65 protein-coding genes and 1 riboswitch (1 of these 66 running past the window's edge) are annotated in these 57,671 nt (G+C 34.1%); of the genes, 61 read left to right on the top strand and 4 right to left on the bottom strand.

Annotated elements, in window-relative coordinates:
- Positions 1-643, bottom strand: the start of a protein-coding gene (gene pflB / locus BUA73_RS09415; protein ID WP_072903879.1) for a formate C-acetyltransferase. It extends 1,604 nt beyond the left edge of the window; the window shows 643 of its 2,247 coding nt (coding positions 1-643); its start codon is at positions 641-643; its stop codon lies beyond the left edge, outside the window.
- Positions 644-813: 170 nt separating this feature from the next.
- Here pflB and BUA73_RS09410 point away from each other — a divergent pair, with 170 nt between their 5' ends.
- The 10 genes from BUA73_RS09410 (at position 814) to BUA73_RS09365 (ending at position 11,183) form a co-directional block, all read left to right on the top strand.
- Entirely contained in the window at positions 814-1,623 is an 810-nt protein-coding gene (locus BUA73_RS09410) for a hypothetical protein (protein ID WP_072903878.1), read from the top strand.
- A 144-nt stretch (positions 1,624-1,767) separates the two neighbouring features.
- Positions 1,768-3,051, top strand: coding sequence for a trigger factor (gene tig, locus BUA73_RS09405; RefSeq protein WP_072903877.1), 1,284 nt, complete (start codon positions 1,768-1,770; stop codon positions 3,049-3,051).
- Between the two features lie 168 nt (positions 3,052-3,219).
- Positions 3,220-3,810: an ATP-dependent Clp endopeptidase proteolytic subunit ClpP gene (clpP, locus tag BUA73_RS09400; protein ID WP_072903876.1), complete on the top strand. Its 591-nt coding sequence runs from the start codon at positions 3,220-3,222 to the stop codon at positions 3,808-3,810.
- A 23-nt stretch (positions 3,811-3,833) separates the two neighbouring features.
- Positions 3,834-5,132, top strand: coding sequence for an ATP-dependent Clp protease ATP-binding subunit ClpX (clpX, locus tag BUA73_RS09395; protein WP_072903875.1), 1,299 nt, complete (start codon positions 3,834-3,836; stop codon positions 5,130-5,132).
- Positions 5,133-5,501: 369 nt separating this feature from the next.
- Complete coding sequence (gene lon, locus BUA73_RS09390; protein ID WP_072903900.1) at positions 5,502-7,829, top strand: endopeptidase La; 2,328 nt, start codon at positions 5,502-5,504, stop codon at positions 7,827-7,829.
- On the top strand, positions 7,826-8,413 hold the full coding sequence (gene yihA / locus BUA73_RS09385; protein ID WP_072903874.1) for a ribosome biogenesis GTP-binding protein YihA/YsxC: 588 nt from the start codon (positions 7,826-7,828) through the stop codon (positions 8,411-8,413). The genes lon and yihA overlap by 4 nt, the downstream gene beginning before the upstream one ends.
- A gap of 156 nt (positions 8,414-8,569) precedes the next feature.
- On the top strand, positions 8,570-9,160 hold the full coding sequence (locus BUA73_RS14120) for a hypothetical protein (RefSeq protein WP_178139245.1): 591 nt from the start codon (positions 8,570-8,572) through the stop codon (positions 9,158-9,160).
- 160 nt (positions 9,161-9,320) lie between these two features.
- Positions 9,321-9,641, top strand: a complete 321-nt coding sequence (locus BUA73_RS09375) for a hypothetical protein (RefSeq protein WP_072903873.1) — start codon at positions 9,321-9,323, stop codon at positions 9,639-9,641.
- A gap of 30 nt (positions 9,642-9,671) precedes the next feature.
- Positions 9,672-10,001 carry a hypothetical protein gene (locus BUA73_RS09370; protein WP_072903872.1) on the top strand — a complete coding sequence of 110 codons (330 nt, stop codon included), beginning with the start codon at positions 9,672-9,674 and terminating at the stop codon, positions 9,999-10,001.
- Between the two features lie 54 nt (positions 10,002-10,055).
- Complete coding sequence (locus BUA73_RS09365; RefSeq protein WP_072903871.1) at positions 10,056-11,183, top strand: hypothetical protein; 1,128 nt, start codon at positions 10,056-10,058, stop codon at positions 11,181-11,183.
- A 68-nt stretch (positions 11,184-11,251) separates the two neighbouring features.
- Here the strand turns inward: BUA73_RS09365 and perR are convergent, their stop codons facing one another.
- A complete protein-coding gene (gene perR / locus BUA73_RS09360; RefSeq protein ID WP_072903870.1) occupies positions 11,252-11,665 on the bottom strand; it encodes a transcriptional regulator PerR in 414 nt (137 codons plus the stop codon).
- Between the two features lie 165 nt (positions 11,666-11,830).
- On the opposite strand from perR, the gene BUA73_RS09355 reads away from it, so the two are divergent.
- The 27 genes from BUA73_RS09355 to BUA73_RS09225 all read left to right on the top strand — a co-directional run bounded on the left by BUA73_RS09355 (position 11,831) and on the right by BUA73_RS09225 (position 35,761).
- Positions 11,831-12,847 (top strand): phosphodiester glycosidase family protein, encoded by a 1,017-nt coding sequence (locus tag BUA73_RS09355; protein WP_072903869.1) that lies wholly within the window; start codon positions 11,831-11,833, stop codon positions 12,845-12,847.
- Positions 12,848-12,857: 10 nt separating this feature from the next.
- Complete coding sequence (locus BUA73_RS09350; RefSeq protein ID WP_143146994.1) at positions 12,858-14,066, top strand: hypothetical protein; 1,209 nt, start codon at positions 12,858-12,860, stop codon at positions 14,064-14,066.
- A 16-nt stretch (positions 14,067-14,082) separates the two neighbouring features.
- Positions 14,083-14,742 carry a site-2 protease family protein gene (locus BUA73_RS09345; RefSeq protein WP_072903867.1) on the top strand — a complete coding sequence of 220 codons (660 nt, stop codon included), beginning with the start codon at positions 14,083-14,085 and terminating at the stop codon, positions 14,740-14,742.
- Positions 14,743-14,804: 62 nt separating this feature from the next.
- Entirely contained in the window at positions 14,805-15,443 is a 639-nt protein-coding gene (gene trmB / locus BUA73_RS09340; RefSeq protein WP_072903866.1) for a tRNA (guanosine(46)-N7)-methyltransferase TrmB, read from the top strand.
- Between the two features lie 54 nt (positions 15,444-15,497).
- Complete coding sequence (locus tag BUA73_RS09335; protein ID WP_072903865.1) at positions 15,498-16,379, top strand: polysaccharide deacetylase family protein; 882 nt, start codon at positions 15,498-15,500, stop codon at positions 16,377-16,379.
- Between the two features lie 155 nt (positions 16,380-16,534).
- A complete protein-coding gene (locus BUA73_RS09330; RefSeq protein ID WP_072903864.1) occupies positions 16,535-17,782 on the top strand; it encodes a serine hydroxymethyltransferase in 1,248 nt (415 codons plus the stop codon).
- Between the two features lie 87 nt (positions 17,783-17,869).
- Positions 17,870-18,439 (top strand): 5-formyltetrahydrofolate cyclo-ligase, encoded by a 570-nt coding sequence (locus BUA73_RS09325; protein WP_072903863.1) that lies wholly within the window; start codon positions 17,870-17,872, stop codon positions 18,437-18,439.
- Positions 18,440-18,535: 96 nt separating this feature from the next.
- Entirely contained in the window at positions 18,536-19,603 is a 1,068-nt protein-coding gene (cobT, locus tag BUA73_RS09320; protein ID WP_072903862.1) for a nicotinate-nucleotide--dimethylbenzimidazole phosphoribosyltransferase, read from the top strand.
- Between the two features lie 6 nt (positions 19,604-19,609).
- Positions 19,610-20,209 carry an alpha-ribazole phosphatase gene (gene cobC, locus BUA73_RS09315; protein ID WP_072903861.1) on the top strand — a complete coding sequence of 200 codons (600 nt, stop codon included), beginning with the start codon at positions 19,610-19,612 and terminating at the stop codon, positions 20,207-20,209.
- A gap of 2 nt (positions 20,210-20,211) precedes the next feature.
- Positions 20,212-20,760, top strand: coding sequence for a bifunctional adenosylcobinamide kinase/adenosylcobinamide-phosphate guanylyltransferase (cobU, locus tag BUA73_RS09310; RefSeq protein WP_072903860.1), 549 nt, complete (start codon positions 20,212-20,214; stop codon positions 20,758-20,760).
- A 14-nt stretch (positions 20,761-20,774) separates the two neighbouring features.
- Positions 20,775-21,545, top strand: coding sequence for an adenosylcobinamide-GDP ribazoletransferase (gene cobS, locus BUA73_RS09305; protein ID WP_072903859.1), 771 nt, complete (start codon positions 20,775-20,777; stop codon positions 21,543-21,545).
- An 85-nt stretch (positions 21,546-21,630) separates the two neighbouring features.
- A riboswitch (cobalamin riboswitch) is annotated at positions 21,631-21,809 on the top strand.
- A gap of 108 nt (positions 21,810-21,917) precedes the next feature.
- Positions 21,918-22,742 carry a sirohydrochlorin cobaltochelatase gene (locus BUA73_RS09300; RefSeq protein WP_072903858.1) on the top strand — a complete coding sequence of 275 codons (825 nt, stop codon included), beginning with the start codon at positions 21,918-21,920 and terminating at the stop codon, positions 22,740-22,742.
- A gap of 18 nt (positions 22,743-22,760) precedes the next feature.
- On the top strand, positions 22,761-24,275 hold the full coding sequence (locus BUA73_RS09295; protein ID WP_072903857.1) for a cobyric acid synthase: 1,515 nt from the start codon (positions 22,761-22,763) through the stop codon (positions 24,273-24,275).
- Positions 24,275-25,243, top strand: a complete 969-nt coding sequence (gene cbiB, locus BUA73_RS09290) for an adenosylcobinamide-phosphate synthase CbiB (RefSeq protein WP_072903856.1) — start codon at positions 24,275-24,277, stop codon at positions 25,241-25,243. The genes BUA73_RS09295 and cbiB overlap by 1 nt, the downstream gene beginning before the upstream one ends.
- Positions 25,243-26,349, top strand: a complete 1,107-nt coding sequence (locus BUA73_RS09285) for a pyridoxal phosphate-dependent aminotransferase (protein WP_072903855.1) — start codon at positions 25,243-25,245, stop codon at positions 26,347-26,349. Before cbiB ends, BUA73_RS09285 begins: the two co-directional genes overlap by 1 nt.
- Positions 26,321-27,652: a cobyrinic acid a,c-diamide synthase CobB gene (locus tag BUA73_RS09280; protein ID WP_072903854.1), complete on the top strand. Its 1,332-nt coding sequence runs from the start codon at positions 26,321-26,323 to the stop codon at positions 27,650-27,652. Before BUA73_RS09285 ends, BUA73_RS09280 begins: the two co-directional genes overlap by 29 nt.
- A 21-nt stretch (positions 27,653-27,673) precedes the next feature.
- Positions 27,674-28,300, top strand: a complete 627-nt coding sequence (locus tag BUA73_RS09275) for a precorrin-8X methylmutase (RefSeq protein ID WP_072903853.1) — start codon at positions 27,674-27,676, stop codon at positions 28,298-28,300.
- A gap of 21 nt (positions 28,301-28,321) precedes the next feature.
- Positions 28,322-29,401, top strand: a complete 1,080-nt coding sequence (gene cbiD, locus BUA73_RS09270; protein WP_072903852.1) for a cobalt-precorrin-5B (C(1))-methyltransferase CbiD — start codon at positions 28,322-28,324, stop codon at positions 29,399-29,401.
- A 20-nt stretch (positions 29,402-29,421) separates the two neighbouring features.
- On the top strand, positions 29,422-30,036 hold the full coding sequence (gene cbiE, locus BUA73_RS09265; protein ID WP_072903851.1) for a precorrin-6y C5,15-methyltransferase (decarboxylating) subunit CbiE: 615 nt from the start codon (positions 29,422-29,424) through the stop codon (positions 30,034-30,036).
- A 3-nt stretch (positions 30,037-30,039) separates the two neighbouring features.
- The gene (gene cbiT / locus BUA73_RS09260; protein ID WP_072903850.1) at positions 30,040-30,603 is read left to right on the top strand and encodes a precorrin-6Y C5,15-methyltransferase (decarboxylating) subunit CbiT; all 564 of its coding nucleotides are present in this window, start codon (positions 30,040-30,042) and stop codon (positions 30,601-30,603) included.
- Positions 30,604-30,619: 16 nt separating this feature from the next.
- The gene (locus tag BUA73_RS09255) at positions 30,620-31,285 is read left to right on the top strand and encodes a cobalt-factor II C(20)-methyltransferase (RefSeq protein ID WP_072903849.1); all 666 of its coding nucleotides are present in this window, start codon (positions 30,620-30,622) and stop codon (positions 31,283-31,285) included.
- Between the two features lie 16 nt (positions 31,286-31,301).
- On the top strand, positions 31,302-32,057 hold the full coding sequence (gene cobM / locus BUA73_RS09250) for a precorrin-4 C(11)-methyltransferase (protein ID WP_072903848.1): 756 nt from the start codon (positions 31,302-31,304) through the stop codon (positions 32,055-32,057).
- Position 32,058: 1 nt separating this feature from the next.
- The gene (gene cbiG / locus BUA73_RS09245) at positions 32,059-33,060 is read left to right on the top strand and encodes a cobalt-precorrin 5A hydrolase (protein ID WP_072903899.1); all 1,002 of its coding nucleotides are present in this window, start codon (positions 32,059-32,061) and stop codon (positions 33,058-33,060) included.
- A 32-nt stretch (positions 33,061-33,092) separates the two neighbouring features.
- Positions 33,093-33,815 (top strand): precorrin-3B C(17)-methyltransferase, encoded by a 723-nt coding sequence (gene cobJ / locus BUA73_RS09240; protein ID WP_072903847.1) that lies wholly within the window; start codon positions 33,093-33,095, stop codon positions 33,813-33,815.
- Entirely contained in the window at positions 33,815-34,576 is a 762-nt protein-coding gene (locus tag BUA73_RS09235; RefSeq protein WP_072903846.1) for a cobalt-precorrin-6A reductase, read from the top strand. The genes cobJ and BUA73_RS09235 overlap by 1 nt, the downstream gene beginning before the upstream one ends.
- A 33-nt stretch (positions 34,577-34,609) precedes the next feature.
- The gene (locus BUA73_RS09230; RefSeq protein ID WP_072903845.1) at positions 34,610-34,831 is read left to right on the top strand and encodes a DUF1450 domain-containing protein; all 222 of its coding nucleotides are present in this window, start codon (positions 34,610-34,612) and stop codon (positions 34,829-34,831) included.
- 36 nt (positions 34,832-34,867) lie between these two features.
- On the top strand, positions 34,868-35,761 hold the full coding sequence (locus BUA73_RS09225; protein WP_072903844.1) for a YitT family protein: 894 nt from the start codon (positions 34,868-34,870) through the stop codon (positions 35,759-35,761).
- A 62-nt stretch (positions 35,762-35,823) separates the two neighbouring features.
- Here BUA73_RS09225 and BUA73_RS09220 read toward each other — a convergent pair whose 3' ends face one another.
- Positions 35,824-35,994 (bottom strand): DUF362 domain-containing protein, encoded by a 171-nt coding sequence (locus BUA73_RS09220; RefSeq protein ID WP_072903843.1) that lies wholly within the window; start codon positions 35,992-35,994, stop codon positions 35,824-35,826.
- Between the two features lie 130 nt (positions 35,995-36,124).
- Between BUA73_RS09220 and ymfI the strand changes: the two genes are divergently transcribed.
- From ymfI to galE, 19 genes are all read left to right on the top strand, one after another.
- Positions 36,125-36,868: an elongation factor P 5-aminopentanone reductase gene (gene ymfI, locus BUA73_RS09215; RefSeq protein WP_072903842.1), complete on the top strand. Its 744-nt coding sequence runs from the start codon at positions 36,125-36,127 to the stop codon at positions 36,866-36,868.
- A gap of 35 nt (positions 36,869-36,903) precedes the next feature.
- The gene (locus BUA73_RS09210) at positions 36,904-37,233 is read left to right on the top strand and encodes a hypothetical protein (protein ID WP_072903841.1); all 330 of its coding nucleotides are present in this window, start codon (positions 36,904-36,906) and stop codon (positions 37,231-37,233) included.
- Positions 37,234-37,524: 291 nt separating this feature from the next.
- On the top strand, positions 37,525-37,935 hold the full coding sequence (locus BUA73_RS09205) for a DUF6762 family protein (RefSeq protein WP_072903840.1): 411 nt from the start codon (positions 37,525-37,527) through the stop codon (positions 37,933-37,935).
- A gap of 76 nt (positions 37,936-38,011) precedes the next feature.
- Complete coding sequence (locus BUA73_RS09200) at positions 38,012-38,656, top strand: undecaprenyl diphosphate synthase family protein (protein WP_072903839.1); 645 nt, start codon at positions 38,012-38,014, stop codon at positions 38,654-38,656.
- Between the two features lie 7 nt (positions 38,657-38,663).
- On the top strand, positions 38,664-38,972 hold the full coding sequence (locus BUA73_RS09195) for a DUF1292 domain-containing protein (protein ID WP_242942362.1): 309 nt from the start codon (positions 38,664-38,666) through the stop codon (positions 38,970-38,972).
- Positions 38,973-39,243: 271 nt separating this feature from the next.
- A complete protein-coding gene (locus BUA73_RS09190; protein WP_242942361.1) occupies positions 39,244-39,915 on the top strand; it encodes a YveK family protein in 672 nt (223 codons plus the stop codon).
- 21 nt (positions 39,916-39,936) lie between these two features.
- Positions 39,937-40,599: a CpsD/CapB family tyrosine-protein kinase gene (locus BUA73_RS09185; RefSeq protein ID WP_072903838.1), complete on the top strand. Its 663-nt coding sequence runs from the start codon at positions 39,937-39,939 to the stop codon at positions 40,597-40,599.
- Positions 40,600-40,619: 20 nt separating this feature from the next.
- Positions 40,620-41,390, top strand: coding sequence for a tyrosine-protein phosphatase (locus tag BUA73_RS09180; RefSeq protein WP_072903837.1), 771 nt, complete (start codon positions 40,620-40,622; stop codon positions 41,388-41,390).
- Positions 41,391-41,446: 56 nt separating this feature from the next.
- Positions 41,447-42,082, top strand: coding sequence for a sugar transferase (locus tag BUA73_RS09175; protein WP_072903836.1), 636 nt, complete (start codon positions 41,447-41,449; stop codon positions 42,080-42,082).
- A 495-nt stretch (positions 42,083-42,577) separates the two neighbouring features.
- Positions 42,578-43,363, top strand: a complete 786-nt coding sequence (locus BUA73_RS09170) for an NAD-dependent epimerase/dehydratase family protein (protein ID WP_072903835.1) — start codon at positions 42,578-42,580, stop codon at positions 43,361-43,363.
- A gap of 65 nt (positions 43,364-43,428) precedes the next feature.
- Positions 43,429-44,223, top strand: a complete 795-nt coding sequence (locus BUA73_RS09165; RefSeq protein WP_072903834.1) for a glycosyltransferase family 2 protein — start codon at positions 43,429-43,431, stop codon at positions 44,221-44,223.
- A 158-nt stretch (positions 44,224-44,381) separates the two neighbouring features.
- On the top strand, positions 44,382-45,170 hold the full coding sequence (locus tag BUA73_RS09160) for a glycosyltransferase (protein WP_072903833.1): 789 nt from the start codon (positions 44,382-44,384) through the stop codon (positions 45,168-45,170).
- A gap of 40 nt (positions 45,171-45,210) precedes the next feature.
- The gene (locus BUA73_RS09155) at positions 45,211-46,224 is read left to right on the top strand and encodes a glycosyltransferase family 4 protein (protein ID WP_072903832.1); all 1,014 of its coding nucleotides are present in this window, start codon (positions 45,211-45,213) and stop codon (positions 46,222-46,224) included.
- Between the two features lie 49 nt (positions 46,225-46,273).
- Entirely contained in the window at positions 46,274-47,467 is a 1,194-nt protein-coding gene (locus tag BUA73_RS09150) for an O-antigen ligase family protein (RefSeq protein WP_072903831.1), read from the top strand.
- Complete coding sequence (locus BUA73_RS09145) at positions 47,454-48,203, top strand: GT-D fold domain-containing glycosyltransferase (RefSeq protein ID WP_072903830.1); 750 nt, start codon at positions 47,454-47,456, stop codon at positions 48,201-48,203. The genes BUA73_RS09150 and BUA73_RS09145 overlap by 14 nt, the downstream gene beginning before the upstream one ends.
- 90 nt (positions 48,204-48,293) lie before the next feature.
- Positions 48,294-50,585, top strand: a complete 2,292-nt coding sequence (locus tag BUA73_RS09140) for a polysaccharide pyruvyl transferase family protein (RefSeq protein WP_072903829.1) — start codon at positions 48,294-48,296, stop codon at positions 50,583-50,585.
- A gap of 85 nt (positions 50,586-50,670) precedes the next feature.
- Positions 50,671-51,558, top strand: a complete 888-nt coding sequence (locus BUA73_RS09135) for a glycosyltransferase family 2 protein (protein ID WP_072903828.1) — start codon at positions 50,671-50,673, stop codon at positions 51,556-51,558.
- Between the two features lie 90 nt (positions 51,559-51,648).
- On the top strand, positions 51,649-53,052 hold the full coding sequence (locus BUA73_RS09130) for a lipopolysaccharide biosynthesis protein (protein ID WP_072903827.1): 1,404 nt from the start codon (positions 51,649-51,651) through the stop codon (positions 53,050-53,052).
- Positions 53,053-53,082: 30 nt separating this feature from the next.
- On the top strand, positions 53,083-54,078 hold the full coding sequence (galE, locus tag BUA73_RS09125) for a UDP-glucose 4-epimerase GalE (protein WP_072903896.1): 996 nt from the start codon (positions 53,083-53,085) through the stop codon (positions 54,076-54,078).
- Positions 54,079-54,132: 54 nt separating this feature from the next.
- On the opposite strand, the gene BUA73_RS14605 is transcribed toward galE, so the two are convergent.
- Positions 54,133-54,471: a DUF5658 family protein gene (locus BUA73_RS14605; protein WP_423230384.1), complete on the bottom strand. Its 339-nt coding sequence runs from the start codon at positions 54,469-54,471 to the stop codon at positions 54,133-54,135.
- Positions 54,472-54,810: 339 nt separating this feature from the next.
- Between BUA73_RS14605 and BUA73_RS09115 the strand changes: the two genes are divergently transcribed.
- The 5 genes from BUA73_RS09115 to BUA73_RS09095 form a co-directional block, all read left to right on the top strand.
- Complete coding sequence (locus BUA73_RS09115) at positions 54,811-55,590, top strand: ImmA/IrrE family metallo-endopeptidase (RefSeq protein WP_072903825.1); 780 nt, start codon at positions 54,811-54,813, stop codon at positions 55,588-55,590.
- Positions 55,591-55,605: 15 nt separating this feature from the next.
- Positions 55,606-55,992, top strand: coding sequence for a helix-turn-helix domain-containing protein (locus BUA73_RS09110; protein ID WP_072903824.1), 387 nt, complete (start codon positions 55,606-55,608; stop codon positions 55,990-55,992).
- A 16-nt stretch (positions 55,993-56,008) separates the two neighbouring features.
- Complete coding sequence (locus BUA73_RS09105) at positions 56,009-56,380, top strand: hypothetical protein (RefSeq protein WP_072903823.1); 372 nt, start codon at positions 56,009-56,011, stop codon at positions 56,378-56,380.
- Positions 56,381-56,396: 16 nt separating this feature from the next.
- Positions 56,397-57,113 (top strand): ImmA/IrrE family metallo-endopeptidase, encoded by a 717-nt coding sequence (locus BUA73_RS09100; RefSeq protein WP_072903822.1) that lies wholly within the window; start codon positions 56,397-56,399, stop codon positions 57,111-57,113.
- 345 nt (positions 57,114-57,458) lie between these two features.
- Positions 57,459-57,671: UPF0236 family transposase-like protein (locus tag BUA73_RS09095; RefSeq protein ID WP_178139246.1), on the top strand; the 213-nt coding region annotated here is incomplete at its 3' end.

Below are 57,671 nucleotides of genomic sequence, written 5' to 3'. Positions count from 1 at the left end.
TTTGCTCAGAGATTTCTTCACGGGTGCGGATAAGTTCATCTGTAGCAGGTCCCTTTAGCTTCTTAAAATCTTTTTTCTTTTCATCCATAAGAAAATCTATACCGTATAGAGCAATACGTCTGTAATCTCCAACGATTCTTCCTCTTCCATAGGCATCAGGCAATCCAGTAAGCAACCCAACGTGTCTTGCCAATTTTGCTTCATCTGTATAAGCATCGAAAACTCCTTGATTGTGAGTTTTTCTATAAGATTCAAAATGCTTTTTGATGTCTTCATTTAGAGTAAATCCATAAGCTTTTAATGAAGCATCTACCATTCTAAAACCGCCATATGGGTTTACGATTCTCTTTAGTGGAGCATCAGTTTGAAGTCCTACAATAACTTCATTGTCTTTATCTATATAGCCTGGTTTGAAATTGTTTATGCCGGAAACAACTTCAGTTTCTACATCTATAACGCCCTTTTTTATTTCCTCAATAATTAAAGCATGAGCCTTTTCCCATACCTTTTTTGTTTTTTCACTGCAATCACTCAAAAATTCGTCATTGCCTGTATAGCAGGTGTAGTTTTTTTGAATAAAATCTCTTACATTTATTTCCTTCTTCCAAAGCTGACCTTTAAAATCATTCCATTGTTTAAACATAAGTTTCCTCCTATATGAGTAGTTGAATGTTAAATTTTCTACATTCAATTTAATTATACACAAAAAAATATATTTTGTGTACTATTATCTATTTTTTTTTTATTAATATTATGTATAATATAGTAGGAAGCAGTAAAATAATAATGGTAGCATAAAAAGGGGGGAAAAAAGTGAAAAAGGTAAGTATATTTAGCAAAGACTACGAGAAGATTATGAAGAGAAGAAAGAGAATAAGGGCCATAGCCATTGTTATAATCAGCATAGCTCTACTAATAGGGGGTATATTGTATCTAAATTTAGACAGCCTAAAGAAGCTCATTGCAAAGAAAAACAATGTGGATCCAAAGGGTAACATAACTGAAATAGTAAAAGATATTTCTTCAAAAGAGAATACAAAGGTAGAAGATATCAGTGCTGACAAGGATGAAATTAAGGAAAAAGTAAAAGAAGATAAAGTTGAAGAGAGAACGGCAGTATTAGAAAATGGATTTAAAATAGATTACACTGTAGACACCAAAACACAGTCCATTGACAAGCTTAAGGAGGATGGAAACTATACATACCAACTAAGCCAAGATAAAAAAATGGCCATAGTATTTTTTAACAAAACATCTCAATTATTTTCTTTAAATGAAGGCGGTATTGTTAAAAATTTATCATATGATTTATTCGTAACCACTAAGGGGAAAAGGGTGAGTAGAAATGACTTTTTAAAGCAAAACCCTTCGTTTATATGGATGGAATCTCCAAGGTTATACAAAGACAAAGTCTATTATGCCACAAAGCTCCCAAACCTTAACAACAACAACAGGTACTTCTTGTGGATCTGCGATGTGAGTACAGGAAAGCATAGAGGAATATTTAACAATAATTACAGAGCAAACAAAATCCAGATGGGCCAAATCACCAGCAAAGGCTTAGAGATAATTCTAGACGGCAAGGCTAGGTATTTCAATGAAAATGGAACAGAGGTGAAATAGTATTTCCCCTCCTAAGCGCAATAAAAGGTTGCAAAATAGCTTCATATAGTGTATACTTCACAAATGTAGTTGTGTGAATATTATAGCTATGTTATAATGATATAGTTACAGTGTAGTTTTATATAATTGTAGGAGGAATATATAATGAACGTTAAAGTAGAGAAGAAGGAACATAATATTATAGAATTAGAAATTACTGTGGAAGCAGAAAAATTTAATGAGGGAATTAAAAGCGCTTACAAGAAAAATGTTAAAAAATTTAATATACCAGGTTTTAGACAGGGTAAGGCTCCAATGCATATAATCAAAAAGTTTTATGGAGAAGGTGTTTTCTTTGAAGATGCTATAAACTTCTGCTGTGATGAAACATATCCAGTGGCGTTAAAGGAAAATAATATTAAGCCAGTTGACTATCCTCAAATCGATGTAGTTGAAATTGGAGAGGGAAAAGACCTTGTGTATAAAGCAATTGTTGCAGTATATCCAGAGGTAGAACTTGGACAGTACAAAGGCGTTGAAGTAGAAAAAGTTACATATGAAGTATCAGAAGCAGATTTAGAAAACGCAGTAAAAGCTGAGCAAACTAAAAATGCAAGAACAGAAGATAAAAAAGATGGAGCTATTGAAAACGGAGATATAGCTGTAATCGATTTCAAAGGATTTATAGATGACGTTGCTTTTGACGGTGGAGAAGGAACAGATTATGAATTAGAAATAGGTTCAAAAACTTTCATCGACAACTTTGAAGAACAATTAGTTGGACTAAAAGTTGGTGAAAAGAAAGATGTTAACGTAAAATTCCCAGAAGAATACGGCAGGGACGAATTAAATGGAAAGGCTGCAAAATTCGAAGTAGAAATAAAAGCTATAAAAGTTAAGCAGTTACCAGAATTAAATGATGAATTTGCAAAAGAGGTTTCTGAGTTCGATACTTTTGAAGCGTATAAAAACAGCTTAAAAGAAAACATGGAAAAAGCAAATGAAGAAAGAGCAAAAAGAGAATTTGAAGAAAAAGTTCTAGATAAAGTTGCAGATAATACTACAATAGATATTCCAAACGCAATGGTAGAAAAAGAAATAGACTATATGGTAAAAGATTTAGAAATGAGATTAAAATATCAGGGATTAGATCTTGATTTATATTGCCAGTATACAAACAGCACTATGGAATCTATGAGAAATAGCATGAGAGAAATGGCTGAGAAGAGAGTAAAGAATGACCTTGTTATATCAAAAATAGCTGAAGTTGAAAACATAACTGCAACTCCAGAAGAGATAAAAGCAAAGGCAACAGAGCTTGCAAAACAGTATGGTCAGGAAGATATCGACAAGGCTGCTGATATGATAGTTGCTTCACAGGGAGCATACATCCAGACATCTATAGTAAATGAAAAAGTAATAGATATGTTGGTAAAAGAGGCAAAATAATAAGGGCTGTGAGTACAATAATACTATAATCTTAGGGTTATAGTATTATTTCCATATTATGAAGTAATAATATTTTACTTTATTGCAAAGAAAATTATGGTATAATATAATACAATATATGGCAATAATTAAAAAGTAAAGTATTATAATAAGGATAGGAGTGATAACATGAATATGAGTTTAGTTCCAACAGTGGTAGAGCAGACAAATAGAGGAGAAAGAGCTTACGATATATTTTCCAGACTTCTCAAAGAAAGAATAGTTTTTTTAGGAGAAGAGGTAAATGATGTTTCTGCCAACCTAGTGGTAGCACAATTGCTATTTTTGGAATCAGAGGATCCAGACAAGGATATAAGTTTGTATATAAATAGCCCAGGCGGTTCTATAACAGCTGGTATGGCTATATACGATACAATGCAGTATATAAAACCAGACGTATCTACTATTTGCATAGGCATGGCTGCATCTATGGGAGCATTCCTTTTGGCAGCAGGTGCGAAGGGCAAAAGATATGCACTTCCAAACAGTGAAATAATGATTCACCAACCTTTAGGAGGCTTCCAAGGTCAAGCTACAGATATAGATATCCATGCAAAGCGTATTTTAAAGATAAAAGATACACTAAACAGGATTCTCAGCGAAAGAACAGGACAGAAATTAGAGACAATCCAACACGATGTGGAGAGAGATAATTTTATGTCATCAGAGGAAGCTAAAGCATACGGATTGATAGATGAAATCATGAATAGTAAAAAATAGGCATTTTGGAGGCGATAATAGTAATGGGAAAGTACGATGATAAGAAACAAATTAAGTGTTCCTTTTGTGGAAAAACACAGGAACAGGTAAAAAGAATTATTGCAGGCCCAGGAGTATACATTTGTAACGAGTGTGTGGAACTGTGCTCTGAGATAGTTTCTGACGAATTAGAAGAAATTGTAGAAGATATAGATTTAAATAACCTTCCAAAACCCAAAGATATAAAAGCTTATTTGGACCAGTATGTTATAGGTCAAGATACGGCAAAGAAATCTCTTGCCGTGGCAGTATACAACCATTATAAGAGAGTAAATTCTAATTCTGAAGAGATAACAGATGTAGAACTTCAGAAAAGTAATATTTTAATGTTAGGACCTACAGGCTCAGGTAAGACCCTTTTAGCCCAAACCTTGGCTAAATTTCTTAACGTCCCATTTGCCATTGCCGACGCAACAACCCTTACAGAAGCAGGATATGTAGGTGAGGATGTGGAAAATATACTTTTAAAGCTGATTCAAAACGCCGATTACGACATTGAACGAGCTGAAAAAGGTATCATATATATTGACGAAATAGATAAAATAGCAAAAAAATCTGAAAATGTTTCCATAACAAGGGATGTTTCGGGTGAAGGAGTTCAGCAGGCACTTCTTAAAATTTTAGAAGGAACTGAAGCTTCTGTGCCACCTCAAGGAGGAAGAAAGCACCCTCATCAAGAGTTTATGCAGATAAACACATCAAATATACTATTTATTTGTGGAGGAGCATTTGACGGTATAGACAAAATAATAAGCAGTAGAACTAGAAATAGCCTTATGGGTTTTGGCTCTAAAGTTGAAAGCAAAAAAGAAAAGGATTTAAGCGAATACCTTAAGGAGATAATGCCAGGAGATTTGTTGAAGTTTGGTTTAATACCGGAGTTCGTGGGCAGACTTCCTATAATAGTAGCTCTAGAATCCCTTACAGAAGATACATTGGTGAAGATTCTAAAAGAACCTAAAAACTCTTTAGTAAAGCAGTACACTAAGTTGTTTGAGTTAGACAATGTAAGTTTGACCTTTGAAGATGACGCTTTGAAAGCCATAGCACAGGAAGCTATAAAGAGAAAAACAGGGGCTAGAGGATTAAGAGCTATCATCGAAGAAACTATGAACGATATAATGTTTGATATACCATCAGATGAAAACATCAGTGGTGTAGTAATAGAAAAAGATACAATAGAAACAAAAGCTCCTAAGTTAATTATGTCTGAGAATGGAGTAAGAACTGCTATTGGAAAAGGAAAGAAGAAAAAGCAGATCAGCGGTCCTGAAACAGCATAATATAAAAAACGGAGGCTAGCCATTATATAAATGGAGGTTAGCCATCAGATAAATCTAAAAGTTTGCTGCCGAGAATTCCTACTCTTCTAAAGTAGTGGGGGGTCTCGGCATTTTTAAAAAGTTCAATAATTTACAAAACAATGAATAAAACAATGAATAAAGATTATTTATTTTACTAAACATATATTTGAAAAAGAATGGTTTTGCGTGTATAATATATTAGATATATACGTAGGGGGTAATTTTATGAAAGACGATAAGTTAACAAACTCCAAAGAATCGGCTCTTACAGCTGAAATCTTAGAAAATAGCGCGGATATCCAAGAAGATATTCAGGATGATATAACTTTAGATACTGATATACATGAAATAGATGAAAATGGAAAGGAATTAGTTATGATACCTTTGAGAGGTATGACTGTATTCCCCAACATGGTGATTCATTTTGATGTAGGAAGAGAAAAATCCATATCTGCTCTTGAGCAGGCTATGATAAACAAACAACAGATATTTTTGTGTTCACAAAAAAAAGCAAAGATAGAAGAGCCAGATATTGATGATGTGTATAAAGTAGGTACTATTTGTACCATAAAGCAGCTCTTAAAACTTCCAGGTGAGGTGGTGAGAGTCCTAGTTGAAGGAAAGGTAAAGTGTAAAATAAAATCATTTGTTTCAAGGGAGCCTTTCTTTAAAGTCAAAGTTCTACCTCTAAAGGACCTAGTTAAGAATTCGCAAGAGGAAATGGAGGCAATAACAAGGGCTGTCCAGGATGCCTTTGAAAGCTATTTGAAGCTAACAGGCACTGCATCGGGCGATCAGCGTCTATACTTTGATGACATTGAGGATCCGTCAGAATTGGCAGATGGAATGGCTGGCTTTATGGAATTGAAGTTGGAAGATAAGCAACAGCTTTTACAGGAGACCAATGTTTACAAAAGGCTAGAAAAACTTCTTATTTTTATTTTAAATGAAAATGAAGTTTTAAAAGTTGAAAGAAGAATTGGAACAAAAGTAAAGAAAAATATCGACCAATCACAAAAGGAATACTACCTTAGAGAGCAGATGAAGGTTATACAAGAAGAGTTGGGCGAGGATGATGATGAAAAAAGAGAAATCGATGAGTACGAAGAAAAAATAACAAAAGCAAAATTGCCATCAGCAGCAAAAAGCAAGGCCATGGCTGAGCTGCACAAGTTAAAATCTATGTCTCCATACTCTTCAGAATCCGGTTTGATTAAAACATACCTTGATTTGTTGGTGGAACTTCCGTGGAATAAATCTACAAAAGAAAGCATTGAAATCGGCGAAGCAAGAAATATATTAGACCAGCATCATTATGGTATGTCAGAAGTTAAGGAAAGAATCATTGAATACTTGGCGGTTAGAAAGATAAGTAAAAATATGAACGCTCCTATAATTTGTTTTGTAGGGCCACCAGGTGTAGGAAAGACATCCATTGCAAAGTCCATAGCAGAGGCTACTAATAGAAACTTTATTAGGATGTCCTTGGGCGGTATAAAAGACGAAGCGGATATTAGAGGGCACAGAAGAACGTACGTTGGATCTATTCCGGGAAGAATAATCAATGGCATAAAAGAAGCAAAGAGCAAGAACCCTTTATTTCTTTTAGATGAAATCGATAAATTGAGCAGTGACTTTAGAGGAAACCCTGCAGATGCTCTTTTAGAAGTTCTAGACTCAGAGCAAAATGACACATTTAGAGATCATTACCTTGAAGTGGATTTTGATTTGTCAAAGGTTATGTTTGTAACCACTGCCAACAGCCTTGACACTATACCAAGACCTCTTTTGGATAGGATGGAGATAATTGAATTAGATGGATACACCTATGAAGAAAAGCTTCATATTGCAAAGAAGCATCTTATACCAAAGCTTTTAAAGGAACACGCAGTGACAGAATCTCAAATAGCATTTTCAGACAATGCCATAAAAACCATAATAGATAACTACACAAGAGAGTCTGGCGTCAGAACCTTGGAAAGAACCATAGCCACTGTTATAAGAAAATCTATAGCAGAAATCGTGGAACACCACAAGGAAAAAATTAACGTCACTGTGAACACCGTCTTAAAGTACCTAGGCGATGCAATATACAATTACGACCAAATGGATAAAGAAGATAAAATAGGTGTGGTCACAGGTCTCGCATGGACTGCTTATGGTGGAGATACTTTGCCAGTAGAAGTTAGTGTCATGCCTGGAAGTGGAAAGCTAGAACTTACGGGTAAACTAGGTGAAGTAATGCAGGAATCTGCAAAGGCTGCATATAGCTACGTGAGATCTAACAGTGATAAGTTCAATATAACAGATAAATTTTATAAGGATAAAGACATTCACATTCACGTACCAGAGGGTGCAGTTCCAAAGGATGGCCCTTCAGCAGGTGTAACAATGGTGACAGCCCTTGTATCAGCTCTAGGCAATAGAAAAGTAAAGCACAATGTAGCCATGACCGGAGAGATAACGCTTACTGGCAAAGTATTGCCTATAGGAGGACTTAGAGAGAAGGCTTTAGCTGCTTATAGAATGGGAATAGAGACCATAATAATGCCTTTTGACAACAAAAAGGATTTAAAGAAGATACCAGATAGCATAAAACATAAATTAAACTTTGTTCCAGCTAAATTTGCAGAAGATGTTCTTCAAACAGCCTTAGTAAGTGAGGATAAACAATGATAATTAAAAATGCAGAATTTATAATATCGGCAGTGGCGAAAACACAGTATCCCAATGATGGAATGGATGAAGTTGCTTTCGTAGGCAGATCCAATGTAGGAAAGTCGTCCCTTATAAACACCCTTGTAAACAGAAGAAACTTGGTAAAGGTTAGTGGGGTGCCAGGAAAAACTAGGCTCATAAACTTTTTCCTCATAAACAACAGTTTCTACTTTGTGGATTTGCCGGGATATGGATATGCAAAAGTATCCAAAAGCGAAAAAGAAAAATGGGGCCACGTTATGGAAACCTATCTAACTAAAAGACAAAATCTAAAAAAGATAGTTCTATTAGTAGATAGCCGACATAAGCCAACAGAAGACGATAAAACCATGTACGAATTTATTAAGTATTATAAGTACCAGGTGGTTGTGGTAGCTACAAAGATAGATAAGCTAAGCAAAAATGAGATATTTAAAAACTTAAAAGTTATAAGAGAAACTCTTAATCTAACTGAGGAGGAGAAGATAATAAAATTTTCTTCTCTTAAGAAAGTAGGAGTGGAGGAGCTTTTAAGTGATATAGAAGAAAGCATAAGCTTTTAAAAAAAATAACCTGCTTAAATTTTTAAGTAGGTTATTTTTTTTGTGTCAATTTATTAAAAGGAGAATAGAATATAGTATACTCAAGAAGAAAACTGGAAATCAAAGGAAGGAAAAAGGGAAGTTTAGCAAATAGAGCTTCTGAAAGGAGGAAGTTAAGTGGATATAAACAACCTATTCAATCAATTTATGTCGGGAAGTGGTGGAAGCGGTGGAAGTGGTGGCGACGGAGCAACCATTGGAGACTTAATGGGTAGATGTTGCCCAGGAGGAGGTCTATTCGGTGGCGGATTTGGTATAGCCATCATAATACTGATACTGCTATTCTGTTGTTGTGGAAATGGATTTGGTAACCTTTTAGGAGGAAACTGTTGTGGTGGCGGAAGCAATCCTTGCTGTGGTGGAGGCAATCCTTGTTGCAATCCATGCTGTAACCCATGCTGCAACCCATGCTGTGACCCATGCTGCAACCCATGTTGCACCCCATGTTGTAACCCGTGTTGCAACCCATGCTGTGGAAACAGCCAATGCTGTGAACCAGTATGTTGCTGTGGACCAGTGTACTGCTACGACCCATGTTGCAATACTAGTTGTTGTGTACCTTGTTGTGAAAGCTATGAATATCCTGATTTTTGCGATGTAAGCGGATGTGGATGTTGTTGCTCAAAGAGTGAAAGAAAAAAATGCAGAAAAGCTTATAGAAAATACAGAACGTATTTGTGCAGATGTGCCTGTAATCAAATGTTATAGGTGTGGTTGCCATATCACTTCTATTAAACTTACCTTTTCTGAATAACAACGAAGTATAAAACCAACACAATATGAAAATAATTAAACAACCCCAATATCTATAAACAATTACAGAGTTAATTCTAAAAAATAATATTCAAATTAATAGGAGGAATTTAAAATGCCAAATTGTTGTTTTAAACCAAAAATGAATTGTTGTTGCTGTCAACCACAGCAAGAACCTATGTATGTACCAGTTCAACCATGTCTTCCACAGTGTGCTTCCAATAATACACTTGGTGGAAAGAGCGGATGCAGTTTTTCTTGCTTGATAATCTTAATACTAATTCTTTTAGTATTTTCAAACACAGGAAGAAGAGGAATAGGACCAGAGGATGGATGTGGATGTGAAGGTGAAAGCTTTTTAGGTGGTAAAGGTATAATCTTTATCATAGCTCTATTCTATCTTTCATGTGTAAGCCCTTGTGGAAGTAATTGCTAAAAAAATAAACCATAGAGAGGAGTGTTTTTAATGTCAAGAAAAAAAAGTAGAAGGCCCATGAGCCACATTTGCTGCTGCATTCCAGATCAGCAACCAATGGGATGCTGTATGCCACAGCCGCAGCCACAGGTTGTATGCTGCTGCACACCGCAGGGCACTTCAGGTGTAAAAAATAAAAGCGCATGTAGTTTTCCTTGCCTTATAATCTTAATTCTTATACTTCTTGTTTTCGGCAAGAGTGGAAGGTCATGCGATGATCCTTGCTCAGTAGGAAATAGGTCAGGATTTGGTATGGATATTGGAATATTGTTTATTATAGCATTGTTCTATTTATCTTGCGTAAGTCCTTGCAATAACTAGTTTAATCTTGGGAGGGTATGATAAATACCCTCCTTTAAAAAAAGAGGTGATATAATGTCAAAGCATAAAAGACGCAGAAAGTATGATCAACAGGCCCCTTACTACAATCCATATATGATGAACAACAACAATAACAACATGCAAGGCCAAGCTTCAGAAGGAGATATGGCCTTCAATAGTGTAAAACCTGAGAATATGATGGGTAACTTCATGAATTCCATGAACAATATGGGGAATATGAACAATGCTAACAACATGAACAGCATGAATAATGGAAACAGTGGAAGCAACGGAAACAATGGAAACAACATGAATAACATGAACGGCATAAACAATATGGGCAATATGAACAACATGAATAACTCAAGCAACATGAATAACATGAACAATGGAAGTGGCATGAACACCATGGGGAATATGAACACCATGGGAAATATGAACAATATGGGAAACATGAACAATATGGGTAGCATGAATAACATGGGAAACATGAATAACATGGGTAGTATGGGAAATATGAATGGTGCCAATGCCTTTGGTATGAACAATAACCCTATAAAAAATATAGTTCAGTCTTTATCAAACAACCCACTTCTTCAAATGCTTACTAACTTGGATTTTAATTTGCTGTCAAAGGTTTTGTTTGGGACAAAATCAGCTAAGAATGGAAATATGAATTCTGCAAGCAAGGGACCAGTAGACATACAAGATAACCTTAGGGATATTTTGAAAAATCTAGATGAAACGGAAATATCGAATCTTATAAAGCACGTATCACCTGATGAAATAAGCTATATAATAAGCAAATTGAATATAAGTGAAGATATCAGCGACAATATAAAGAAAAATATGGAACACGTCATGAACAGAGAACACGTTGTGGACAGAGAATACCATAAAGATACATTGGATATGGATGAAGATTATGATGAAGTTGGGGATAAGCACTATCCAGCTTCAGCAATATTGGAAGTTATGCATAAATTTATAAGTCAAAAAGATAAGGAATTTGTGGACTCCGTCATGGAAATTTACAAGCAGCGATACAAAACTGAAAAAAGCGCTGAAACAGTTGCGGAACAATGCGATGAAGTCTTGGATGATGTTACTCCAACAGAAGTTCAAGATGCTCACATAGTGGACATAGAAGATCCACTAGAAGACTATTCGCTTTCCTCGTAAATACATTACTTATGTATACAAAAATAATAACAGTACAATGAAAAACTAGGAAGTAGTATGACTACCTCCTAGTTTTTTTGGCATTTACTGCATATTCCCTTAAAATAAAACTTGCAACTTATATCAGAATATTTACTTATGTTCTCCACCTGTTCCTTTATTGAAGTGCAGTCTATATGAAAAATATCCTCCACAGCTCCACATTTTGTACATTGAATGTGGCCATGAAAACTGGTGTTGGCATCGTAACGTGCATTGTTCTCACCAGTGTTTAGCTCTTGTATCAACTGGGACTCAGAGAGAGTTTTTAAAGTCTTGTAGACAGTGGCAAGGCTTATACAGGGATAATCTGATTTTATGCTGTTGTAGATAGTCTCAGCAGAAGGATGCTCTGTGGTACTCATAAGATATCTGTAAATAGCCATCCTCTGGGGTGTTACCTTCAGCTTTTTTTCTTTAAACTGCTTTGTTATATTATCCATTTTTCCACCTATAATAATTGTGTATTATGTAATTACTATTATATAAGAAAGATTATCCTTTGTCAAATAGAAAATGTGTATCTATTGAAAACATTGTAATGTAATACTATTATTAAACTAAAAAAAGTAGTATAATTATATGTATTAGCTAAAAGAGGTGTGAAAATGAGGAAAAATAAAAAATATAAAATTGGAAAAGTTACTAAAATATTTATATTTATATTGGCACAGATAGTAATATTGTTTGCCACTGGTCCTACATTGATATATTGCGGCCCTTTTTCTCATTTGAAAAGTATAGTGGCGCAAAGCGCCTATACTTCTTCAAGGATGGTATGGCTTACGGAACAGTATATGTCTAAGGAAAGCATTGACAAGATGATGGGTATAAGTGATAATTCGCAAAATGACTATATAAACAATAGCAAAGGAAATGTGGTAAAAATACCTGAAAAACCAGGGAAGGATTGCGATATTTTCGAAGTTAAGGGAAGAAAATTCAAGGGACTTTTAATCAGTGTTGAAGACCCTAAAAGAGTTGCCATAGGGTATTGTGATAAAACAAAAAAGGAAGGACAGAGCACTAGTGAGATAGCAAAAGAGTTAGATGCATTTGCTGCCATAAACGGCGGAGGTTTTTTTACTAGAGCTGAAGGCTTAGAGGAAGCTTGGAGTGGTCTTGGAGGAATTCCCAGTGGAGTTATAATATCAAAGGGTGAGTTGATTTTTTCCGACAGCAGCGACTACAATAGAAAAAATAACGTGGCAGCCTTTACAGACAAAGGTGAGCTATTGGTGGGTTTGTACAGCTACAATGAATTAAAGGCAAAAAACGTGCAGGAAGCCATATGCTTTGGACCTGCCCTTGTGATAAACGGCAAAAAAACCATGCTTGGAGAGTATGGCGGATGGGGTATTGCCCCTAGAACAGCCATTGGACAAAGAAAAGATGGCTCTGTAGTTATGATAGTAATAGAAGGAAGAAAGATCAACAGTGTAGGCGCAACTTTAGAGGATGTGCAAGATATTATGCTAAAATTAGGGGTGGTAAATGCCACAAACTTAGACGGAGGGTACTCTACCACTATGTATTATGCAGGTCAGGTTGTAAATAAACCGTACAATATATTGGGAGAAAGAGCAGTGCCCACTATATTCTATGTGAAAAAGGATGAAAAGTAGGGTGAAAACTATGAGATATTTTAAAAAGATATTTTTGTGGATATGTATATCCCTTGTGTTTCAGGTTATTATTTTTTATCTGGCAGATAAATACATAATGATTAAAGAGGACGTAAGGATTTATAAGCTGAATTATAAAGAAAAACAGGATATAGAAAAAATCACTATAGGAATGAAGTGCCAAGCTTCTTGGGAAAAATTTCAGTGCTCTTATGATGGAAGATACATCAGCTATTTAGATGGCAAAAATTTATATGTGTATGATTGCACTACAAAAAGTAGAAAAATGGTGCCTTTTGAAGGCAATCACCAATTGGCATACCATATGTGGATTCCTCAAAGAGAGAGAATGATTATAATAGAGAAGATCAACAGGGGAAGCGAAGTTGTGTTTTCCATAAGCTATTATGACGCCAACACAAGTGAAAAGAGAAACGTAAAGGACATTTCTCACGAACAAAAAGATGCCTATGTTCAGGATGTGGAGGGGTCGTTGCTCACAGGGGCAATATATATAAATGTGGTTTCTGGCAAAGACAAAAGCAACTTATACCGTATAGACATTTCTGAAAATATCATGCCTATAGATACTACCAATTATTTCATAGATAAGCTCAGTCTAGTGGAAAGCATGGACAGATTGATATACGAGGATAAATTAAATAATAAGATTTTCTATGTGGATTTTCCTTATAACATAGTTGAAGAAATAAAAGTTAGAGGAAATCAGTCAGAAGAAAGCACTGATCCTGAAGATCTGGATAGGGAAGACTATGAGAGAAGCCAAGAGCAGAATAAGCAAGAGCAGAATACACAAGAGCAGAATACAGAAGAGCAAAATAAGCAAGAAGATAATAAGAAAAAAAACAAGAAAAACAGTGGCAAAGAAAAATTGCTAGGCAGCAACGATTTGGGAGAAGTGTATATAGGTATTCTTGAAAATGGAGGCGTAGAGGAGCTGTATATAAGTACGGGAGATTTGGAACTTAAAAACTGGAATTATAAAAAGCTCAACAAGGCAGCTAGGGAAGAGAACATCTATATCTGCGAAAACGGCGGCTTTTATGTTTCTTACCCTGAAGAAAATAAAATAATATACTACAATGGAAATGTAAAAACTGAAAAGGAACTTAAAGGTAAGGTTGTGGATTACTACGACAAAGGATTTATTTACATGAATGATAACCATGAACTATTAAGTGAAGAAGTACTACAATAATCGGAGGTAGCTATTAATGAGACAATACATTTTAGAGTTAATAATCAGCATCCCTGGTATACTCATGGCGTTTACAGTGCACGAGTATGCCCATGCTAAAACGTCATATATGCTAGGTGATGATACACCTTATTTTCAAGGAAGAGTAACGCTGAACCCACTTAGCCATATAGATATATTAGGATTTATAAGCATTTTGTTTTTTAGGTTTGGATGGGCTAAGCCGGTGCAGGTGAACAAAAGAGCCTACAAAAATTACAGGAGAGATGATTTACTTGTTTCCTTTGCTGGCCCCTTTGCAAACTTTATTCTGAGTGTTATATTGGAATTGATTAAAGTGATTTTCTTAAGGTACACTATCAATAGTTTTGATAAAAGCTCAGTGCAGCTGGTATTCGGATTTTTACAATATGCAGTTCAGATAAATATGGTTTTATTTTTCTTAAACCTTATGCCTATACCCGGATTTGATGGATACCATATTTTAAAAGATATTTTTCCAGGCTTTTTCAGAAAACTGCCCTACGACATAGAAAGATATAGCATCTTCATATTCATGCTTTGCGTTATACCGCTTCCTATGATAAATGGATCTATATTTCAATATTTGGTTGGGTATCCTGCTAGTAAAACATTAGTTTTTATTGAAAATATATTTTTTGCCCTTATAATGTAATTATTTGATATAATATAGGTGTAAAATTCACATGTGAAGCTTTTAGAATGGAGGACAAAATTTTGAGACTTAGAAAGAATTGGGCTGCACGGCCCCAGATGGAAGCTAGTTCCTTTTGTATATACAATCCCTATGAACTAAAGGGAAAGTGGCATGAAGTATTTCAAAACGAAAATCCCATTGAGTTAGAACTCGGGTGTGGCAGAGGAGCTTTTATAACAGAGCTAGCCATGAAAAATCCCCAGGTCAACTATATTGCTGTAGATTTAAAAGACGAAGTTCTTATATACGTGCTTAGAAAAATAGAGGAAAACAACATTGAAAACATAAGAATTATGCCCATAAATATAATGCTGATGAAGGATGTGTTTGATAAAGATGAGATAAACAAGATCTATCTTAACTTTTCTACACCTTGGCCCAAGGATCGGCACAATAAAAGAAGACTCACCTATGGAATTTTTCTAAATATGTACAAAGAATTTCTTGTGCAGGGAGGAGAGATTTGGTTTAAAACGGACAATGAACCCTTTTTCAACGATTCCCTTCAGTACTTTAAAAGTGAAGGCTTTAGTATAGAGTATCTTACATACAATCTTCACGAAAGTGAGTACGACAAAATAAATATAAAGACTGAGTATGAGACAAAATTTTCTTCTATGGGTATGAAAATAATGTTTTGCATTGCTAGGCTTAAATAATATTAAAAAGTATGATTTTTAAAATCATACTTTTAGCTTTCAGTGGAGGAATAGATGAAGAAAAAATATAAAATACTTATAGCTGTGCTTGTCTTAATCATCTTATCCCTTTTAATAAACACCATAGTGAAGATGAAATTCACTTACAATTATTTCAATAGGGATGTGACAAAGGGGCAAAAAGAAAAATTAAAGGAAATAAAGAAGTTAAACGAAGATATAAGTAGTATAAACTACAATAATTGCATTCTAGAGAAGAAGGATGTAAATGAGGTCAGGATTCCTATCTTGATGTACCACTCCATATCCAGTATAAATTCTATGAACAATTTGATGGTGCCAGAGGAACAATTTGAGCAGCAGATAAAGTGGCTTAAAGACAATAACTTTACTCCTATGCTCATGGATGATGTGGTAAAGGCTTTTGAAACAGGAGTGGTGCCAAAACGTCCAGTTGCCATAACCTTTGACGATGGCTACTACGATAACTATACGGATGCATATAGAATACTTAAAAAGCATAAGATGAGAGGAACATTTTTTGTGGTGGGCTCCTACGTAAATGAAAGCTCCATGTATATGAATGAAGACAATTTAAAGGAACTTAGGGACAATGGCATGGCCATAGAAAATCACACCTTTGATCACAAGAGACTGTACTTTAAAAACAAAGAAAATCAGAAGAAGAGCATAAAAGACAATATGGATTTTCTGAAAGAAAAAATTCAAGTTGAAAGTAAATATGTATGTTATCCTGTGGGTAGGTACAACAAAAGCACCATAGAAGTGGGCAAAGAGTTGGGGACAAAAGCTGCTGTCACCACAAAGCAGGGCATTGCCTCCCTGAAAAATGGTATCTTATCTCTTCAGAGAATAAGAGTTAAACCCATGAGTTTAGAAAAATTTAAATCATATTTTGAAGAATTTGTTGAATAAAAAAAATCATTTAAAATAAAATATGAATATAGAACAATCAACTTCTATTCAAATTATTTATATTTTAAAGACTTAAAAGCTTTATGTGATAGAATGTTTTTGGATGTTTTAATCCTGCATTAATATGAATAATGTAACTGAAGGGAGATTTTATTATGATTAATGAAGTTATGAAATTATTAACTAATTACGACCCAGAAGTAGGAACTGCCATTGAGAAAGAGCTTTCAAGACAAAGAAGAAATATTGAATTAATAGCTTCTGAAAATATTGTTTCAGAGCCAGTTATGGAAGCTATGGGAACTGTATTAACAAATAAATATGCCGAGGGGTATCCGGGAAAGCGATATTATGGAGGATGTGAGTTTGTAGACGTGGTAGAAAATATAGCCATAGAAAGAGCAAAAAAGCTTTTCGGCGCAGATCACGTTTGTGTACAACCCCATTCTGGAGCTAGTGCCAATATTGCAGTTTATTTTGCACTTTTAAAACCAGGTGATACGGTTATGGGAATGAACTTGGAGCATGGTGGTCACTTAACCCATGGAAGTCCAGTGAATATCTCAGGAACTTATTTTAATTTTATTCCCTATGATATAGATAAAGAAAAGGGAACCATTGATTACGACGAGGTTAGAAGGTTGGCAAAGGAACACAAACCTAAGATGATAGTGGCAGGGGCATCAGCTTACCCTAGAGAAATTAGGTTCGACATATTTGCAGATATAGCAAAGGAAGTGGGAGCGTACTTATTCGTAGATATGGCCCACATTGCAGGACTTGTGGCTGCAGGACTTCACCAAAATCCAGTGCCATATGCTGATGTGGTAACCACCACAACACACAAAACTCTTAGAGGTCCAAGAGGCGGCATGATTATGTGTAAAGAGGAGCTGGCAAAGAAAATCAACAAGGCTATTTTCCCAGGAACACAAGGTGGTCCACTGATGCACATAATTGCTGCAAAGGCAGTCTGTTTCGGAGAGGCTTTAAAACCTGAATTTAAAGAATACCAAAATCAAGTTATAAAAAATGCAAAGGTTTTATCAGAGGAGCTTATGAAGCAAGGATTTAACCTTATATCTGGGGGAACAGACAATCATCTAATGCTTCTAGACCTTAGAAATATGAATATTACAGGAAAAGAATTGGAACACAACTTAGATGAAGTGTATATAACAGTAAATAAAAATACAATACCAAATGATCCTCAAAGTCCTTTTGTAACAAGTGGAATAAGAATTGGAACTCCAGCTGTAACCACAAGAGGATTTAAAGAGCCTGAGATGATAAAAATAGCTGAATTAGTGAAGTTAACAGCTACAGACTTAGAAAACAAAAAAGAATATATACGTAATTCCGTAACAGAACTATGCGATAAATTTACATTGTATGAGAAATAAAGTATAATATATAAAGTAGAATAGATTAAAGAAATAGGCTGTGGCAGTGAGGTGCACAGCCTATTTAATTACAGGGGGAAAATACTTATGTCAATATTTGATGTAAAAAAACAATTAAGAAAGAAAGTAAGGGAAATCAGTGAAAATCTTTGTTCAATTTATAAAAAAGCTTCTGATGATTATATATTAAAAAATTTGCTTGGCATGGAAGAGTTCAAAGAAGCTAAAACTGTATTTTGCTTTGTGGGAACAAAAGAAGAGATAAACACCTACGATATCATTGAGCAATGTTTTAACACAGGGAAAACTGTGTGCGTTCCCAAGTGTTTGGAGCCTGGCCACATGGAGGCTTTTATTATTAATTCCATTAAAGATCTTACTTTGGGCAAATTTAACATTATGGAACCCAAGGAGTTTTGTGTTAAAATAGAAAAGGAAAATATAGATTTATGTATAGTTCCTTGTGTTAGCTGCAACTCAAAAGGACAGCGATTAGGGTACGGCGGCGGCTATTACGATAGGTATTTAAAGGATTTCACGGGAAAGAAAATCAACATATGCAGAGAGAAGTTGATGCTAGAAGATATCCCTATGGATGAAAACGATGTTAAGATGGACGTGGTAGTAACTGAAAAAAATATATACCATCTTACATAAACAATGATAACATCCATATATTTGTATGCTATAATACCTAGGGAAAGATATAATTCAAAAGTAAAATTTAATACAAAAGCATAGGAGTGTTTTGAGATGGAATTACTAAATAGTACGTTAAAACAGATTAAACCTGCTTATGAAGAAGCAGTAAAAAAGGCTTGGGAGAGATTGGATGCATTTACAAAGCCCATAGGAAGCCTTGGGGAGCTGGAGTGTATTGCAGCTAAAATGGCTGGAATAACTAACAAAATAACAAATGAATTTCACAAGAAAAATATTATAATAATGTGCTCCGACAATGGAATTGTGGAAGAAGGCGTTAGCAGCTGCCCTAAAAAATTAACTTACATCGTCACAAACAATTTTACAAGGGGTATAACGGGAGTAAACACACTGTCTAGGTTTGCTGACAACGACATAACTGTGGTGGATGTTGGAGTGGATGCAGAAATAGACAATCCAAAGATACTGAATAGAAAAGTTATGTACGGAACTAGAAATATGGTAAAGGGTCCTGCCATGACAAAAGAAGAAGTGGTAAAAGCCATAGAGGTGGGCATACAAGTAGCAGAAGATTTAGTGAATAAAGGGTACGATTTATTGGGTACCGGAGAGATGGGCATCGGAAACACCACCACCAGTGCTGCAGTAATAAGCGCTTTGTCGGGAATTCCAGTGGAGGAGTGTGCAGGTAGAGGTTCAGCCCTTACAGACCAAGGCTTTGAAAATAAAAAGAGAATCCTTAGAAAAGTGTTGGAGGTAAACAAGCCAAATCCTGAAGATTGCCTTGATGTAATGGCAAAGGTGGGGGGATTGGATATAGCGGGGCTTTGCGGCGCCTTTTTAGGAGCAGCAAAGAACAGAACGCCTATATTAATTGATGGTTTTATAGCTTCAGCAGCAGCACTTTGCGCCTACAAATTAAATCCTTTGGTAAAGGACTATATATTTGCCTCCCATTTGTCAGCAGAGCCAGGTGCCAAGTTTGTCATGAAGGAAATGGGCCTTAACCCAATGCTGGATTTAAGAATGAGACTTGGTGAGGGGACAGGCTGTGCCTTGGGATTTAAAATAATGGAAGCTTCTATGTATGTGATGAATTACATGGGCACTTTTGATGATGCAGGAATCGTCACAGATTATCTTATTGAAATGAGGTAAGTGTTTATGAATTTATATTTGATTCGCCATGGTTATACAGAGGAAAACGAAAAGGGGACCTATTACGGAGCCGTTGATCCGGGGTTAAATGAAAAAGGATTTATTCAGTGCGAAAAAATAAAAATTTTTATGGAGAATATTGCTTTTCAAAAAGTATTTTGCAGTCCCCTTAAAAGAGCAAAGGAAACTGCATATATTGTGACTGAAAGTCACGCCCGAAAAGATGAAAGGATAAGAGAGAGAGATTTTGGCATCTTTGAAGGAAAAACATACGAAGAATTAAAAGATGACAGATACTTAAACATAGAATACGAAAAATGGTGCAATAATTGGCTAGAGTACAAAATACCAGAGGGTGAAAGTTATATGGAATTTTGCCAAAGGGTGTACGATTTTATGGACGAGGTTTTGTTAAAATACGGAGACGATGAAAATATATTAATTGTAACTCATGCAGGTGTAATAAAAGTGATTTACACATACATCATGAACAAAAAGCCAGAGTTATTTTGGAAGTTCTCCAGCGAAAACGGAGATGTATCTATGATAAAATATGAGTACGGGAATTTATTTATAGATTATATAAATCACTTTAAGGAGGAATAAAATTGGGCAAGGTAATATTGGTGACAGGCGGAAGTCGAAGCGGAAAGAGTACCTATGCAGAAAAATACTTCCAAAAAAAAGATGACATTTTATATATAGCAACCTCTATAATAACAGATGAGGAGATGAGACAAAGAGTCCAAAGGCACAAAGATACGAGAAATAAAAAGTGGAAGACCTACGAAGGCTACAAAGACCTTCACCTTCCCGTAAATGAATTTCAGGGATCGGGTGTTTTACTGGACTGCATAACTATCATGATAACAAATCTCCTCTTTGAAGAAAATAGAGATTTTGAAAACTTTAAAAGTGAAGATATGGAAGAAATTAAGAGAATATCAGAAAGAGAAATTGAAAAGTTAGTAAACAGTGTTAGAGAAAAGAATATTGATTTAGTAATGGTGACAAACGAAGTGGGATACGGTTTGGTGCCAGATTACAAGTTGGGAAGAATATACAGAGACTTGGCGGGCTTTGTAAATCAATACACTGCAACCCTTTGCGATGAAGTATACCTGGTTGCCTGTGGACTTCCTTTAAAGCTAAAATAGTAGGTGATAGATATATGAAGAGCTTTGTAAAGAATTTTATAAATAATTTTCTTCTGTACTTTCAATTTTTAACTAGAATACCCATAAAGAAAAATTTAAATTGTACAGAGGATAATTTTAGACAAGGTATATACTTCTTCCCCGTGGTGGGACTTGCCATGGGGGGCTTACAATGGGGAGTATATAAAGTTTTTTCCTATGGATTTTCCAATAGTGGCATAGTGGCTATTTTTGTCATGCTATCCACCATAATTATGACTGGTGGCTTGCATATGGATGGATTGGGAGATGTTTTTGACGGTTTCTTTTGTTTTAAAGGAAATGCAGAAAAACTCATGGAAATCATGAAGGATAGCAGGATTGGTACCTACTCTTGCATTGCCATAGTAGCGGATATGCTCCTTAGGTATTCTGCTATAGGGGAGATAATAAGCAAACACAATGCCCTTATGTTAGTAGCTTCCCCTGTTATAGCTAGACTTTCAGTGGTGTATATTTGCACCATTGGAAAGAGGGCAAAGAAAGTAAGTTCAGCCAATATCTACATAAAGAACACCGATGCGAAGGGCGTGATTTTAGCATTTATTATAGCCTTTGCCATAAGCAGCCTTTCAGTTGGAGTTTTAAATACATCAATTTTAATTGGCAGTGCCATGGTGATTTCCACATTGTTTAATGCCTTCTGCAACAGCAAAATAGGCGGCCTCAATGGGGATACCTTGGGGTGCAACTTTGAAATTGTGGATTTGTCCATGATGCTTATATACATAATCATTTCATCATAATACACAGAAAGAATAAATTGTGGAAGTTGTGCACAATCTTTCAAATTGACACTTTCATATAAATAATATAAACTAAAGATGTAATTATATAATTAGAGTTTCAGGTGCCATTTTGGTGAAAAGGGAATATGGTAAAAGCCATAACAGCCCCCGCTACTGTAAGTGATGACTAAGCTTTGTATCCACTTTTATTTTAGAGGAAGGAACAAAGCATTAAAGGGATGAGTCACAAGTCAGGAGACCTGCCTGAAACCATGGATTTAAAGCCGTCGGAGGGAGTGGCTGATCTAAAATATAATGATGAGGCAGTATATTATATGATAGATGACTTCGGCTTTTTTGCCGAAGTTTTTTTTATGGGAGGATAGTTTTATGAAAAAAGGAATATTAGTTGTAAGTTTCGGAACTAGCTTTGCGGAAACAAGAAAAAAAACCATTGAAGCCATAGAAGATAGAATTAAGGAAAACTTTAAAGAATATGAAGTTAGAAGGGCATTCACATCCCACATAATAATAAAAAAATTAAAAAATAGAGACAATATAATAGTGGATACACCAGAAGAGGCCATGGAGAAATTTGCTGCAGATGGCTTTGATGAGGTAGTAATGCAGCCACTGCACCTTATACCAGGGCTTGAGTACGACTACATTAACACCATAAAAGAAAAATATGAAAACAGATTTAAAAGTGTGAAAATAGGTAGACCACTGCTTTACTATAAGTGTGAGGAAGAGGGTATTGACGATTACACCATCATGGCAGAAGCTGTGAAAAAACAAATTTATAGGGGACATAACGTGCTATTAATGGGTCACGGAACCCCTCATTATGCCAATGCAGTTTACTCCTGCATGGAAATGGTGTTCCATGATTGTGGCATGGAAAATGTATTCATGGCAAATGTAGAAGGATATCCATACATTAGTGATGCATTAAAGAAAATAAAAGAAAAAAATGTGATGGAAATAACACTTATGCCTTTTATGCTGGTGGCTGGGGATCACGCACAAAATGATATGGCAGGGGATGATGAGGATTCCTTTAAATCCATCTTGCAAGCCCAGGGCATTAAAACAAAGGTGTATATGCACGGCTTAGGTGAAAATGAAGAAATTCAGAAAATATATGTACAGCATTTGAAGGATGCAATAAATGATACCTACGGAGAATTGGGAAAAAACAAAAAGGGTATGTAATAATAGGGAGGAATAGCAATGGCTAGAATAATGTTTCAAGGTACAGGTTCTTCAGTGGGCAAGAGTATTCTCGTTACGGCGCTTTGTAGAATACTTAAACAGGACGGTTACTCAGTAGTCCCATTTAAAGCACAGAATATGAGCCTTAATTCTTATATAACAATGGATGGAAAGGAAATGGGTAGAGCTCAAGTACTACAAGCCTATGCCTGTGGCATGGAACCTGAAGCCTACATGAATCCCATACTTTTAAAGCCAACGGGAGATAAAAAATGCCAAGTAATCGTAAATGGAAAGGTTTTGTGCAACACAACGGCCATGGATTACCACAGGATGAAACCACAATTTGCCACAATGTTAAAAAACCAGTTTGAAGAAATGGAGAAAAAGTTTGATGTGGTGGTGATGGAAGGGGCAGGATCGCCGGCAGAGATAAATTTAAGGGAAAATGACATCGTAAATATGGGCATGGCAGAGCTGGTAGATGCACCTGTTCTTCTTATAGGCGATATAGACAAGGGTGGAGTATTTGCATCTCTTGCAGGAACTTTGCTTTTGATGAATGATTCGGAAAAAGATAGAATAAAGGGCACCATTATAAATAAATTTAGAGGTGACGTAGAAATACTAAAGCCAGGCCTTAATATGCTAGAGGATATAATACATAAACCTTCCCTTGGTGTGGTTCCATATTTTAAATTGAATCTAGAGGATGAGGATGGGGCAGTTAAGTTAAATAAAAAAGTAACAGCGCCCATTGATATTGCTTGTGTAAAACTTCCTCACGTATCAAACTTTACAGACGTAGATGCTCTTGCCTTGGAGGAAGACGTATCAGTGAGATTTGTGGAGAAAAAAGATGAATTTGGAGATCCAGACTTGGTGATAATTCTTGGCAGCAAAAATACCATAGAAGACCTTAATTACATACGAAATGAAGGTTTAGAGAAGAAGATTTTAGAACACGCTGAAAAAAATAAGAAGATAATAGGCATCTGCGGTGGCTACCAGATACTTGGAAACACAATAAAAGATCCATACAAAACTGAATCATCCATTGAGGAGACAAAGGGCATGGGACTTCTAGATATAGAGACGGTTTTTGAAGAAGAAAAAGTCACCACAAGAGTAGAAGCTGTAGGCATGGACAAAGAACATAAGGGAGAAAATTTTTCACAGTTCACTGGCAATGTATATGGCTACGAAATCCACATGGGAATCTGCAATTACGGAAAGGCCTCTAAAGCTTTATTTCATATAAAGACAAGGAATGGAGAAGAGTGCAGTTTAGATGATGGGGCAGTAAACTCTAAAGGAAATATCATGGGAACTTACATCCACGGAATTTTTGATGGAACAGAGTTTAGAGAGTTTGTCATAAACATGCTTAGAAGAGAAAAGAATATAGAAGAAAAAAAATCAGCTGTTTACGAAAGCTTAAGGGAAAAGGAACTGGATAGATTGGCGGATATAGTAAGGGAATCCTTAGATATGGACAAAATTTATGAGATTATTAAGGAAAGTGATAAGTAATGTGGTATGCCTTAGACATTTTAATTGCCATTATTATAGATTGGGTAATTGGGGATCCCTATGGATTCCCTCACCCAGTTATATACATTGGAAAACTCATATCAAAGCTGCAAAAGTTTACACGTAAGAGATGCAAAAGTTCAAAAGCCCTTAAATTTGGTGGAGGTTTTATAGTAATCACCGTGGCATTTGTGACTTTCATTATTCCCTTTTTACTTTTGCTTGTGACAAGGGAAATCCCATTATTGCACCATATCATAAATGTATTTATCTTGTGGACCACTTTAGCTTGCAAATGCCTTGGGGTGGAGGGCAAAAAGATATACTTAGAGCTGGAAAAAGATGATTTGAAGGAAGCTAGAGTTAAACTATCATACATAGTTGGAAGAGAGACAAAGGATTTAAGTGAACACGAAGTAATAAGAGCCGATGTGGAAACCATAGCTGAGAACACGGCGGATGGAGTCATTGCTCCTATGTTTTTTGCCATGTTATTTGGACCCTTTGGAGGAGCAGGTGCCATGATGTACAAAGGAATAAACACCATGGACTCCATGTTAGGATACTTGACTGAGGAATTTAAGCATATTGGCTTTTTCCCTGCAAAGGTTGATGACGTATTTAATTATATTCCAGCTAGGATAACGGGGCTTTTAATTGCTTTAAGCGCACCAGTAGTAGGGGGAAATGTCCTTAAGTCATTTAGAATAATGGTTAGAGATAGACACAATCACAAAAGTCCCAACTGCGCTTATCCAGAGGCAGCAGCGGCAGGAGCCATGAAAGTACAATTAGGAGGCACTAACACCTATTTTGGTCAAGTCATATACAAACCAACCATGGGGGATGATGTGATAGCTCTAGAAAAATACCACATTCTTCAGTGCATAAAACTTATGTACGCTGCGGAAATTCTAATGTATATTATTTATTTTATAATTATTATATTGTGGAGGATCATTTTCTAATGTTACACGGTGGAGATATATACAGCGAAGGACTTTTTAAGAATATAGAGCTTTTAGATTACAGCTCCAACATAAATCCCTTGGGAGTGCCAAGTAGCTTTAAGGAAAATATCCAAGAGGCAGTGGAAAATTTAAAAAAATACCCTGACATTGAGTACAGAGTTGTAAAAGAGAAACTGTCAGAGTACTGTCATCTTCCAAAGGAATACATGGTGGTGGGCAACGGAGCGGCAGAAATACTGGATATTGCCATAGGAAGCTGCAAGTCAGCACTGCTAGTGGTGCCATCCTTTTGTGAATACGAATTAAGTCTTAAAAAGTGGAATGTACCCTATGGATATTATGCAATGAAGGAAATAGACCTAGATGAAAAAATGGGAGACTTTATCTTAGACTACAAAGAGCTCTTAGAGGATTTTAAAAAATACCATACCCTTATAATAGGAAACCCAAACAATCCCAATGGAAGCGCCATTGATATAAGAGAGTTCATGGCAATTTTAGAGTATGCAGAAGCTGAAAAAAAACTGATAATTGTGGATGAAGCCTTTATAGAATTTACTTGTGACGAAGAAAATCAGAGCCTTACTAAGTACACAAAGGAGTATAAATGCCTTTTCATAGTAAGAGCCATGACCAAATTTTTTGCCATGCCAGGCATAAGAATGGGCTATGGATGCTGTGGCAATGAAGCATACCTACAAGACATAAAAAAAATGCAAAATCCATGGAATGTGAACTGTTTTGCAGAGGTGGCCGTAAAGTACTGTCTTCAGGACAGAGATTACATAGAGAAAAGTAGGCAGTGGATTTTAAAAGAGAGGGATCACTTTTTAAATTGCCTTAGATATATAGATATAATAGAAAAAGTCTACAGAAGCAAAGGCAACTTTGTATTGGTGAAATTAAAGGAAAATGGAAATAGCCAAGAGCTATACAATAAAATGATAGAAAAGCATGTATTGATAAGAAAGGCAGACAATTACGTAGGTTTAAATGATAAATACCTTAGGTTTGCCATAAAGGACAGAAAAACTAATGAGGTGTTTTTAGAAAAGTTGAAGGAAGTGATAAGAGATGAAGGGAATAGTGGTATCATCAAATAGCAGTGGTGGAGGTAAAACCACCGTGACTTTAGGTTTGTTAAAAGCTCTTGGAAATAGAGGCTACAAGGTGCAGCCTTATAAGGTTGGCCCAGATTACATAGATTCAGCTTTCCACACTAGGATAACAGGAAATAGGTGCCGAAACCTGGATGTATTTCTCATGGGTGAAAAGGGTGTAAAAGCTGCATTTTCAAGGGGAAATGGAGATTTAGCTGTGGTGGAAGGTGTCATGGGCTTTTATGATGGAAAGGGCATAGATACTGATGGGTCTACCTATGAAATATCACAGATGTTAGACTTGCCAACGGTGCTTGTATTATCTCCAAAGGCTCAAAGTGCCACATTAAGCGCTGAAATAAATGGCATACTAAATTACAAAGAAAATTCCATCTGTGGAGTTATATTAAATAACATAAGCTCATCTTACTACCAACTTTTAAAAACCATCATTGAAAAAAACTGCAAACTTAAGGTCTTCGGCTACATTCCTGCAAGTGAGGAATTAAAGCTTGGAAGCAGGCATTTAGGCCTTATTCAAAGCAGTGAAATAGATGATTTGGAAGAAAAGATAGAAGTATGTGCAGAGCTCATGGAAAAGCACGTGGATTTAGATTCCCTTATGCAGTGTTTTAAAGAGACAAAAAAGTATGAAGATAACTTTCATTTAGCAAATAAGAATCTAAAAATTGCTGTGGCCATGGATAAGAGTTTTAGCTTTTATTATGCTGAAAATCTAGAGCTTCTAAGGGAATTGGGAGAAGTTCAATATTTCTCACCTATCTATGATGAAAAAATTCCTGAAGACATAGATTTTTTATACATTGGAGGAGGATATCCAGAGGTATTTTATCATGAATTAAGCAGTAATAAGTCCATGATAAATAGCATAAAAAAAGCTCTAGAAGGTGGAGTTAGGTGCTACGCAGAGTGTGGAGGAATGATGTACCTTACAAAAAGCATTATTTCCCTTGATGGCAAGGGAGATGAAGAGGAGCTAGTAGCATACTTTCACGGCTGTTCCTACATGGCAAAGAGATTGCAGAATTTTGGATACGCCACTGTAAATATAGATGAAGAAAATAATATATTGCCAAAGGGGCTTTCTATTAATTGTCATGAGTTTCATAAATCCTATGTGGACAACAAAGACAAGACAATATACAAGGTGGAAAAAGTGAATTACTTGGGGGAAAAGAAAAGCTGGAAGTGTGGTTATGTAAAAAACAACACCTTAGGAGCCTATGCTCACCTTCACTTCTTCGGAAATATGGAATTTGTAAAAGCTATGTTTGATATTAAATAAATTGTACATGGAGGAATTTAAATGGATTACGTAAAAAAACCTATGGATATAGAAGTGAAAAGTTTTGAGATAATTGGAGAGGAAATGGGACCTCACAATTTCACTGAAAGAGAACTTAAAATAATAAAAAGGGTGATACACACCACGGCGGATTTTGAATACAAGGATATAACCTACATTAGAGAAGGGGCCATTGATGCAGCTCTTGTAGCTCTAAAAAAGGGCACTACCATATACACAGATACAAAAATGGCATTGTCAGGTATAAATAAAAAAGCCCTAGAGCAGCTTAATTGCAATGTAAAGTGCTATGTCAGCGATGAAGAAGTAGCAAAAGAAGCAAAGGAAAGAGCCGTTACTCGTTCCATTGTGGGTGTTGAAAAGGCTGTAAAAGACGGTGTAAAAATATTTGTATTTGGCAACGCTCCCACAGCATTATTTAGGCTAAAAGAGCTTATGGAAGAGGGAGTAGCAAAGCCAGAATTTGTTGTGGCAGCACCTATTGGCTTTGTTGGAGCAGCGGAATCAAAAGAAGAATTTGAGAAAATGACAGTTCCTATGATCAGCATTAGAGGAAGAAAAGGTGGCAGCGGTGTGGCTGCATCCATTATAAATGCACTTATGTACATGGTGGTAAAGAGAGATTAGAATAAAAGACAAGGTGAGAATATGTTAGATCTATACGTATACAGTGAAGGAAAAAAACTAAGGTGTGGTTACACCACGGGATCCTGTGCCACAGCAGCGGCAAAAGCCGCCACATACATGTTATACAATAAAGAAGAATTATCTACAATAAAAATAAATACACCTAAGGGCATTGTTTTAGACCTTCCCATAGAAGATATAAAAGTGGGGGAAGATTATGTAGAATGCTGCGTTGTGAAAGATGGCGGAGATGATATTGACATAACTCACGGTTTAAAAATATTTGCAAGGGCTGAGAAATCGGATAAAACCTTTACTTTAAAAGGCGGTAAGGGCGTTGGCATGGTCATGGGTGAAGGCCTTTACATAAAAAAAGGTGAAGCTGCCATAAACCCAGTGCCAAGGACCATGATAGAAGAAGAGGTTAGAAAAGTTCTTCCAAAGGATAAGGGTGTGGAAATTACCATCTTTGTTCCAGGTGGAGAGGAAGTGGCGAAAAAGACCTTCAATCCAAGGCTTAACATAGTCGGTGGTATTTCTATTCTGGGTACTACAGGTATTGTAACTCCAATGTCGGAGGAAGCCTTGAAGGACTCCATAAAACTAGAAATAAGGCAGAAGTTTGCCAATGGAGTTATAGAGCCAGTCTTTGTATTTGGCAACATGGGAGAAGATAGGTGCGCTGAATTAAACATAAATAAAGATCACATTGTAACCATTTCAAACTTTGTAGGTTTTGCTTTGGACTGCTGTGAGGAGCTTGGCATAAAGAAAATAAAGTTTGTAGGTCACATCGGAAAGATGTGCAAGGTGTCTGCAGGATGTTTTCACACTCACAGCAGAGTATGTGATGTTAGGTTAGAGGTGCTTGCTTTGGAGCTAGCTCTTTGTGGGGCACCTTTAGAGCTTGTAGAGAAGGTTTATAGGGAAAAGACCACAGAGGGTGCCATTGAAGTTCTAGGAGATAAGTACCAAAATATCTACAAAACCATAGGTGAAAAAATAAAGAACAGAATTTACCTTTATACTCATAAAAGTATTGAAGCGGAAGTATGTCTTTATTCCATGAACAGAGGCATACTCTACAACGAATTGTGCTAAAGGGCGATTAAGGTGATTGTATGGAGAAAAGTAAAATATATATTATAGGACTTGGACCTGGTAGTGAAGAATATATTCTTCCAGAAGCCAAAAAATATTTAAACAGTGTAGAAGTACTGGTGGGATTTAAAAGAGCCATGGACAGCATAAATTTCGTAGATAATAAAAAAGTTGTCCTAAACAGCATTTTAGATCTAAAGGAACTGTGCCAAAGCGGCAAATACGGTAGTATAGGAATTATCGCCTCTGGAGACCCTTGTTATTATGGTATAACAAATTACGTGAAAAACAACATATGCAGTGATGTAAATGTGATACCTGGTCTTAGCTCTTTTCAGTATCTTAGCTGCAAACTGGCATTGCCTTGGCAAAATGCCTATGTGGGCAGTATGCACGGAAGAGAAGAAAACTTTATAGATATGGTAAGGCAATACAAAGAGAGTTTTTGGCTGGTGGACGATAAATATACACCTGAAACACTGTGTAAGATGTTGCATGAAAACCATATCAAAGGTAGGGCCTATGTGGGTGAAAATTTATCCTATGAAGATGAAGTCATAACAAAGGCTACCATTGAAGAAGTAGCTAAGGGACAGTACTCCTGTCTTAGCGTACTTGTCATAGAAAGGGATTAAAAAATGAGATATATAAAAGATGAAGAATTTTTAAGGGGTAAGTGCCCCATGACTAAAGAAGAAATAAGAATACTAAGCATTGCAAAAATGGAATTAGAAGAGAACTCTTGCGTTTTAGATGTGGGAGCGGGAACTGGTTCTGTCACTATTCAAGCTGCGAAGATTTGCTCTAAGGGCAGTGTCATAGGCATAGAAAAGGACCAAGATGCCATAAATACTATAAAAGCCAACATAGAGAAATTTCAAGTAAAAAACTTGACTCTAATGGAGGGCAGCGCAGGAGAAAAGCTTAAGGAAATAAATACAGAGTTTGATTCAGTTTTCATAGGTGGAAGTAGTGGGGAGCTGGAATTTATAATAGAAGAGAGCTACAAAAAGCTTAAAACTGGAGGTACCATGGTTTTAAACTTCATAACCATAAACAATCTCTACAAAGCCATGGAAAAGCTAAAATCCATGGGTATGAAAGCCCAATGCAGTGAAATTGCAGTGAGCAAGACAAAGGAAAATACATACATGCTATTAGCATTAAATCCAATTTTTATTGTTAAAGCAGTGAAGTTATAGATTGAAGGAGATAAAGATGGGAAAGTTATACGGAATAGGCGTTGGCCCTGGAGATAAAGAGTTAATTACAGTGAAAGCTGTCAATATAATAAAAAAAGTAGATGTAATAGTGGTGCCAACAGCTGTGGCAGGTGGAGACAGCATGGCCTACAACATCGCAAAGGACTATATTGAAGAGAATACAAGGGTGATTTTTAAGCAGTTCCCCATGGGAGGTAAGGATCAGGAAAAGAAGATATACGAAGCCTACGAAGAGATTGCAGCCCTTATAAAGGAAGACAATGATGTGGCCTTTCTTACCATAGGAGACCCTTTTGTATTTAGTACATATACATATCTTTTAGAGCATATAAAGGGAAAGGGCATTGAAGTTATAACGGTGCCAGGTATAACCTCCTTTTGTGCTTCGGCTTCGGCAGTGGGCAAACCTTTAGTAATAGGAGATGAACCTCTTTTGATACTGCCTGCCACAAGACTAGACTCTGTAAAAGATGAAAAGTTTTTAGTTATAATGAAGTTTTACAAAGTAGAAAAAGAAGTTATAGAGTTTCTTGAAGAAAGAGGATTTCAGTACACCTGTGTTAGAAGAGTTGGATCAGAACAGCAGCAGATACTGACCTCAAAGGAAGAGATAATAAACAATAGAGATTATATGAGCCTTATAATTGCAAGAAGAAAGTAAATTGGGAGGAAATAACATGATATATTTTATAGGAGCAGGTCCTGGAGATGTGGATTTAATAACAGTAAAGGGAAGAGATACTTTAATGAAGGCTGACGTAGTAATATACGCTGGTTCTCTTGTAAGCCCAGAACACATGAAGTTCTGCAAGGAAGGTGTGGAAAAATACAATTCTGCATCTATGAATTTAGATGAAGTTATAGAAATTATGCTTAAAGCAGAAAAGGAAGGAAAGACTGTGGTTAGACTTCACACAGGAGATCCTTCGATTTATGGTGCTATAAAAGAGCAAATGGACGAATTAGATAAGCATGGAGACATAAAATATGAAGTTATACCTGGAGTTAGCTCCTGCACAGCGGCGGCTGCTGCCATCAAAAAGGAGTTCACCCTTCCTTCTGTAACTCAAACTTTAATTTTAACAAGGGTAGAGGGAAGAACACCAGTGCCAGAGACTGAGGACTTAGAGAACCTAGCTAGAATAGGAGCTTCCATGGCAATATTCCTATCCATCAGCATGATAGACAAGGTTGTTGAAAAGCTGAGAAAGGGCTATGGAAGAAATGTGCCTATAGCCATAGTTGAAAGAGCAACTTGGGAAGATGAAAGAGCTATCTTCGGTACCCTTGATGACATATCTCAAAAGGTTAAGGACGCAGGAATCACAAAGTGTGCACAGATATTGGTAGGAGATTTCATTGACTGCAGCTATGACAAAAGCAAATTATACGATAAAACATTTTCCCATATGTTCAGAGAGGGACAAAAATAAAATGGATAAGATAGCTGTTATATGTGTAACGGACCATGGCGATGAAATTTCAGATAAGATAAAGGAAAAGCTTTGCGAAAATTATAAGGTGGAAGTATTTAAAAGAGAGACTACAAAAACCATGAAGATTAAAAATGTGGTGTCACAAGTATTTCAAAAGGTAGACTATATTATCTTTATTTCTTCAACGGGCATAGCGGTTAGAAGTATAGCAGAGTTTATAAATAGCAAAACTAGCGACCCAGGAGTAGTTGTAATAGACAACAAGATGCAGTACGCTATCTCCCTGATTGGAGGCCACTTAGGTGGTGCCAACGGTTTGTGTCAGGAATTATACGAAAAACTTGGTGTCACACCTATTATCACCACGGCCACAGACAATCTGAATATAACAGCACCGGATATTTTTGCAAAGGACAACAACTTAATAATTGAAGATATGAAGAAATGCAAGGATATTGCAGCCTCTCTTGTAAACGGGGAAAGAGTAGCTTTTATCTGGGAGCATAGCGAAATTCTGCCCAAAGGCTATTTAAGATACAACCCCAAAGAAAGTTATAAGGGTGTAGTTGTGGTGACAAATAAAAGGGAACCTAAAGTAGAAAATGCCTTTTGTGTTTTAAAACTGATACAAAAGAATATTGTATTGGGTATAGGGTGTAGAAAAGATTACAGTGGTGAACTTATGATAGAAAACACAAGGGAATTATTGAAGACACTGAACATAGATGAGAGAAGTGTAAAGTCCATAGCTACAGCCTGGGTTAAAGAAAATGAAAGTGCCATAAAGGAGCTTTCGGATCACTTAAATTGTCCCATGGTGGTATTTCAAAAGGATGAAATAGAAAAATTTCACCTTAAATACCAAGGTTCAGATTTTGTCATGAAGACCATAGGAGTAAGAGCTGTGTGTCAGCCCTGTGTAGAACTTCTAGGTGGGAGACTTATTACAGATAAAATATGCATTAAGGGTATGACCATAAGCATAGGACAGATAATTTAAAGACAAACCATAGAAAAAGGAGAAAATATACTATGAAGAAGTTATATGTTATTGGCATCGGCCCAGGGGGCATGGATTACATGACCATAAAGGCACAAAAGGCCATTGACGACAGTGATATAGTAGTTGGGTATTCTAGATATATTGATATGATAGAACCTATGTTAAAGGGAAAAGAAGTTTATGAAACAGGAATGAAGGGTGAAGAAGAACGTTGTAGAAAGGCTATAGAACTGGCAGAGGATAAAATTGTATCTGTCATAAGCACAGGGGATTCAGGTATATACGGCATGGCTGGACTTATACTACAACTTGACAACAATGCAAATGTGGAGATTATACCGGGAGTTACGGCTTCCTGTGCAGCAGCATCGGTATTGGGTGCACCACTTATGCACGACAACTGCAACATCAGCTTAAGCGATCTTTTGACACCTTATGATTTAATAAAAAAGAGAGTTGAGGCAGCGGCTTCAGCAGATTTTGTAATTTCTCTCTACAACCCAAAGAGCAAGGGAAGACCAGCATACCTTTCAGAGTGCATAGAGATAATAAAAAAATACAGAGATTTAAATACTCCAGTGGGAGTGGTAAAGCACGCTTTGAGGGAAGGACAAGAGGTGAGAATATTTAGCCTTGAAAACTTCGATGCAGAGGTGGTAGATATGATGTCCATAGTGATAATAGGCAATAGCCAAAGCTATAGCGAAAATGGCAGAATCATAACTCCTAGAGGATACAAGGTGATGAAATAATGATCGGTTTGATTCTTGGGACTTCCGAGGGGAAAAAAATACTATCCTTATTAAATGAATTCACAGATGATATATTTGTATCCACAGCTACAGAATACGGTGGCCAGCTCTTAAGTAATTATAAATTTAAGGTCTTAAATACGGAGCCCTTAGACCAAGAGGCCCTAGTCAGCGTCATTAAAAAACACAATATAGAAGTATTTGTGGACGGCTCCCACCCTTATGCACTGATTATAACTGAGAACTTGAAAAGAGCCTGTTTTATTACTGGTATAAAGTACTTTAGATACGAAAGGCCTTCAGTAATTGAAGAGTTCAAAAATCATCCCAATGTAAGGTGCATACACGATTACAGCGAAATAAAAGAAGCGCTAAAGGACATACAGGGTGCTATCTTAAACACATCTGGCAGCAGAAATATTGAAAAGATCCTAAAGCTTAACCTTAAAAACAATGTGATTCATAGGGTATTGCCTACACTAAAGGTAATGCAGGAGCTTCATGCTTTAAGCATAATGCCAGACAACATTCACGCCATAAAAGGTCCCATAAGCTACGATTTGAATATGGCTTTTATTAAGGACTTTAATATAAAGGCTATGATAATGAAGGATAGTGGAGTACAAGGTGGAACAAAAGAGAAAATTAGGGCTTGCATAAACAGTGGTATTAGGGCTATTATATTAGTGAGAGATAATGAAGATAGTCTAAATACCTTTAACTCCGAAGAGGAGCTATGCAGTCATATTAAAGAACTATAGAGGGCTGATGCCCTCTTTTATGTGGAGGTAAAAATGTTAGTAAGTTTTTGTAAAGAGAATCTTTGTAGTGAACAGGTTATAAAAATGTTAGAGAAAAAGGGGGATGAATACGAAATTAGGATAAACAAGTGCATTGGCGTCTGTGATAAGTGCACACACAAGTATATCTGCCGTGTGGATGGAAAGTTCTTAGAAGCGGATACAGCACAGGAATTGTACGATATGATAGTAAATTTTAAGAAGGATAGTATTTAAAACTATATTATTATTACTGGAAGATGAGGGATTAACATGGGGAATAATATATCAATTAACGCAAAAGAAATTTTTAATAGGGACAACTTAAGAAGTTATTTTATGATGACACTGGGGCTTTTCTTTTTGGCCATAGGAGTGCATTTTTTTCAAAGTCCAAACAATTTAGCACTTGGGGGAGTTACAGGTATCGCCATGGTGCTTTGCGAGATCTTCCCAGCTATAAGCATGGGAACTTACGTATTTATACTAAATGGAATTCTGCTTATAATCGGGTTCATATTCATAGGAGCTTCCTTTGGAGTTAAAACCATATACTGCAGCTTGATGTACAGTGTTTTGCTTATGGCGTTAGAAAAGATTTATCCAATGACTCACTCCTTTACGCAGGATTTATTCATAGAGCTAATCATTGGTATAGTTATATCTGCCATTGGAATGGCCATTGTATTCAACGAAAACGGTTCCACAGGTGGTACGGATATAATAGCCAAAATTTTAAACAAATTTCTACATATTCAAATGGGTAAATCCCTATTAATAGCCGACTTTTTTGTAACATTAATGGCCTTTTATGCCTTCGGTATGTTAAAAGGAATGTATGCCATAGTTGGTATCATGCTAAATGGTATTATAATCGACGAGTTCACAGCAGGTATAAGCATATGCAAAAAGGTTGAAATATTCACAGATAGAGAGAAAGAAGTTCTGGATTTCATCATGGTAAAACTGAGCAGAGGTGCTACGGTATACGAAGCTGAAGGAGCTTATACAAATAAGAGAAAAAAGGTCATAACAACGGTTATACCAAAGAAAGAATTTATAAGCCTAAAGACATTTTTAAGAAAAGAAGACCCTAATTGTTTTGTCATAACCTACGACGTGCATGAGACTTTGGGCGAAGGGTTTAAAGATATAAAACAAGATTAAATCAGCTTTAAAAGTATAAAAAACATCACTCCTACAAAAGGGTGATGTTTTTTAAAATAATACTATTCAGCTACTGGAGCTCCTACTGGACAAACGTTAGCACAGTTGCCACAATCGATACATTTTTCTGGGTCGATTATGTACTGAGTATCCCCCTGAGTTATTGCGTCAACTGGACATTCGCTAGCGCAAGCACCACAGTTTACACAAGAATCATTAATTTTATATGACATAATACACGCCTCCTTAATGAAATTTCATAACTATAATACCATATCTCTATGAAAAATGAAAGTTATTTATGTGTAAATGGGGAGATAAAATGTGTTATAATAAATCATATATTAAAAAAGGGATGGTAATATGTTTGATTTTACAAATAAAGTTATTTTAGTGTCAGGAGGTTCTAGAGGCATCGGCAAAGCTATATGCACAGAATTTGCAGGCCATGGGGCTACAGTTATCTTGAACTACAAAAAGAACAAAGAAAAGGCAGAGGAAATAGTAAATCTTATAAAGAGTTCAGGAGGATATGCTACGTCAATAAAGGGTGATGTGAGCAGCTTTACCCAGTGCAAAGATATGATGGCTTTTGTCATTGAAAACTTTGGAAAAGTAGATGTGCTGGTGAACAATGCGGGCATTAGCATGGTGGATGTATTTGCCTACTGCAAAGAGGAAAACATTGAGGAAATAATGGGCACAAACCTACTAGGTACCATAAATTTGACAAGATGTGCTCTTCCTAGTATGATTGATAGAAAGAGTGGAAACATAATAAATATATCCTCCATGTGGGGGCAGTGCGGCGCTTCCTGTGAGGTGCTTTATTCCGCTACAAAGGGAGGCATTGATTCATTTACAAAGGCCTTGGGAAAAGAAATGGCACCTTCTGGTATAAGGGTAAATGCCATTAGCCCGGGAGCAGTAGCTACGGAGATGAATGAATGGATGTCACAAAAGGAATTGGAATCCTTATGTGAGGATATTCCACTGGGGCGATTAGCTAAGCCAGAGGAAATAGCGAAATTGGCAGTGTTTTTAGCTTCAGATGCTTCTTCTTATATAACATCACAGATTATAAGAGCAGATGGCGGCATGATATAAACAAAGAGTAGACTAGGGTGTAGGAGGATTACTATATGGAGGCCATAATTTTTATTATAATTCTTTTAATATGCGTATCTATAATAGGTTTTTTATTTAAAAATATATTTTATATAGCTGCGGCGGCTATAGCCATTATTCTTCTTAGAAAGGTATACGGTATTATAAAAGCTGCTATAAATAAAAAAACCGCAGAAATGAATAAAAGAAAGAATGCAAAAGAGATAGAAGAGATGAAAAAAAATATAAACATGAATAAAACTACATACGTGGACGCTGAAATTGTGAGAAACCCTGTATTTGAGCCTGAGAAACCAAATAAGGAAAATTCCAGTGTGGTGGACGCAGAGTATAAAAACCTTTAACACATTTGACCCTTCAATAATATATTGTATTGTGGATTAACTTATGATATTAAAGTAGATAAGGGAGGGTTTTAAGATGTGTTGTTGTTGGTTTATAGTAATAATATTGCTGATATGGTGGATTTGCTCTCCAACTAGATTTATAGGTGGTTGCGGAGGCAATGGCTGTTGCAGATGCGGTTGCTAGTTTGTTCTAATAAAAGAGTCCCCTAAGGACTCTTTTTTACAGAAAAATAAGATATGGTTTTAAAAATTAAATTAAAATTTAAATTAGAAAACGAGGAGAAAATTATGGAAAAAGAGATAATAGTGCTTATGGAGAAAAATAAGGAAACAGGAGAATTTGTAAGAGAAATAGAGAGCTACGATTTGGAGAACATAGATTTAATAAAGGGATTATTTGCATACAAGGATGAAAAAGGTAATTACCATGTATGTATAACCGTGAGCACAGACAGAGACCTTGAGGACTGGGAATACACAGCTTTCTACGATTACGTGGATTTTAGCGAATTTAAGGATCTATACGAGGATTACGAGGAATTGGACCAAGAATACAACCCTTGCTTTAGGTTTACATTAAAGTATAACGAAGAGAAAATGGAAGAAATCTTGAGTTCTTTAATGGACAAATTTGTAGAGGAGCAAAATAGGGTGTACGAAGAAATAAAAGATCTAAAGGATCAATATATAAGTGAATAAAGCTACAAGTGAATAAAATTAGGTTTTTCTGGGGATAATAATAGCTATCTTTAGCGTTATTGGAGGAAAAATAAAAATGAGAATACCTAATCATGTTGGTATTATACCCGACGGAAATAGGAGATGGGCTTGCGACAATGGCAGAGCTAAAAGCCAAGGCTACAAAGAAGGCCTCAACCCTGGGTTGCAGTGTTTAAGAGTTTTAAGAGATATGGGTGTAAAGGAAATAACCTACTACGGTTTTACTACAGACAACACTAAAAGGCCGAAGGAACAAAGGGAAGCCTTCACAAAAGCGTGTATAGAAGCAGTTTATATTATGCAAAGAGAAGGGGCTGACGTCATGGTATTAGGGGACTGCAATTCTGCTATGTTTCCAAAAGAACTACTGCCTTTTACAAAAAGACAAAAGAAAGAAAAAGATTCACTGAAGGTAAACTTATTAGTGAACTACGGGTGGAATTGGGATTTGTACAGTTTAAGCAATAAAAACAACACAAATAGAAGAGACATCTACGACGGAATACAGTCTAGGGATATCTCCCGGATGGACCTTATTATAAGATGGGGCGGTAGGTGCCGTTTAAGCGGTTTTCTTCCAGTGCAATCTGTTTACTCGGACTTTTACGTTGTAGAGGATTACTGGCCCGATTTTAAGCCTTGTCACGTAGAACAGGCTGTTATGTGGTACAACAACCAAGACATCACCTTAGGTGGCTAAAAAATAAATGCATATTTCTAGCTTTTTTACACAAGATAGTCTTACAAACAAGTCTATAGTAAAGGAGAATACAAATATGTCAAAACCATTTATGACCGTAGAAAACCAAAAAGGCGAAACAGTGGAACTAGAGTTAGTGGACAGAATAGAGATAGAGGACAAAGAATACATAATAGTATCCCAAATTGGCAGTGAAGACGCCATAGCCTACAGGGTCAACGAGTACAACGGAGAAACCAAATACAAATCCATCGGGGACGGTGCAGAGTTCCACAAGGTATTAGACGCATACAATGAAAAACACAAAAATGAGTAGAATAAAAAATGAATAGTATTTTTTCAAAAGCTAGAATCGTAAAATGACGAAATCTAGCTTTTTTTCTTTACATTTTGTAATAAAATAATGAAAAACTATGGTTTTAATGAAAAAAAGTAATGAAACTATAAATAAAATTAAATTTTACATTTGTAACAGTATTGAAATATCTGTGAAATGATGATATTCTTAATTTAAAGCATTTTAATAATGTAAATTTGATAAAGTTTCAAAACAAAACTAAAAAAGTTACAGTTTGGGAGGAAGGGCCTTGGAGGATTCAATAAACATAGTAGATATAATGCAAATAATAAAAAAAAGGTTGAAACTTGTAATAATAATGCCTTTATTCATGGCAATTATAGTGGGAGCCATAAGCGCGATACTTATAAAACCCACATACGAAGCTAGTACAAAGCTTTTTATAGGAAAAGATGATGCTAGCTCAGAAAAGTACAGTCAAAGTGATATAATGATGTATCAAACCCTTATGAAGACATATTCTGAGGCTATAAAGACAAAAGATCTTATGAAAAAAGCCGTAGAAAGTAAAGATTACAATATAGATGTGGATGGTGCTTTAGATAGTTTGACGGTAAACACCATGCCAAACACTCAGATACTCCAGATAAAATTTAAAAACACAGAGCCAACTATGGCAGCCAACATAATCGAAGCGGTGACAGATGAATTTATGAAGCTTTCAAAGGAATTGGTGCCAAACGGCAATACAAAGGTAATAGAAAAAGTCGAAGTTCCAACAAATCCAGTTAGTCCAAATATAAAACTAAATATGATAATAGCCTTTTTCCTTGGCATAATCATCAGTTTTGGAATAGCTTTTCTTATGGATTTTCTAGACAATACATATAAAACAAAAGAAAGTATAGAGAATGAGTTAAATATTCCCGTTGTAGGAAATATATCAATTCACAACCAATAAACAGGAAAGGCGTAGATAAAAATGTTTGTAGTGGACAATGAACCTAAATCAATAGCAGCAGAAAATTTCAGGACTTTGAGGACCAATATACAGTACTCATCCATAGATGACAAATACAAGGTAATAGCAGTGACAAGCTCAGAACCGGGGGAAGGAAAAAGCACCATATCTGGGAATTTAGCCATAGCTTTGTCGCAAAACGACAACAAGGTAGTGCTTTTAGATTGCGATTTAAGAAAACCAAGTTTACATAAAAAGTTTAGAATATCAAATTCAGAGGGTGTATCGGAATTGATTCTAGGCAAAGACAATTTAACTGCCGTTGGTTACAAGTACAACGACAATTTAGTTGTCATAACTTCAGGGAAGATTCCACCAAATCCATCTGAAATGTTAGGATCTAAATCCATGAATTCTTTAATCGAAATGCTAAAGAAAGCATTTGATTATGTTATACTGGACACTCCCCCCTTGCAGGCTGTAACGGATGCTCAAATACTATCTGCAAGAGCTGATGGTGTTATAATTGTGGTAGAAGCGGGGAAAACTAAGAAGAATTTAGTTCAGAATTCGGTGAACCTATTGAAGAAAGTAAATGCAAATATCATTGGAATTGTTCTAAATAAACTGGACAACGCCAATGAAAAGTATTACAAATACTACGGAAAAACTGAAAAAAAATAGATTCTATGGGAGTGGATTGTATGATAGATTTTCATTCACACATTGTCTATGGTGTAGACGACGGAGCAGATGATGAAAACATAGCCATAGAAATGATTAAAATAGCTAGCTGCAGTGGCACTAAAAAAATCGTTGCCACACCGCATTTTAAAATGGGTAAGTTTTATGTTTCAAGAGAGACTATAAACAAAAAAGTAAAATACTTAAAAGATGAAAGCAAAAATAGGGGAATAAACATAGAAATATATGCTGGACAAGAAGTATACTACAGTGAAGATTTGCTTGAATATTATCGTCAAGGGGAAATAGATACAATAGAAAACACAAGATATATGTTAATTGAACTTCCTATGGGAGAATTTTCCACGGAAGATGTGATAAATAATATTTACGAACTTCAGATAAAAGGTATTGTACCAATCCTTGCCCACCCAGAGCGATATAAAACTTTTATAAACTCTCCTACGCTGATCAATAGATTTATTGAGGAGGGTTTTTTGTTCCAACTAAATGTAGGAAGTGCCGTGGGGGACTTTGGCGGAAAAGTAAAGAAAACTGCAGAAACCTTCATAAAAAACGGAATTTACTCTGTATTTGGATCTGATGCACACCATGTGGACTACAGGAATACAGATATGACTAGAGGCGTTGAAGTTATAGAAAAAATTAATCCTAAGTATTTGCCAAAGCTAAGAAGAAATGGAGAAAAAATTTTAAGGGACGAGCTAGTTGGTTTTTCGGGAAATCTCATAAAAAAAAGAAATAAGTTTTTATCACTGCTCTTTCCATAATGTTTTAATTTATTTAAAGAATTTATTGCGCAATCTAAATTAATAGGGGTGATGCTATGTATAGTGTAGTAAAAAGGTTTTTTGATTTTATTTTAGCTCTCATAGGTATTGTAGTACTAGCACCTGTTTTTATCATAATTATGATATGTATAAAACTGGACTCTAAAGGAAGTATTTTTTTTACTCAAAAAAGGGTGGGGAGAAATAAGACATATTTCAACATATACAAATTTAGAACTATGAAAACTGATGCACCTAAAAATACACCTACCCATTTACTAAAGAATCCTGACCAGTACATCACAAGGGTGGGAAAATTCTTAAGAAAGACAAGCCTAGATGAACTTCCACAAATATTCAACATCCTGGCAGGCTCAATGGCCGTAATTGGACCTAGACCAGCCCTTTGGAATCAATACGATCTAATAGCTGAAAGGGACTTATACAATGCCAACGACATACGACCAGGTCTAACAGGGTGGGCCCAGATAAATGGAAGAGACACAGTTACCATAGAAGACAAAGCATCCTATGACGGATACTACTACAGAAACATGGGTATTGTATTGGATTTAAGGTGTTTTATAGGAACCATTGTATGTGTTCTTAGCAGAACAGGGGTTGTAGAAGGAATGATAGAAGAGAAGGGTCCAAGCAAGCAATTATCAGGAAAAATAAAAGAGAACGTTTAGAGGTAAGCAAGGCCAAGACAAGATATATTTTCTTGTTGAGGCTTATTTATTGAAGTGTAAGGCTAAGGTACATATAGATTATATAATATAGACATATTTATAGATGTGGTTTTATTTATGTATATGTCTTAATAAAATGTGGTTCTTGTGATTGTATGGAAATGACGAAGTGAGAATGGTAAAAGGATAAGACAAGCTATCGTGGCTTGTTCGGTCTTGATTTTAAAGGGTTTGAGGGGTGTTGAAAATACAAAAATGGACAAGTTTGGATACCTGGAAAATCTGCGAAGTGAGAATGGGGAAGGGATTAGAAGGCTTGAAACCCAGTGATAGCAAGGTGTTTATAGGTTGAATATGTATCTGAAATGTTTTAAGAAGAGTGTAGGGTATTACCATTCATGCATTGGTAGGATTGGAAGCCTTGATAATTAAGGGTTTTGAGAGTTTGTTGATAATTTGTGATGAGAATGGATGAGAAGAAGGTAGGTGAGCTAGATGAAGAAGATACTTATAACTGGTGCTAATAGTTATATCGGGACAAGCCTAGAAAATTACTTGAAGCAATGGAAAGATGAGTACATAGTTGAGACTGTTGATATGATAGATGAGGCTTGGAAAGAGAAGAGTTTCTCAGAGTATGATGTGGTATTTCATGTGGCGGGGATTGCTCATATAAAAGAGACTAAAGAAAATGCAACACTCTACTATAAAGTTAATAGAGATTTAGTATATGAAGTTGCTAAGAAAGCTAAAGCAGAAGAAGTTAAGCAATTTATTTTTTTAAGTTCTATGAGTGTTTATGGCATGGAGACTGGTGTTATAAGTAAAGATACTGTTCCTGCACCAAAGAGTAATTATGGGAAGTCAAAACTTCAAGCAGAAGAGTTAATAGCACCATTACAAGATGATAGTTTTAATATTTCAGTTTTAAGACCACCTATGATATATGGTAAAGGCTGTAAAGGTAATTATGTTAGGTTAGAAAAGTTTGCATTGAAATCGCCTATTTTCCCAAAGATTGAAAATAAGCGAAGTATGATTGAGATAGATAAGTTATGTGAGTTTGTAAAGCTAATTATTGATGATGAGAGCAATGGCTTATTTTTACCACAGAATGAGGAATATGTTTGCACTTCTGATATGGTTAAGGCTATTGCAGAGGCACATGGTAAGAAAATATATATGACTAAGTTATTTAATCCGTTATTAAGGGTACTGAAGGTTAGTATGGTTAATAAGGTATTTGGGGACTTGGTATATGAGAAAGAAATATCAGAATAAAAAATAGGCTATAACGTCATTAATTTAAAGTTAGCTGTTATTGCAAGTGAAAGTGAGGGGTATTAATGAGTTCAGAAGAAAATAAAAATGTATCAGGAGATTTAGTTTCAATAATAATGCCAGCGTATAACTGTGAAAAATATATAGAAGATGCAATTAATTCTGTTATAGCACAGACATACAACTCCTGGGAGCTTATAGTAATAGATGATGGTTCTAAAGATAATACAGTAAAGATAATTGAAGAGTTATCCAATAAAGATTATCGTATTAGATTTTATAAAAATGATAAAAATTTAGGCGTATCTGAAACAAGGAATAGAGGAATATCACTTGCTAAGGGTGAATGGATTGCATTTTTGGATAGTGATGATATGTGGAAAGATTCAAAGTTGGAGAAACAAATCAGACTTTCAAATAAAGAAGGTGCAGAATTTGTTTTTACTGGATCTTCTTTTATAAATGAAGGTGGAGTCAATTATAAAGGAATATTAAAAGTCCCTGAAAAGGTCGATTACAAAAAGTTGAGAACACATAATGTTATATCATGTTCATCAGTTCTCATAAAAAAGAAATTTTTCAAAGACATCCGAATGGAAAAAGATGATATGCATGAAGATTATGCAGTATGGTTAAGGATATTAAGAACTGGAGTATGTGCTTATGGTATTAATGAGTCGCTTTTAGTATATAGAATTTCACCCAACTCAAAATCTGGAAAAAAAATCAAGACCATAAAAATGACATATAAGGTATTTAGATTTATTGGTATGAACCCACTTGGTTCTGCTTATTTTATGTGTAGACATGTTATGGGGTCAATTAGGAAATATGCAAATATTGATATTTTGAAGAGATAATTATTGAATACTGAAGGGAAATTAATGTAAAACGTAATTACTATAAAATGAAAACTAGATTCTTAAGTATATTAATTTACAGTATTTGGTATATAAGTAAAACTTATATCTCGTAGATGTGTGTCAAGTATTTTACAACAAGAAAAGGGGAGGCTATTATGAGATTGCAAGTATTAGTATCAACTATGAATCAAACTAATTATAGTTTGGTAAAAAAGATGAATATACAATCAGATGCTGTTATTGTTAATCAATGTGATAAGAATGGCATTGAGGAATTTAAAAATGATAAATGGCCAGTAAGATGGATAAATTCCACAGAACGTGGATTAAGCCGTAGTAGAAATGCTGCAATAAGAAATTCGGTAGATGATGTTTGTCTTATATCAGATGATGATATAGAGTATATTGACAGCTATGAAAAATTAATACTTGATCAATTTAAGCAGTATCCAGATGCTGACATTATAGTGTTCCAAGTAGAAGGTATAGAAGGGACTTTTAAGAAATACCATTGTAAGGTTCGTGAATTAAACTATTTAACATCAATGAAAGTAGCATCTGTGGAGATTACTTTTCGTTTAGATAATATAAATAAATATGGAATTAGATTTAATGAGCTGTTCGGAGCAGGAGCAAAGTATTGTATGGGAGAAGAAAATATTTTTCTTTTTGATTGTTTGAAGCAAGGGTTAAAGATTGTATACGTCCCGATAAAAATTGGAAATCTCCATTTAGGAGAATCAACATGGTTTAGAGGGTATAACAAAGAATATTTTATAAGTAAAGGTGCAGCATTTACTGGAATGTCAAAGTTATTCTCTTTTTTATTTATTATTCAATTTGCAATAAGAAAATATAAGTTATTCAGAGGAAAAGTAAGGATACTTCAAGCAGTCAAGTATATGTTGGAAGGAAGAAGAGAATATTTAGAAAAAACATATTGATAAATAGACTTGAGTAATATTAGAAATGAGGCATAGTTAGATGAAGATATTTTTTGTTGGAGATTATTCAAATAATACAGGACCATCTATAGCGAACAAAATTATACGTAGAGGTCTTGAAAACAATAAAAACATGTTATATTCTGATGCGAAAAACAAGATAATGAGAGTTTTGGAATTGATTATAAAGACAATGAGGGCTGATTATGTTTGCCTTTGTAGTTTCTCTAAATCAAATATTATATGCATAAAGATAGCAAAGTTATTTAATAAAAAAGTGCTTTATTTGATGCATGGTTACAGTACCTACGAAAGTAAAATTAATAATAAAGCCATTACTAAAGAAAAATTGAAAAGTATCAATGATTTTGAAAAATATATATTCAAAAATGTGGATAGGGTATTTTGTGTTTCAATGAAATTTATGGAGTATATGAAAAAAGAAGAACCAGAATATGCAGATAAGTTCGACTATAATTTTAATGGAATAGATATAGAAAAAATTAAGAGCATTGTGTTGACACATAATAGTAACAAAAAGAATAACCAAATCGTATCAATAGGTGGAGGAGTACGTCAAAAAAATAATTTGATGATTTGTGAAGCGATTGATAAACTGAATAAAGAAAAAAAAATGAACTTAAAATATATAGTTATAGGACAAGCTGGTACCGATAAGGAACAGATTTGTAGTTATGACTTTGTAACTTACTATGATAAATTAACACATGAAAAAGTATTATATATTTTATCGGAAAGTTATTTGTATATACAAAATAGTGAGTTTGAAACTTTTGGGTTAGCTATTATAGAGGCCTTGATTTGTAACTGCAATTTACTTATTTCAAATAATATTGGATCAATGGACATAATAGAAACAATTGAAAATGGTGATATTATTTTTAATAATAAAAATAATGATGAAATTGCTGAAAAGATAGAGAAACTATTAATTAGAGCAAACCAAAGTAGATTAAAGAAAGGGTTAAATATTCAACAGATACATTTCAAAGCGTCAGCTATGTCATTAGTTGATAAGATTTATAATAGTTAAAATTCAATAAGTTGAAAATTATAATATCATATAAATAAGGAGAATGTTGATGTTAGATAGTAAACATATAGTAGCTGATAGAAAAGTGGAAAAAGGACAAAAGCTAGCTAAAATCCTACTGATTATAGGATTAATAATTAATTTTATAGCATTTATGGATGTTAGATTTTTGACTATGTATAGAAAAATAGCCTCTTTTAACATCTTTTTTTTGGTGTTCATATTAATATTAAGTGGAAAGATTAAGAAAAAAGTATCTACAAATTTATTCTCAATATTAATTCTTACAATATATGGAACGTGTACTGTGTTGATTAATTCTGGAGGTTTAGGAAGTATTATTAATTATATTTATGGATTTGTTATTATTATTGTATTTTCCCAATTTTGTTTTACAAAAAAAGACTTTAAGATACTTACGTTATTCCTCTTTTTACTAAATTTTTATTGGGTTACAAAATCTAAAGGCTATTACAATAAAGTTATTTATGAAGGAATTCATAATATTAACCCTAATGTAGTTGGTTATCTTATTTTATATACAAGTATGTTAATTTGCATTTTTATTGGCCAATTAAAGTATAAATTTAAAAAAATTATCATTTTATTTGTATTAGCAACTAGTGTTTATGGTATTGCATTGTTAGAGGTAAGAGGAAGTCTAATACCTCTTATAGTATTCATACTTTTAAATTATGTTATACCTAAAGATTTTTACAGGAAAAAACAAAAACGTATAGTATATGCTAATTTCATAATAATTATGGTAGGAGTATTATTTCCTATTGTATACCTAATGATGTATAAATATGGTATTAATATAGAGATATCATTTATAAATAAAAATTTATATACGGGCAGAGAAGTAATCTGGAATAGCTTTTTTTTAACTATGGAAGATACAATAAAATGGTTATTTGGGTTGGGGTCAAGAGCTGAATTGCTTGGTATAGGAGAAAAACTAGATTTACATAACAATTACTTGGCTATAATAGCGAATTTTGGCGTCATTGGATTTGTGGGGTATTTTGGATTTATATTAAAAAAAATTCATTTTATATGTACGTTCAAAAGCTTGTCTGATTTAAAAATCAGCTTATTAATAGGTTTTATGTGTGTATTGATTAATGGTTATTTTGAGGCAACAATATATTTTGCACCTATTTTCTTTTTATTATTTATTTTTTTAGGAATAGCCAATGCTGAAACAGAAAAGGAGTTATTTAATAATGAACAGATTTAAAATTTGGATAAAAGTAATGTTTAATTTTATAATGTCCTTAAATTGTTGTAATAAAGCTAAAATTTTAAGTGCAGAAGAAACTATATCATTGATTGTAAAGGATAAAAAATCAATAATTAGACTAGGGGATGGAGAATTTAATATTCTTCAAGGAAAAGATGTTCATTATCAGAAATATTCAGCTGAGTTGAAGACTCACTTTGAAAATATATTAGAAAATTATTTAAATAATCCAAAACAAGCTAGTTATATAATCTGTATGCCGGGAGAATTTTTTATTTGTAATGGATTTAAATTAATAAAAAAGCGTGTTTATGTTGCATCATGGTCTTTTTCTAGATATATTTTTAAAAAAAAATACGATAAGGATATAACTTACGGAGATGCTTTTTTATTTGCAAATGGAAATGAGAAAATATACAGTAAGATATGGACTAATACTGGAGTGAAAAATATAATTTTTGTTCATAACCAAGAAATATATGCAAAAGAGTTTGAAGATAAATATAAAATTTCAACAGAAAGTGTTGTAATACCACCTAGAGATGCTTTTGAAAATAGTGAACATATACTAAAAAAAATAATAAAGATAGCTTCAGAAAGAAATGATTTATTAGTTTTAATTTCAGCAGGACCGTGTGCAAAATATTTAGTTTACAAGTTAGCATTGAATGGTATTTGGGCAATAGATACAGGTCATTGTTGGGACAGTCCATTGAGATTGAGGAGTAAGTAAACCATTGAAAATAATAATTAATAATATTGATAGTTTAGATAGTCTTATTGAATTTTAAGATTAACACATTTGATTAAGAGGAGAGACAATATGAAAAAAGTAGCACTTATGACGTGGTTTCAGCATGATAATTATGGTACAGTTCTTCAATCTGTAGCTACGACACGAGTTATAAAAAATATGGGACATTGTTTAGAGGGGATTGATTATATTTCAGAAGGGTATGACAGGACAACAAAATTAGAAAAATTATTAACCCCATCAATAGTAAAAGAAAAGATGAAAAGAAGTTTTAAATATAAAAAATATCATAAGGAAGTATATACAGAGGATAGAGCTCAAGCATTTAAAAGGTTTAAAGAAAAACATTTAAGTATGAGAAAAGCTCAAACATCATCGGAATTATATAGATTAAATAAAGAATATGATGCATTTATATGTGGAAGTGATCAAATTTGGTCACCAAGAGAATTTAATTCAAAGTATTATTTAGATTTTGTTGAAGTTGAAAATAAGATGATTGCTTATGCACCAAGTTTTGGAAGAAGTGTTATAAAAAAAGAATTTGCTAAAAAAAGAATAGCGGAAAATTTGAAGAGATTTAAACATTTATCTATTAGAGAAAAGCAGGGAGCAGATTTAATAAAAGAATTAACTGATTTAGAAGCAATAGTGGTGTTAGATCCCACTTTATTACTTACTGCTGAAGAGTGGGATGATTATTTAATAAGTGTTGATATACCTTCAGAATATATTTTGTGTTATTTTCTAGGTGATAACGAGGAGTATTGGAAGCACGTAAAAAAACTATCTGAACAATATGGCCTAAAAGTGATAATAATACCAATATTTAAAAAAGATTTTTATCGAGGTTATATAACTTTAGATGGTATTGGACCGGGAGAATTTTTATATTTAGTAAAAAAGGCTTCATTTGTATGTACAGATTCATTTCATGGAACTATTTTTTCAGTATTATATAAACGCCCGTTTCTTACGTATAAGCGATTTTCTGACAAAAATGCAGAATCCCAAAATTCGCGTATATATAATTTGTTGAGCTTAATTAATTTAGAATGTAGACTTGTATCAAATAATAAATTTAACATTGATAGTGTTTTTAAATATGATTTTGAAAAAACATTTAAATTAATTTCAATAGAAAAACAGAAATCTATGAAATATCTTGAAGATTCGTTAAATGATGCGTTTAAATATACTTTTAATAAAAATAATTACAAGATTACAAATACATGTAGTGGATGCACGGTATGTGTAAATGTTTGTAAACATAATGCAATATCAATAGAAATTAATAATCAGGGATTTTATGAAGCTATAATAGATAAGGAAAAATGTACAGGTTGTGGTCTTTGCAAGAAGGTATGTCCTTATAATGGAGAAAGGGCTAAATATATAAATCAAGAAGAGAATTCATTATATATGTTAAGAGCTACATCAAAGAATACATTAGCTACATCAACCTCAGGTGGGGCTGCATATGAAATATCAAAATTATTAAGTAATCAAGGATATGATATTGTTGGTTGTAATTATGATAAAGAGTCATCTAGAGCAATGCATAAAAAAGTTAAAGCTGGAGATATAAGTTCATTGTCAATGTTTCAAGGGTCAAAGTATATTCAAAGCAATACAAAAGAAGCATTTAAAGATGTATTATCATCAAAGAATGCTGTTGTGTTTGGAACTCCTTGTCAGATAGCTGGTTTAGATAATTTATTAAAGATAAAAGGTCGTCGTGAAGAGTTTGTTTTAGTAGATTTAATATGTCATGGGGTTCCATCAAATTATCTTTGGTACAAATATTTAAATGAAGGTTCTAAAAAGTATGGTTATGGTAGGAAACCAGAAGTACAATTTCGATTCAAAAAGAAAGGGTGGAAAAAAATACACATATATGTATCAGGAAATAATAATACATATATTAGAAGAAATACAAAAGATATGTTTTACAAGTACTTTGAATTACAGGACTGCTATATGACTTCGTGCTATGAATGTAACTATAGAATCACAAGTAAAGCGGATATACGTATAGGTGATTATTGGGGTGAAAAGTATGATAAATACAAAATTACAGGGGCTTCTATGGTTATTTCAATGACATCATCAGGAAAATCTATTTTAGAAAAACTTCAAGAAAAAAATATGGTTGAATTAATAAAAGAAGATATACTTGATTACTGGAACGTTCAATTTCCAGTAAATCCAATAAAGCCTTTGTATTACGATGAGTTGATTTCAGAGCTTAAGAGTAGTGATTTAGATTTAAAGTCAATATTAAATAAGTATTCAAAAATTGAATATTTAAATAAAGTTTTATCAACTAATTATGCAAAAATCAAACGTATTGTAAAATAATTAATAAAATAGATGTTGCTATGTTATAGACTATTGTGCATAGTAGTAATTTGAATTTTATAAAAAAGAAAGCGAGGAGGATAAAATGGATAAAAAGATATCGGTTTTTACACCTACATATAATAGAGCATATATACTTCCTCAATGTTACAGTGCTTTGTGCAAACAAACATGTAAAGATTTTATTTGGTTAATTGTTGATGATGGATCTACAGATGATACCAAAAATTTAATTGATGAATGGATAAATGAAGATAAAATATCAATAAGATATATTTATCAAAAAAATGCAGGTAAGCAAAGAGCAGTGAATAAAGGGATTTTAAATTGTACAACTCCATATTTTGCTTTTTTAGATTCGGATGATTATTATGAAAATTTTACTGTAGAAAAGTTTTTATCAGTGCTAGAAAAAATAAAAGACAATCCAAAGGTTGCTGGTGTACTTGCAAGAAGAGGAACACCAGATAGAAAGATTATGGGTAATCCTAATTTGCCACAAAAACAGTTTATTGAAAATGTTGATACACTTATAAAAAAATATAATTTTAGCGGAGATACTTGTAGGGCATATAAAGCAGACATTTTGAAGCAACACTTATATCCTGAAATTGAAGATAAATTTATTCTGGAGAGTGTTATGCTTTCTAGTATAGATGAAAAATATGATTTATATATAATCAATGAAGTTTTTTCAATATGTGAGTATTTAACAGATGGATATACTACTAATAGTCAAAGATTATATAAAAACAATCCATATGGTTATGCATTAGGTATAAATCAACTTACAATAGCAAAAAGAGGATTAATAAGAAATTTAAAAGCGATTATTGTTTATACTACTTGGTGTTGGAAATATAAGATTAATAAATCTTTTAAGAATTGTAAGAATAAAAAATTATATGTTTGTGCTTTACCATTGTCTATTTGTTGTTATACTTTAAAAATGCCAAGATGGATTTATAATTGAAATTAATGCATAAAGGGGCATAATATATGATAAAAATGATATTTAACTTATTTAGAGGTAAAAGTTTAATTTGTGAAAAAGGTAATTATTATGAGTAAAATTGAAAGATTTATTAAGACAGCTGGCATATATTTTTTGGGAAATGCATTTACCAAAATTATATCATTCTTACTTTTACCACTATACACTAATAGAATAGCGCCAACAGATTTTGGTACATTTGGGTTAATGCAATCATTATCTAATTTAATAATACCATTAGTTTTTTTTCAAATATGGGATAGTGTATTTAGATTTGCTTTTGATTATGAAGATGATGAAGATAAATATAAAGTAATAAGTAATGGTTTTGTTGTTATGCTATCAGGGTTATTTATTTATTTTATAGGATTTATTATAGTTAGTTGTATATATGATTTTGACTATAAAATTTTAATATTTTTTTATGCTTTAGGAATAGGGATTCAGTATTTTTATAGTGTAATAGCAAGAGCATTTCAAAAGAATTCTTTGTTTGTAATGTCAGGATGTATAAATAGTGCTTTGATGATTATTTTAAATGTAGTTTTAATAGTTATATTCAAGCAAGGAGTTGAATCACTGTATACATCTTCGATAATTGGTGTTTTAGTACAAATTATTATTATTGAAATAGCAATGAAACCAATAAAAAAAATAAGGTTGAAATATATAAAGAGACAAAACATAATAGAATTAATAAAGTTTTCTGCACCAGTATCACTTACTACAGTTTCTCAATGGTTATTAAATGGCTTAACACAATTAGTTATAAGCATTTATGTAGGTACTTATGAAAATGGCTTATTTACTGTAGCAAATAAATTTTCTTCTATGTTAATATTACTTGTAGGAGTTTTTCAATTTGCTTGGAATGAGATGGCGTATATTTTATCTAGTAGTAAAGATAAAAAAGAATATTATGAGAGAAGTATAACTGAAATATTAAAAGTTACTATATTGGGAAGTGGTATATTTTTATTATTTATAAAAATTGTATTTCCTTTCTTTATAGACAAACAATATCATGAAGCTATACAAATAGTACCTATTGTTTTGGTAGGTACTTCGGTGAATTCATATACAGGATTTTTAGGAACTATTTTTTTAGCTAATAAGCATAGTAATAAACTTTTTATTAGTACTATAATTGCTTCAATAACTAATGTGATTTGTTTAATGGTGCTTACACCAATGTTTGGACTAAAGGGGGCTACTATGTCATTATGCATCGCTTTTATTGTTGGTGCTATATCAAGAATTATAATGTTAAATAATAGTGAACATATAAAAACTGATGCAAAAACATATAATCTTTTATTTTTATTGATATTTGCAGTCATAGCATTCTATACAATAGAAAATATTTATCTATTAATAGGAATATTGATAATCTTTAGTATTGTATCATACATTGTTTTAAGACCATTAGTTTTGATGGTGTTTCAAATAGGAAAAAAGAAGTTAAAACTATAAAAGGGGATATCAAAAATGAACATATCAAAAATGAACATATTAGTAACTGGCGGTGCAGGCTATATAGGCTCACATACTTGTGTGGAATTATTAAATAATAATCACACAGTCATTGTTGCTGATAATCTTTGCAACAGTAATATAAATACCATAGATAAAATAAAGCAAATAACAAATAAAGAAGTAACTTTTTATAAGATAGATGTAACTGATGAAGCAGCTATAGAAACCATCTTCGCTAATCACAAAATAGATGGTGTAATTCATTTTGCAGGACTTAAAGCAGTAGGAGAATCTGTAGAAAAGCCATTAGCTTATTATTATAATAATCTAGTAAGTACTATGGTTCTTTCTAAGATGTGCAAGAAGTACAATGTTAATAAATTTGTATTTAGTTCCTCTGCAACAGTATATGGTGATAACCAAGTACCATTTGTAGAAACTATGGATCTTTTACCGACTACCAATCCTTATGGTGAAACAAAAGCTATGAGTGAGAGAATTCTTACCGATATAGCTAAAGCAAATCCAGGTTTCTCAGTAGCACTACTTAGATATTTTAATCCAGTAGGAGCGCATGAAAGTGGATTAATTGGTGAAGCTCCTAATGGTATACCGAATAATCTAATGCCTTATATTACAAAAGTAGCAAAAGGAGAACTAGAAAAGTTAAGGGTTTTCGGAAATGATTATCCAACTGTAGATGGTACAGGTGTTAGAGATTATATTCATGTAGTGGATTTAGCTGAAGGTCATGTGGCAGCCCTAAACAAGCTTCAACCAGGTGTACATATTTACAATCTAGGTACAGGCCAGGGAACCTCAGTTTTAGAGCTAGTAAAAGCCTTTGAAGAGGTAAGTGCTACCCAAGTACCTTATGAAATAGTAGATAGAAGACCAGGAGATATAGCTTCCTGCTATGCTGACGTTTCTAAGGCTGAAAGGGAACTAGGCTGGACAGCTAAAAGAGGTATATTAGAAATGTGTAGGGATGCATGGAGATTTGAGAAGAATTATAAAGAATAAGAACAAGGTCATCACTTTTGCAAGCTTATAAAGCTGTGAGGTGATGGCCCTTTTTTATAATATTAAAATATAACTTAGGAAGGCTAAATGCAATATATTAACTAGCACATAGGGGATAAGAGCAAGGGTAATTAGCCTATTAGAAAAAGTGAATTGTTCTTGGGGATTATGGTTAATTACTATGTACACAAAGAATAAAAGTAATCCAGGAATTATGATTTTAATTAAAAATGCAGTTATGGGAGTTTTGAAAAAAGAAGCCATTAAAGGGTTACCTTCAACAAAGTATTTAGAGTTAATTAGAATTATGGTAAATATAACATCTGAAATGTTTAATGTGTAGAGTAGTAATAGTTTTTTATTTATTGTAAAGTTTTTAAAAATACAATTCATATTTTAATCACCTCATATAGGAGTATGGCCTAATAAGGTGAAAAATAGTCAAGCTAAGTTCAGAAAGAATAATTATTATTTAGGCTAAGTATTTTTAGTAGTATGAATATATAAGAAAAAATAGTTCTAGAAGCAGTAATTAAATCTTAAAAAGAAAAGGTCATTACCTTTGCAAGCTTATAAAGCTTAGAGGTGATGACCTTTTTGTTATTTTATGGGAGTGTTTTGGGGTTTATCAGAAAATTATAAAAAGTTAGTGGATGCTATTGACAAGGAATATTACCCCATAGTATAATGTTCTCATGGTAGCATACATGCATTAGTGAAAGGGATGGTAATGTGGTTCATTTAGATTTTAAAACTAAGAAAAATGGAATGCCCGTTCTTTCAAAAAAAGATATTGAGGAATTAGCAGAAATAATCATAAGTGATTATAAGCCTGATATGATAGATAAAGCTAAAGCATTAGACGCAGAACATTTTTTAGAGTTCTATGCTGATTTACAAATGGATTATCAGGATTTAACTCATAATCAATCCATATTGGGAATGATGGTATTTAATGATGGACATGTCCCGGTATATGATGCCAATAATAATAAAGCTAAAATGATACCTGTAGATGAAGGTACAGTTCTTAGTGATAATAGTTTACTAAATGAAGAGCAGTTACCAAGAGAACGATTTACATTGGCTCATGAAGTAGGGCATTGGTTATTGCATAGACAAATGTATATTATAGATAAAAATCAGATCAGTTTATTTGATAATATGCCTGATGAAAGAACTACAGCAATTAAATGCCGTAAGTGTGATATTGAATCAACAGGAAGAAAAAACTTATTAACAGATGATGATTGGATGGAATGGCAAGCTGACTATTTGGCATCCGCATTACTTATGCCAAAAAAATCTTTTATTAACGAAATTATACTACATGCAAAAGAAGCAGGAATGTACCAGTATGTATATGACTTGGGAATAGACCCTAAATATAGTGCATGGGTAGATAATGTTATAACAAAGGTTGCAGGTACTTTTGAAGTCTCTTTAACAGCTGCAATTATAAGAATTAATAATTTAGGATTTGGAGTTAGTAAGCAATATTCCATTTTATAAAAGGAGGTAAAAGAAATGAGCCCAAATAAATTTGGTGAATTTATAGTTGAGAAAAGAAAGCAGCAGGATATAAGCTTAAGGAAAATGGCAGATTTACTTGACCTTTCTCCAGCTTATTGGAGTGATATCGAAAAGGGTAGAAGAAATCCACCAAATATTAATAAGCTAGAAGAAATAGCAAAGTTACTTGGCTTATCACATGAAGAAATGGATTTAATGATAGACATGGCATCGGAAGATAGAGATGAAATTCCTATGGACCTGCCTGAATACATAAAAGAAAGTAATCTTGCAAGGACAGCACTTAGAAAGGCACGAAAGATGGATGCAATAGAAGGGAATAGTGACGTAACGAATAAAGCTTGGCTTGAGTTTATAAGAGCTTTAGATGAAGAAAAATAGTGGGGGGGTAATTAACATGGGTGATACCTTTAAAAATTTGATTGAACAACATTTTCATGCAGAGATGTATGAAGCTTTAAGTGATGAAGTAGAGGCAAATTATGCTGAGTATGATTTAACCAGAAGAGCTAATATAGTGCAAGAGGTTTTAGAAGCGAATGTTAATGGAATAGAACTATTAAAGGTTAGTGATATAGAGCAAGATGATGATGAAGTAAGTTTTAAAGTACTTGTTAACAGCTGTATAGAAATAGGGGATTATGCTTACGGCGAAGAAATATCAGAAGAGGTTGCTCAGTGGTTTGAACTTAGTTGTAGTGCTATATTAGAGGATGCAGAGTTAACTGATTTTAGTGTAGATGATATAAAAATCTGCAATAAAAAATAAGAGGGGTTGAGTGTTGATGAATCTAAGTAATGAGCTTGTGCCAATCATATATAAAAAAGATATGGATAAGGAAGCTACTAAATTTCTTATGAGGTATTGTCCAGAGGCTTTAGAGACACCCATTCCTGTTCCAGTAGAAGATATAGCAGAGCTAAAAATGAATCTTGAAATAGATTATGTAAATATTGATAGAGGCTTAGACACATTAGGTATGATGCTATTCTCTGATGGACAAGTAGAGCTTTATGATAAAGAAACAGATAATTACATTAGAAGAGACTATAAAAAGGGAACCTTACTAATAGAAAGTGACATTTTTGATACTGGTAATAGGGGAAGAGAACGATTTACTATAACTCATGAAATGGTCCACTGGGACAAACATCAGCTAAGGTTTATGACTCTTTCGTACAAAGATAAAGCAACAGCTAAAGCATGCCGATGTCCCCAAGAAAAAGTGTACAATCCTAAAACACCAGAGGAGTGGATGGAGTGGCAAGCTGACAATCTTGCTGCAGCTATTCTTATGCCAGCAGAAATGTTCAAGCAAAAAGCAGAAGAGTTAAAAGATCAATACCAAGTAGGCCATAGAATAAATGATTTTATGTGGCAAGGATATAGTTCAGAGATAATAAAAGGTATTATTATAGGTGAGCTAGCTAACACTTTTCAAGTATCTAAGCAAGCTGCAGATATAAGAGTAAACACTTTAGGAATTCATATATTAGAATAACAGCAGGGGCAATAGCTCGTGTTGTTATTCTAAACCTATGTGTTCGCAACTATGCGTGTGTGACGGGATAAATTTTTTATCATTATGTACGCATATATGCATGTAAGACGAAGAAATAATTCTTAGGATGAGGAAGTGGGGAGATATCTATGGTATTAAAAGAAGTTAGAGACGAAGGAAAACATAAAAAACTATTGTTTAAAGTTAGAGTATAATTTTAGTAGGCAAAGGCAGTAGTAATTACTACTTATAAAAAAATAAAGGAGATACAAAAAGTATCTCCCATATACATAATATTTCCGTTATAATGTAAGTTATCGAGACAATACAAGAAAGGATGATATTATGTACAATACAAGTTTAAACGATAAAGAGGTAACTTTCAATGATTTAGAGAAAAAAATATATAAATATGTATGTGAAGAAGCATGTGAGTTAATGAAAGGGGTGCTGACGCGTCTAGACCGTAGGTTGATGGATGAAAGAGATACTAAGACTTACAGAAGTAAAGGATTGAGGCATACATGTATAAAGACCATTATGGGAGATATAGAGTTT

The sequence above is a fragment of the Hathewaya proteolytica DSM 3090 genome, from assembly GCF_900142225.1.
GTDB lineage: Bacteria > Bacillota > Clostridia > Clostridiales > Clostridiaceae > Hathewaya > Hathewaya proteolytica.
The sequence above is the reverse complement of the archived record's forward strand: the minus strand, read 5'-3'. Positions and strand labels throughout refer to the sequence as shown.

Coding starts and splice junctions, on each gene's coding strand:
- tig (WP_072903877.1), top strand. CDS start 1,768: ATGAACGTTAAAGTAGAGAAGAAGGAACATAATATTATAGAATTAGAA.
- clpP (WP_072903876.1), top strand. CDS start 3,220: ATGAATATGAGTTTAGTTCCAACAGTGGTAGAGCAGACAAATAGAGGA.
- clpX (WP_072903875.1), top strand. CDS start 3,834: ATGGGAAAGTACGATGATAAGAAACAAATTAAGTGTTCCTTTTGTGGA.
- yihA (WP_072903874.1), top strand. CDS start 7,826: ATGATAATTAAAAATGCAGAATTTATAATATCGGCAGTGGCGAAAACA.
- BUA73_RS09375 (WP_072903873.1), top strand. CDS start 9,321: ATGCCAAATTGTTGTTTTAAACCAAAAATGAATTGTTGTTGCTGTCAA.
- BUA73_RS09370 (WP_072903872.1), top strand. CDS start 9,672: ATGTCAAGAAAAAAAAGTAGAAGGCCCATGAGCCACATTTGCTGCTGC.
- BUA73_RS09365 (WP_072903871.1), top strand. CDS start 10,056: ATGTCAAAGCATAAAAGACGCAGAAAGTATGATCAACAGGCCCCTTAC.
- perR (WP_072903870.1), bottom strand. CDS start 11,665: ATGGATAATATAACAAAGCAGTTTAAAGAAAAAAAGCTGAAGGTAACA.
- BUA73_RS09355 (WP_072903869.1), top strand. CDS start 11,831: ATGAGGAAAAATAAAAAATATAAAATTGGAAAAGTTACTAAAATATTT.
- BUA73_RS09350 (WP_143146994.1), top strand. CDS start 12,858: ATGAGATATTTTAAAAAGATATTTTTGTGGATATGTATATCCCTTGTG.
- BUA73_RS09345 (WP_072903867.1), top strand. CDS start 14,083: ATGAGACAATACATTTTAGAGTTAATAATCAGCATCCCTGGTATACTC.
- BUA73_RS09335 (WP_072903865.1), top strand. CDS start 15,498: ATGAAGAAAAAATATAAAATACTTATAGCTGTGCTTGTCTTAATCATC.
- BUA73_RS09330 (WP_072903864.1), top strand. CDS start 16,535: ATGATTAATGAAGTTATGAAATTATTAACTAATTACGACCCAGAAGTA.
- BUA73_RS09325 (WP_072903863.1), top strand. CDS start 17,870: ATGTCAATATTTGATGTAAAAAAACAATTAAGAAAGAAAGTAAGGGAA.
- cobT (WP_072903862.1), top strand. CDS start 18,536: ATGGAATTACTAAATAGTACGTTAAAACAGATTAAACCTGCTTATGAA.
- cobC (WP_072903861.1), top strand. CDS start 19,610: ATGAATTTATATTTGATTCGCCATGGTTATACAGAGGAAAACGAAAAG.
- cobS (WP_072903859.1), top strand. CDS start 20,775: ATGAAGAGCTTTGTAAAGAATTTTATAAATAATTTTCTTCTGTACTTT.
- BUA73_RS09300 (WP_072903858.1), top strand. CDS start 21,918: ATGAAAAAAGGAATATTAGTTGTAAGTTTCGGAACTAGCTTTGCGGAA.
- BUA73_RS09295 (WP_072903857.1), top strand. CDS start 22,761: ATGGCTAGAATAATGTTTCAAGGTACAGGTTCTTCAGTGGGCAAGAGT.
- cbiB (WP_072903856.1), top strand. CDS start 24,275: ATGTGGTATGCCTTAGACATTTTAATTGCCATTATTATAGATTGGGTA.
- BUA73_RS09285 (WP_072903855.1), top strand. CDS start 25,243: ATGTTACACGGTGGAGATATATACAGCGAAGGACTTTTTAAGAATATA.
- BUA73_RS09280 (WP_072903854.1), top strand. CDS start 26,321: ATGAAGGGAATAGTGGTATCATCAAATAGCAGTGGTGGAGGTAAAACC.
- BUA73_RS09275 (WP_072903853.1), top strand. CDS start 27,674: ATGGATTACGTAAAAAAACCTATGGATATAGAAGTGAAAAGTTTTGAG.
- cbiD (WP_072903852.1), top strand. CDS start 28,322: ATGTTAGATCTATACGTATACAGTGAAGGAAAAAAACTAAGGTGTGGT.
- cbiE (WP_072903851.1), top strand. CDS start 29,422: ATGGAGAAAAGTAAAATATATATTATAGGACTTGGACCTGGTAGTGAA.
- cbiT (WP_072903850.1), top strand. CDS start 30,040: ATGAGATATATAAAAGATGAAGAATTTTTAAGGGGTAAGTGCCCCATG.
- BUA73_RS09255 (WP_072903849.1), top strand. CDS start 30,620: ATGGGAAAGTTATACGGAATAGGCGTTGGCCCTGGAGATAAAGAGTTA.
- cobM (WP_072903848.1), top strand. CDS start 31,302: ATGATATATTTTATAGGAGCAGGTCCTGGAGATGTGGATTTAATAACA.
- cbiG (WP_072903899.1), top strand. CDS start 32,059: ATGGATAAGATAGCTGTTATATGTGTAACGGACCATGGCGATGAAATT.
- cobJ (WP_072903847.1), top strand. CDS start 33,093: ATGAAGAAGTTATATGTTATTGGCATCGGCCCAGGGGGCATGGATTAC.
- BUA73_RS09235 (WP_072903846.1), top strand. CDS start 33,815: ATGATCGGTTTGATTCTTGGGACTTCCGAGGGGAAAAAAATACTATCC.
- BUA73_RS09230 (WP_072903845.1), top strand. CDS start 34,610: ATGTTAGTAAGTTTTTGTAAAGAGAATCTTTGTAGTGAACAGGTTATA.
- BUA73_RS09225 (WP_072903844.1), top strand. CDS start 34,868: ATGGGGAATAATATATCAATTAACGCAAAAGAAATTTTTAATAGGGAC.
- BUA73_RS09220 (WP_072903843.1), bottom strand. CDS start 35,994: ATGTCATATAAAATTAATGATTCTTGTGTAAACTGTGGTGCTTGCGCT.
- ymfI (WP_072903842.1), top strand. CDS start 36,125: ATGTTTGATTTTACAAATAAAGTTATTTTAGTGTCAGGAGGTTCTAGA.
- BUA73_RS09210 (WP_072903841.1), top strand. CDS start 36,904: ATGGAGGCCATAATTTTTATTATAATTCTTTTAATATGCGTATCTATA.
- BUA73_RS09205 (WP_072903840.1), top strand. CDS start 37,525: ATGGAAAAAGAGATAATAGTGCTTATGGAGAAAAATAAGGAAACAGGA.
- BUA73_RS09200 (WP_072903839.1), top strand. CDS start 38,012: ATGAGAATACCTAATCATGTTGGTATTATACCCGACGGAAATAGGAGA.
- BUA73_RS09195 (WP_242942362.1), top strand. CDS start 38,664: ATGCATATTTCTAGCTTTTTTACACAAGATAGTCTTACAAACAAGTCT.
- BUA73_RS09185 (WP_072903838.1), top strand. CDS start 39,937: ATGTTTGTAGTGGACAATGAACCTAAATCAATAGCAGCAGAAAATTTC.
- BUA73_RS09180 (WP_072903837.1), top strand. CDS start 40,620: ATGATAGATTTTCATTCACACATTGTCTATGGTGTAGACGACGGAGCA.
- BUA73_RS09175 (WP_072903836.1), top strand. CDS start 41,447: ATGTATAGTGTAGTAAAAAGGTTTTTTGATTTTATTTTAGCTCTCATA.
- BUA73_RS09170 (WP_072903835.1), top strand. CDS start 42,578: ATGAAGAAGATACTTATAACTGGTGCTAATAGTTATATCGGGACAAGC.
- BUA73_RS09165 (WP_072903834.1), top strand. CDS start 43,429: ATGAGTTCAGAAGAAAATAAAAATGTATCAGGAGATTTAGTTTCAATA.
- BUA73_RS09160 (WP_072903833.1), top strand. CDS start 44,382: ATGAGATTGCAAGTATTAGTATCAACTATGAATCAAACTAATTATAGT.
- BUA73_RS09155 (WP_072903832.1), top strand. CDS start 45,211: ATGAAGATATTTTTTGTTGGAGATTATTCAAATAATACAGGACCATCT.
- BUA73_RS09150 (WP_072903831.1), top strand. CDS start 46,274: ATGTTAGATAGTAAACATATAGTAGCTGATAGAAAAGTGGAAAAAGGA.
- BUA73_RS09145 (WP_072903830.1), top strand. CDS start 47,454: ATGAACAGATTTAAAATTTGGATAAAAGTAATGTTTAATTTTATAATG.
- BUA73_RS09140 (WP_072903829.1), top strand. CDS start 48,294: ATGAAAAAAGTAGCACTTATGACGTGGTTTCAGCATGATAATTATGGT.
- BUA73_RS09135 (WP_072903828.1), top strand. CDS start 50,671: ATGGATAAAAAGATATCGGTTTTTACACCTACATATAATAGAGCATAT.
- BUA73_RS09130 (WP_072903827.1), top strand. CDS start 51,649: ATGAGTAAAATTGAAAGATTTATTAAGACAGCTGGCATATATTTTTTG.
- galE (WP_072903896.1), top strand. CDS start 53,083: ATGAACATATTAGTAACTGGCGGTGCAGGCTATATAGGCTCACATACT.
- BUA73_RS14605 (WP_423230384.1), bottom strand. CDS start 54,471: ATGAATTGTATTTTTAAAAACTTTACAATAAATAAAAAACTATTACTA.
- BUA73_RS09110 (WP_072903824.1), top strand. CDS start 55,606: ATGAGCCCAAATAAATTTGGTGAATTTATAGTTGAGAAAAGAAAGCAG.
- BUA73_RS09105 (WP_072903823.1), top strand. CDS start 56,009: ATGGGTGATACCTTTAAAAATTTGATTGAACAACATTTTCATGCAGAG.
- BUA73_RS09100 (WP_072903822.1), top strand. CDS start 56,397: ATGAATCTAAGTAATGAGCTTGTGCCAATCATATATAAAAAAGATATG.